Source organism: Streptomyces sp. NPDC050636, assembly GCF_040654775.1.
Lineage (GTDB): Bacteria > Actinomycetota > Actinomycetes > Streptomycetales > Streptomycetaceae > Streptomyces.
In genome coordinates this window covers 57,672-105,057 of the sequence record NZ_JBFAIP010000021.1, presented here as the reverse complement: position 1 = coordinate 105,057, position 47,386 = coordinate 57,672, and the positions used below count along the sequence as shown (strand labels likewise).

Genomic DNA, 47,386 nt, shown 5'->3' with positions numbered 1-47,386 from the left:
AGCCCAGCACCGTCGAGGCATGGCTGTTCTCGATCACGTCGTGCTCGGACTCGGCCCGCGAGGGGTAGCCGGACAGACCGCCCTTGGCACGCAGCCCGGTGAAGTCCTGGCGGCCGGTGAGCAGCTTGTGGACGTAGGACTGGTGCCCGGTGTCGAAGAGGACCCGGTCCTGCGGGGAGTGGAAGACCCGGTGCAGGGCGATGGTCAGCTCGACCACACCGAGGTTCGGGCCGAGGTGCCCGCCGGTCTTGGCGACCGCGTCAACGAGGAAGGTACGGATCTCCCCCGCCAGCTGCTCCAGCTGCTCCGGTCCTAGCCGGTCCAGATCGCGCGGTCCCCTGATGCGGGTCAGCAACGCCACCCCTGCCTCCTTGCTGGTCGAGCCTGCCGATCGAGCTTGCCGATCAGATGAGTCTAATGTTCCGTCCGCTGTGGCTGCGGCCGGGCCTTGCGATGTATGTCACTCGGGTGATGAGGCACGATGCCGCCAAACGGAGCCGTTTCCGGACACACACCGGCCCCCACCAGGTCACGCCTGGTGGGGGCCGGTCAGACCGAACGGCGCCGGGCCACGGTTGCACGCGCCCGGCGCGCCGCGGCAGCCGGACCACTACCGGCACCTACGTGCGCCCGGCGCGCCGCCGCAGCCGGACGACTACCGGTACCTACGTGCGCCCGGCGGTCTTCTGCGTCCGCCGCGACACCGAGTCGATCACGACGGCGGCCAGCAGCACCGCGCCGGTGATCATGTACTGGATCTCGCTGGCCATGCCGAGCAGGTTCAGGCCCTGCTGGATGGACTGGATGACCAGCATGCCCAGCAGCGCGGACCAGATCTTGCCGCGGCCGCCGAAGAGGCTGGTGCCGCCGATGACGGCCGCCGCGATGACGTTCATCAGGGTGTTGCCGGAGCCCAGGTTCTTCGTGGCGCCACCGGAGAGGCTGGCGATGAAGAGTCCGCCGAAGGCGGCGAGCATGCCGGAGATCGCGAACACCGTGATGCGGATCTTGTTCACGTTGATGCCGGCCCGGCGGGCCGCCTCGGCGTTGCCGCCGACCGCGAAGATCTGCCGACCGTAGGTGGTGCGGCGCACCACGAAGTCCGCGATGACCAGCACGGCGAGGAAGAGCACCAGGGCGAGCGGCAGACCGCGGGCGCCCGCCGGCTCGTTCAGGACGTAGGCGACGACGAACGCGATCAGTGCGACGACGCCGGTGCGCAGCAGGATCTCGCTGCGCGGCCGGGCGGCCAGCGCAGCGGCCTTGCGGCGCTTGGCGTCCAGCAGCAGCGAGCCCGCGTAGGCGAGGACGGCGATCAGCGCGAGGCCGTATGCGGCGGCCTTGTCCTCGAAGTAGTAGCCGGTGAGGCTCTCCACCACGCTGCCGCTGGGCGTGTTGATGGAGCCTTCCTTGCCCATCATCCAGATCTGGACGCCGCTCCAGCCGAGGAAACCGGCGAGGGTGACGACGAAGGCCGGCACACCGATCTTGGCGAAAAAGAAACCGTGCAGGGCGCCGATGGCGATACCCGCGGTGACGGCGATCAGGACCGCGAGCCAGTCGTTGACGCCGTTGGTGACGCTGAGCACGGCCCAGACCGCCGCACCGACACCCGCGACCGAGCCGACGGACAGATCGATCTCGCCCAGCAGCAGGACGAAGACGATACCGACGGCCATGATGCCGAGGCCGGACGTGTAGACACCGATGTTCGCGAGGCTGTCGGCGGACAGGAAACTGCTGTTCTGGATCTGGAAGACAACCGCGATGACGATCAGGCCGATGATGACCGGCAGGGAGCCCAGCTCACCGCCGCGCACCCGGCGCTTGAAGTCGTTGAGGTAGCCGGCGAAGCCCTCTTCGCGGACCAGCAGCCGGGGGTCGACGGCGGCCGGCTGCGGGGTGTCGGCGGCCTCGGGGGCCTCCTTGATCGCCTCTGCCGGCTGCTTTGTGAGGTCGCTCATGCCCCGGCCTCCTTCTTCACCTGGTCCGTACGCGCCTTGCGGCGGGTCACGGCGTTGTCCGACGCGCCGGTGATGGCGGCGATGATCTCTTCGTGGGAGGTGCCCTCGACGTCGAAGACACCGTTGTTGCGACCCAGCCGCAGCACCGCGACGCGGTCCGCGACGGCCTGCACGTCGGCCATGTTGTGGCTGATGAGGATGACGCCGAGGCCGCGCTCACGCAGCCGCTCGACGAGGTCGAGGACCTGTGCGGTCTGCTCGACGCCGAGGGCGGCGGTGGGCTCGTCGAGGATGACGACCTTCGGATCACCGATCAGCGCGCGGGCGATGGCGACGACCTGCCGCTGGCCACCGGAGAGCGCGGCGACGGGGATCCGGACGCTGGGGATGCGGATGGACAGCGTGTCCAGCAGCTCCTTGGCGCGCTTCTCCATCGCGATCTCGTCCAGGACACCCGCGGTGCGGATCTCGCTGCCGAGGTAGAGGTTGGCGACGACATCGAGGTTGTCGCAGAGCGCGAGGTCCTGGTAGACGGTCGCGACGCCGAGCTCTTGGGCGTCGTGCGGCTTGTCGATGCCGACCTCGTTGCCCTCCCACTCGATGGCACCGTCGTCGACGGGGTGAACGCCGGAAATGGTCTTGACGAGCGTGGACTTGCCGGCGCCGTTGTCGCCTACGAGGGCGACCACCTCACCGGGGTGGATCTCCAGGGTGACGTCCGTGAGTGCTTGGACGGCGCCGAACCGCTTGGAGACTCCGCGCAACGCCAGCACAGGCGTAGCGGACACGTGAATCATCTCCTTCGCCGCCGTCACAACGGCGGGGATGGTGGTGCGAAGAGCAGGGGGCTGTGCGAAGAGCAGGGGGCTGTGCGAGATACGGACCGGTGCCCGCCCCAGGACGGGGGGAGTGACATGGGGCGGGCACCGGACCGGGTTCGCGGGGCCGCGGGCTGTGCCGCGCGGCCCGGCGTGACCGGGGGTGTTACCCGGGGGCCTTACTTGATGCCGGCCGCCTCGCACGCCTTCTTGGCGTCGCCGGCGCAGATCTCGCTCGCCTTGTAGACCTTGTCCTTGAGGATCGTGTCCTTGATGTTGTCCTTGGTCACGATCTCCGCGTCGTACAGCTTGGCGGGGATGCCCTTGACCTCACCGCTGAGGCTGTCGACCTTGGCGGGCGCCAGAGAGCCGATCTTCTCGCCCTTGAGCAGCTTGACCGCGATCTCGGCCGTGGAGTCGGCCTGCGGCTTGATCTGCTTGTAAATGGTGAACGCCTGGTCGCCCTTGAGGATCCGCTGCAGACCCGCGAGCTCGGCGTCCTGACCGCCCACCGGGACTTCGACGCCCTTCTGCTTGAGGGCGGTGATGATGCCGCCGGCCATGCCGTCGTTGCCGGAGTAGACGCCCTGGAAGCCGTCCTTGCCAAGCGAGTCGAGGGCCGCGCTCATCTTCTTGTTGGCCTCGTCCGGCGACCAGTCGGGGATGTCCTGCTCGTACGCGATCTTCTTGACCTGCTTGTCGAGGACGCTGTGGGCGCCCTTCTTGAAGAACGGCATGTTCGGGTCGGTCGGCGAACCGTTGATCATGACGACATTGCTGTCCTTGGCCTCGTCGCCGAGCGCCTTGACCAGCGCCTCGCCCTGGAGGCGGCCGATCTTCTCGTTGTCGTAGGAGACGTAGGCGGAGATGTCACCCTCGGCCAGCCGGTCGTACGCGACGACCTTGACGCCCTTCTTGGCGGCCTGGTTCACCCAGGACTTGGTCGCCTTGTAGTCGACGGCGTCCAGAATGATCACCTTCACGCCCTGGGTGATCAGCGCGTCGAACTGCTTCTTCTGCTGCTCGGTGTCCTGCGAGGCGTTGTTGTACTGCACCTTGCAGTCGCTGCACAGCGCCTTGATCTTCGCCTCGATCAGCGGCCGGTCGAAGGTCTCGTAGCGCGTGGTCTTGTTCTCCGGCAGCAGGAGACCAATGGTCTTGTTGTCGCCACCGCCACCCTTGGCGCCGTCACCGGCCTTCCCGCAAGCGGCCACGGAGAGGGCCATCGAAACGGCGGCGGTACCTATAACGACGCGACGCGTCCAAACGTTCATTGGGGTTGCCTCCCTGACGAGGCCGCGTCGTTGCGGCCGAGGTGGGGGAAGTCAACTCGGCCGCCAGCCGACCGTCAAGAAGTAAATCCTTAACGAGATGGCAACGGTGCCATGCGTTAGCTGTATGAACTCAACGCGTTCACGCTATGGCGGGTGCGTCCACGGCCTGTACGCCGTCGAGAAGGGTCGAATCGCCCATCTCGCTCAGCACCAGCGCGAGCGCTCCCAGCACCTCGGCCCGGCCCCCGAGCGTGCCCGGGACGATCCCCAACTGCCGTGCCGCACTGGGGATCGCGTACCGCGACACCGACTCGCGGATCGGCGCCAGCACCAGCTCACCGGCCTCGGCGAGATCGCCGCCGAGCACCACCCTGCTCGGATTGAGCAGATTGCACAGATTGGCCACACCACTGCCGATATGACGGCCTACGTCCGCAATGACCCGTCGGCAGCCCGGATCGCCCTCGCGGGCCAGCTGCACCACCCGCGGCATGGTCAGATCGGGGCCGTGGCTCGGCTGCAGCAGCGGAAGCACGTACCGGGCGGCGGTGAAGGTCTCCAGGCAGCCGCGGTTGCCGCAGCGGCACACCGGACCCGCCTCGTCCAGGGTGATGTGCCCGATCTCGCCCGCCGTACCGCCCGGCCCTCGGTAGATCTGCCCGCTGATCACCAGTCCCGCGCCGACACCGCTCGCGACCTTGATGTACGCGAGGTCGGAGGCCCCCCGGCCGCCGCCCCACACCAGCTCGCCCAGCGCGCCGAGGTTGGCGTCGTTGTCGACGTAGACGGGCACCCCGAGGCGCTCGGACAGCTCCTGGCCGGGGTTGGTGCCGGACCAGCCCGGCAGGATCGCCGTCGACCCGAGGGTGCCGGATTCGACGTCGATGGGACCCGGTACACCGAGGCCGACGCCGACGATTTTGCCCGGACTGATTCCGGTCGCCGCAATCAGCCTGCTGACCAGCCGCTCCGCCCGGTCGAAGCCCTCCGCCGCGGACGCGTCCACATCGATCGGCTCGGCCTCTTCCGCCAGCACCTGGTGCGCCAGGTTGCCGACCGCCACCCGCAGATGGGAGTGGCCGAAGTCGACACCGACGACGATGCCCGCGTCGCCGGAGAGCGAGACGCTGCGCGCCCGGCGGCCGCCGGCGGAGGTGGGCGTCACCTCGACGGTTCCGCCGTCCTTCAACTCACGAACGATGTTGGAGACGGTGGCCGCGGACAGCCCCGTGCTCCGGGCGATCTCCGCCTGCGTGAGTGAGCCCGCCATACGCACCGCGCGCACGACCCGCTCCAGATTGGCCCGGTGCAGCGAGGACTGCGACCCCGGAGTCTCCATCGACTCATCCACTCCCGCCTGGGGCGGCCGGCACGACGACCGGTCGCCGGGCCGGGCCACAGCAGCGGGGCCCGGCTTGTCTCCAACATGTGAATCTAAGCTGAGCCGCCCGGGCAGCCTCCCGTCAAGCCCTTTCGGCAGGCAAGAGAGAAGGGGAACAGGTCCATGGGCGGTTTGCCTGATTGATCACGTTGGGTAGCGGGCCGACGCCGGTCCGCGACCTGGCTGCCGCTGCGCGCGGGGCCTTACGTGCAGGGCGCGCTATATGCCGGATATGTAGGGCTCTGTGTGCCGGCCGCTATTTGAGAGCGCCGGCCGTCAGACCGGCCACCACCTGCCGCTGGAAGATGATGTACGCCGCGAGCACCGGCAGCATCGCGATCGTCAACCCCGCGAACAGACCCGACCAGTCCCCCTTGTACCCCTGGCTCACCGCCAGTGCCACCAGGCCCTGGGTCAGCATCTTCTTGTCCGGGTCACCGACGTTGAGCACCGTCGGCAGCAGATATTGGTTCCACTGCCCGAGGAAGTTGAAGATGCCGACGCTGATCAGGCCGGGCTTGGCCATCGGCAGCATCACCTGGAAGAAGGTGCGGGTGTGCGAGGCGCCGTCGATGAGCGCCGCCTCGGCCACCGATGTCGGCAGCGTTTTGAAGAATCCGCTCAGGAAGAAGACCGTGAACGGCAGCGAGTAGGCGATATAGACCAGGATCAGGCCGTGGTAGGTGTCCAGCAGCGCCATGTTCTTCATGACGAAGAACAGCGGGACCAGCGCCAGGATGACCGGGAAGCCCATCCCGCCGACGAACAGGAAGTACAGAAAGCGGTTGCCCGGGAAGTCGAAACGGGCCAGCACATACGCCGCCATCGCCCCCAGCAGCATGGTGCCGATAAGTGAACCACCCACCACGATGAGCGAGTTGAGAAAGTACTGGCCCATGTTCGCCTTGTCCCAGGCGCGCGACCAGTTGTCGAAATGCAGGACCGAAGGCAGTCCCCAGGGGGAGCCGAAGATCTCGGTGTCGTCCTTGAAGGAGCTGACCACCGCCCATAGCAGCGGCATGGTGACCAACAGGCCCCAGATCACCAGGACTCCGTGCGAGAAGACGTTGAGGACCCTGCCCTCGCTGCCCCCGTCCCCCTTCTCCTTCGCTCCGCCCCCCTTCTCCTTTGCTCCGCCCCCCTTCTCCTTTGCCACGTCCGACTTCGTGACGCCCGGGAGGTCCGCGGGGTCCGTGTGCGCACTCATCAGAACTCCAGTCGCTCGCGCCGTCCCAGCCGCATCACGATGGCCGAGAAAATGAGGGTCACAATCAGCAGGGAAACGCCGATGGAGGTCGCGTAACCGGCCTGACCGTCACGGAAGGTCTTCTGGTAGACGTACAGCGGAAGGACCTCGGTCGAATAGTCGGGGCCGCCCGGACCGACACTCATGATCTGCACGAACGCGAAGGCCGAAACGTCCAGGGCGAGGATGCCCATATAGATCCAGCCGGTCTGCACGGTGTCCCACAGCAGCGGCAGGGTGATCCGGAAGAACGTGTTGAAGCGGTTCGCGCCGTCCAGCAGCGCGGCCTCGTAGAAGTCCTTCGGAATGGAGCTCATACCGGCCGAGAAGAGCACGACGTAGAAGCCGACGTTGGCCCACACCATCGCGGCCATGACGCACCACAGCGCAAGCTGCGGATCACCCAGCCAGTCCGGCTGTACATTGTCGAGCCCGATCGCCTGGAAGAACGCGTTGAGCGCACCGCTCTCCGGGTTGTAGGCGAACTGGAAGAGCAGCGCGACGATCGGGACCGACAGCACCTGCGGGAAGAAGTAGAGAATCTTGTACGTGCCCGAGCCTCGCACGCCGCCGATGACCGCCTTCTTCCGGCGGCGGCCACCGACATTGAGCATGAAGGCGAAGAAGAGCCCGAGCGAGAGCGTCACCACTGGCAGCAGAAGCAGCAGCGTCACACTGTTGCCCACCGCGGCCCAGAAGACATCGTCCTTGAAGAGGCGTGCGTAATTGTCGAAGCCGACCACCTTCATGTCCGGACTGAGTCCGGTCCAGTCCGTGAAGGAGTAGTAAATGGCCTGCACGAACGGCGAGATCACGAAGATCGCATAAATCGCCAGCGGGAGCACCAAGAATCCCGCGATGAAACGGTACTTACCGTGCTGCATGACTACCGATCCCGTTCTCTCCCTGCGGACCCGCCGCTGGTGACGCGCCCCCGGCCGACTCCCCCGACCGACGCCGGGGGACCCCAGGAGGTCCCCCCCCCGAACTCATCGGTCAGCGCTTGTACTTCTTGACACTGGAGTCGTCGCGGGTGTCGTCCGCATACTTCTGGATCTTGTTGATGGCCTCGTCGGGCGTCAGCCGGCCGGCCATCATCTCGCCCAGCGCGCCGACGCCGATCCGCTCCTTCTGCAGCGCCACGTACCAGTCCTGCAACCGCGGATTGACGATGTTCGAGCCGGCCTTCTGCAGCACCGTCTGCGCCGAGGCCAGGCCTGGCGGCAGCGTGATTCCCTCGGTTCCGCCGTTGAGCGAGGTGAGCGAGGAGACCTGCTTGATGAAGTTCTGCGAGGACTTCTTGCTGAGCATGATGCGCAGCAGCTCCATGCCGCCCTCGGCGTTCCTCGCCTTTCTCGGGACGATGAACGGTTCGCCACCGGAGGCCCAGACAGTGCCGTACGGCATTTTGTCGGCGGAGGAGATACTGGACGGCGCACCGACCGCGAGGCCGAACTTCGGGTTCTTGGCGATCTGCTGGGCGGATTCGTTCTCCACCCATGAGCCGTTGGGGATGAACAGCGCCTTGCCCTCGGCCCATGCCTTCTGCGACTGGAGGTGGTCGAGGCCGGGCGAGCCCTTGAGGACATAGCCCTTCTTGTACAGCTCGTAGTACGCGTCGAATGCCGTCTTGACCGCCGGGTCCTTCCAGGCGTTCGGCTCCAGGTTGTCGATGTTCCGCAGGACCTCCGCACCACCGATCTTGGCGATGAGCGGGTAGAGGCTGAAGGGGAGGTAGTACGGGTACTTGCCCGGGTACGTCCAGCCCGCGATGCCCTTCTTCTTGGCCTTGGCACACAGGGCGAGCATGTCGTCCCAGGTCTCCGGGTATTCCGCGTCCAGCTTTTCCAGATTTCCCTTGGAGTACCAGACGCCGTAGACCGTGTACGCGTAGTACAGGATCCAGGTTTCCTTGCCGCCGAACTGCCCCATCTCGACGACGCCGGGGCGCAGCGTGTCCCGCACCTTCTTCTTCGGGTCATCGATCGAAGGGGCGTCGAGAAGGGCGGTGAGGTCGGTGAGCTGGTCCTTGGCCACGAGGGTGCCGAAGTCCATCTGTTCCGCACCGGAGTTGTCGACGAGGTCCGGGGGGTTTCCGCCGTTGAAGCGCGGCTGCAGCGTCGACTGGATCTTCTGGGTGGAGGAGAGTTTGATCTTACCGTCGGCCTTGGGGAAGGCCTTGATGTACTCCGCCTGTGCGTCCTTCGCGTACTTGTCACCGAATCCGCCGTCGAAGATGACGACGTCGAGGCCGGCGGACTCATTGACCGCGAGCGGGTTCTTGGCCGACTTCTTGCCTTTTTCGACCTTCTCGCCATCGCTGCTGCCACTACCGGCGCACGCCGACAGCGCACTCATGGCCGGAACGGCGACGATCCCCATGGCCGCGGCCCGCTTGACCAGATCGCGACGGTTGAATTCCGAGGTGGATCCCATGCTCAAGTCCTCGCCTTCTCCAGGACTCAGGCGGTGTACCGGAGCCACCCCGGCACCGCAGGTCAGATGAAGCTGAGTTGTACGGGATGTGCACCGGGCGCGCTAGAGAAATGCGGGGAAATCATCCAATCCCCGCGCTTCCCCCCGGATCCACGGCCATGTTCACACAGCCGGTCGGACGCCGACAGGTATAGTCCACTTCCAGCCGACTGGGCAAGATCGAATGCATGGTTGGCTGTCACTTTTTCCTAGTTGAGACCTCCCCGGCATGCGGCGGATCCACCCATGGTTCACCCGTCGGATCGTCCTGGCGTACCCCGGCTCGCGAATCACGGCGGCACCCTTGACACCAAACTCCCCACGCACCTTACTTATCTCTGCGTTATCCAACTGACAACGATGTCAATCTCGTTGAGAGGGCTCGCGTGCGGCTCAGACACCGGCACAGTCCACTGCGGGGGATCGCCCGCCCCGCCGCCCTCGCGGCGGCCGCTCTGCTCGTCATCACCGTGCCCGGCCCGGCCCAGGCCGCGCCGCCCCAACTTCCGCAGGGGGCAACGGAGTTCAGCTCCTCCTTCGAGTCCGGAGATCCCCGGCCGGACTGGACCGACACCGCCGAGACCGGGCCGGACGGGGAACCGCGGACCTCCGGGGTCGCCCCGGAGACCGCCCCCGGTGCCCCCGGTATGACCAGCCGGACCGACACCGGCCCCACCGACTCCCCCACCGCCAAGGCGAACGCCGGCTTCTCCGGCGGGCACGCCCTGCGCTACGGCGGCACCCACACCGCCGACGGCCGCGGCTACGCGTACAACAAGATCTTCGACGTCGATACGACCGTCACCGCGACCACTTCCCTCTCCTACAAACTCTTCCCGGAGATGGCGAAAACCGATCCGTCCTACCCCGCGACCCATGCCGCCGTCGATCTGGCCTTCACCGACGGCACCTACCTCAGCGATCTCCGCGCCGTCGACCAGCACGGCGTGCCGCTGACGCCGCAGGGCCAGGCCGCCTCCAAGACGCTCTACGCCAACCAGTGGAACAACCGGGAGTCGCGGATCGGCGCGGTCGCGGCCGGCAAGACCATCGACCGGATCCTGATCGCCTACGACGCGCCGGCGGCCCCGAAGGCCGCACCGTCGTTCCGTGGCTGGGTCGATGACATCACCATCCGCCCCAAGGCCCCGGACCGGCCGCTGGCGCATCTCTCCGACTACGCGGTGACCAACCGCGGCACCCTCTCCAGCGGCAGCTTCTCGCGCGGCAACACCTTCCCCGCCACCGCAGTCCCCAACGGCTTCAACTTCTGGACGCCGGTGACCAACGCGGGCTCGTCCGACTGGCTCTACGAGTACGCGCGGAAGAACAACGCCGACAACCTGCCCACCCTCCAGGCCTTCAGCGCAAGCCATGAGCCGAGCCCCTGGATGGGTGACCGGCAGACCTTCCAGGTCATGCCGTCTGCCGCGGCCGGCACCCCGAACGCCTCCCGCACCGCCCGCGCGCTGCCCTTCCACCACGCCAACGAGACCGCGAAACCGCACTACTACGGCGTCACCTTCGACAACGGCCTCAAGACAGAGATCACGCCGACCGATCACGCCGCGATGATGCGCTTCACCTTCCCCGGCGACGACGCGAGCCTGATCTTCGACAACGTCAACAACAAGGGCGGGCTGAGCCTGGACACCGAGCGCGGGATCGTCACCGGCTTCTCCGATGTCAAAAGCGGTCTGTCGGTGGGCGCCACCCGCCTCTTCGTCTACGGCGTCTTCGACGCGCCGGTCACCAGCGGCGGAAAGCTGGACGGCGGCGGAGGCAAGGACGTCACCGGCTATCTGCGGTTCAAGCCGGGCGCCGACCGTACGGTGACCATGCGGATCGCCACTTCGCTCATCGGCGTCGACCAGGCGAAGGCGAACCTGTCCCGCGAGATCCCGGACGGCGCGCCCTTCGCGGGCATCCAGGACCGGGCGCAGTCGCAGTGGGACGACATCCTGGGCCGCATCGAGGTCGAGGGCGCCGGCCGCGACCAGCTCACCACGCTCTACTCCAACCTCTACCGCCTCTACCTCTACCCCAACTCCGGGTCGGAGCAGGTCGGTTCACGCACCCGCTACGCCAGTCCGTTCTCCCCGCAGGCAGGCCGGGACACCCCCACTCACACCGGCTCGAAGATCGTCGACGGTGCGGTGTTCGTCAACAACGGATTCTGGGACACCTACCGGACCACATGGCCCGCCTACTCCCTCCTCACCCCGAAGCGGGCCGGGAAAATGGTCGACGGTTTCGTCCAGCAGTACAAGGACGGCGGCTGGATCTCCCGCTGGTCCTCCCCCGGCTATGCGGACCTGATGACCGGTACGAGTTCCGATGTGGCCTTCGCCGATTCCTACGCCAAGGGGGTGAAATTCGACGCCGAATCCGCCTATGCGGCAGCCCTCAAGAACGCCACCGTGGCCCCGCCGGATCCCGGCGTCGGCCGGAAGGGCATGACCACCTCGCCGTTCCTCGGCTATACGAGCACCGATACCCGCGAGGGCGCGTCCTGGGCGCTGGAGGGCTACCTCAACGACTTCGGTATCTCCCGTATGGGCAACGCCCTCTACGAGAAAACCCACAAACCCCGCTACAAAGAAGAATCCGAGTATTTCCTGGGCCGCGCCCAGAACTACGTCAAACTCTTCGACGACCGGGTCGGCTTCTTCCAGGGCAAGGACGAGAAGGGCGACTGGCGACTGCCGGCCGATGAGTTCGACCCCCGGGTCTGGGGTCATGACTACACCGAGACCAACGCCTGGAGCTTCGCCTTCACCGCACCGCAGGACACCCGGGGGCTGGCCAACCTCTACGGCGGGCGGGCCGCCCTGGCCAAGAAGCTGGATGCGTACTTCGCCACCCCGGAGACCGCGTCCAAGGAATTCGCCGGCTCCTACGGCGATGTCATCCACGAAATGACCGAGGCCCGCGACACCCGAATGGGGATGTACGGCCACAGCAACCAGCCCTCGCACCACATCGCCTACACCTACAACGCCGCCGGGCAGCCGTACAAGACCCAGGAAAAGGTCCGCGAAGCGCTGAGCCGCCTCTATCTCGGCAGTGAGATCGGCCAGGGTTATCCGGGCGACGAGGACAACGGCGAGATGTCCGCTTGGTACATCTTCAGCTCACTCGGCTTCTATCCGCTGGTGATGGGCCAGGGTGAATACGCGGTGGGATCCCCACTGTTCACCAAGGCCACCGTCCACCTGGAGAACGGCCACGACCTCGTCATCAAGGCCCCCCGCAACAACGCCGAGAACATCTACGTCCAAGGTCTCCGGTTCAACGGAAAGCCCTGGAATTCCACCGCCCTCCCGCACGCTCTCCTCGCCCGCGGCGGCACCCTCGAATTCACCATGGGCGCCGAGCCCTCCGCCTGGGGCACCGGAAAGGACGCCGCCCCGTCCTCCATCACCCGGAACGACAAGGTCCCCACCCCGCCCGGCGATGTGACCGTCCCCGGTAGCGGCCCGCTCCACGACAACACCTCCGCCACCTCGGCGGCGCTCACCGGAGCCCCGATCGACCTGGGCGGGTCCGCCCGGGTCACGTCGTACACCCTCACCTCGGCGGACCGCACCACCGCACCCACCGGCTGGCGGCTGGAGGGCTCCGCCGACGGCGAGAAGTGGACAGCCCTCGACCACCGATCGGGCGAGTCCTTCACCTGGAACCACCAGACCAGGGTCTTCAGCGTCGGCCGGCCCGGCAGCTACCGGCACTACCGCCTGGTACCGACCGGTACGGCCACACTCGCCGAAGTCGAACTCCTCGGGACCTCACACCGCAGTTGACGTGTGAGGCCTGTACCACCGCCCCGGCCGCGGTGGCCGACGGCATGCGGAAGGGCCGCACCCCCCAGGGGGTGCGGCCCTTCTGCCGTACTGGCCCGCCTACCCGCTTACTTGCGGATCAGGCTGCGCAGCACGTACTGCATGATGCCGCCGTTGCGGTAGTAGTCCGCCTCGCCGGGGGTGTCGATACGGACCTTGGCGTCGAACTCGACCTCTGCCCCAGCGGCAGAAACAGCCTTGACCTTGACCGTCTCGGGGATGCCGCCGTCGTTCAGGTCGGTGATGCCGGTGAAGGAGAAGGTCTCCTCGCCGGTCAGGCCCAGGGACAGGGCCGAGGCGCCCTCGGGGAACTGGAGCGGGAGCACGCCCATGCCGATCAGGTTCGAGCGGTGGATGCGCTCGTAGGACTCGGCGATGACGGCCTTGACGCCGAGCAGCGCGGTGCCCTTGGCGGCCCAGTCGCGGGACGAGCCGGAGCCGTACTCCTTGCCGGCCAGGATGACCAGCGGGATGCCGGCGGCCTGGTAGTTCTGCGACGCGTCGTAGATGAACGACACCGGGCCGTCCTCGACGGTGAAGTCGCGGGTGAAGCCGCCCTCGGTGCCCGGCGCGATCTGGTTGCGCAGGCGGATGTTGGCGAAGGTGCCGCGGATCATGACCTCGTGGTTGCCACGGCGGGAGCCGTAGGAGTTGAAGTCGCGACGCTCGACGCCGTGCTCGGTGAGGTACTTGCCGGCCGGGGTGTCGGCCTTGATCGCACCGGCCGGGGAGATGTGGTCGGTGGTGACCGAGTCGCCCAGCTTGGCCAGCACCCGGGCGCCGGCGATGTCGGAGACCGGGGTGGTCTCCATCGTCATGCCCTCGAAGTAAGGGGGCTTGCGGACGTAGGTGGACTCGGCGTCCCACTCGAAGGTGTTGCCGGTCGGGATCGGCAGCGCCTGCCACTGGGCGTCACCCGCGAAGACGTCCTGGTAGGACTTGTTGAACATGTCCTCGCCGATGGCGTTGGCCACGACGTCGTTGACCTCGGCCTCGGAGGGCCAGATGTCCTTGAGGAAGACCGGGTTGCCCTCGGTGTCGTTGCCGATGGCCTCGGTGGTGATGTCCACCTTCATGGAGCCGGCGATGGCGTACGCGACGACCAGCGGCGGGGACGCCAGGTAGTTCATCTTGACGTCGGGGTTGATCCGGCCCTCGAAGTTACGGTTGCCGGAGAGCACCGAGGTGACGGCCAGGTCGGCCTCGTTGATGGCCTTGGAGACCTCGTCGTCCAGCGGGCCGGAGTTGCCGATGCAGGTGGTGCAGCCGTAGCCGACCAGGTTGAAGCCCAGCTTGTCCAGGTAGGGGGTCAGGCCGGCCTTGTCGAAGTAGTCGGTGACGACCTTCGAGCCCGGGGCCAGGGTGGTCTTGACCCACGGCTTGCGGGTCAGGCCCTTCTCGACCGCCTTCTTGGCCACCAGCGCGGCGGCGACCATGACGTACGGGTTCGAGGTGTTGGTGCAGGAGGTGATCGCGGCGACGGTCACGGCGCCGTGGTCGATCTCGTAGACCGTGCCGTCGGGGGTGACGACCTGGGTCGGCTTGGTCGGCGCGCCGTTGTGGTCGCGGGCCGGGGCGTCCGAGGCCGGGAAGGACTCCTTGCCCGTCTCCTCGTCGTCGCCGACGTAGTTGCGGACGTCCTGCGCGAACTGCTGCGCGGCCTGGGCCAGGACGATGCGGTCCTGCGGGCGCTTCGGACCGGCGATCGACGGGACGACCGTGGCGAGGTCCAGCTCCAGCTTCTCGGAGAAGTCAGGCTCGGCGGCCGGGTCGAGCCAGAGGCCCTGCTCCTTGGCGTACGCCTCGACCAGCGCGACCTGCTGCTCGGAGCGCCCGGTCAGCTTGAGGTACTTCAGCGTCTCGTCGTCGATCGGGAAGATGGCAGCCGTGGAGCCGAACTCCGGCGACATGTTGCCGATGGTGGCGCGGTTGGCCAGCGAGGTGGCGGCGACGCCCTCGCCGTAGAACTCGACGAACTTGCCGACGACGCCGTGCTTGCGCAGCATCTCGGTGATGGTGAGGACGAGGTCGGTGGCGGTGGTGCCCGGCTTCAGCTCACCGGTCAGCTTGAAGCCGACCACGCGCGGGATCAGCATGGAGACCGGCTGGCCGAGCATCGCGGCCTCGGCCTCGATGCCGCCGACGCCCCAGCCCAGGACGCCCAGGCCGTTGACCATGGTGGTGTGTGAGTCGGTGCCGACGAGGGTGTCGGGGTACGCCTGGCCGTTGCGGACCATGACCGTCCGCGCCAGGTGCTCGATGTTCACCTGGTGGACGATGCCGGTGCCCGGGGGGACGACCTTGAACTCGTCGAACGCGGTCTGGCCCCAGCGCAGGAACTGGTAGCGCTCCTTGTTGCGGCCGTACTCCAGCTCGACGTTCTGCGCGAAGGAGTCCTTCGTACCGAACTTGTCGGCGATGACGGAGTGGTCGATGACCAGCTCGGCCGGGGCGAGCGGGTTGATCTTCGCCGGGTCGCCGCCGAGCTCCTTGACGGCCTCACGCATGGTGGCCAGGTCCACGACACAGGGCACGCCGGTGAAGTCCTGCATGATCACGCGGGCCGGCGTGAACTGGATCTCCTGGCTGGGCTGGGCCTGGGAGTCCCAGCTGCCGAGCGCCCGGATGTGGTCGGCGGTGATGTTCGCGCCGTCCTCGGTGCGGAGCAGGTTCTCCAGCAGCACCTTCAGGCTGTACGGAAGACGGGCGGAGCCCTCGACCTTGTCCAGCTTGAAGATCTCGTACGACTCGTCGCCCACCTGCAGCGTGCTGCGGGCGTCGAAGCTGTTCGCCGACACGACAGTCTCCTTCATGCATGAATTCGCGCGTACCACCGCATCCTGCCGTCACAGGTCCTTGCCGATCCGCTAAGGTATGCCTAAGTTAGGTACGCCTTACTGGCGCGGCAGCGGTACGCTTCTCGGCAGATATCTCGATGTCGAGATAACTCTAGTACATCGCTGCGGCGGGGTCATGCCCTGGCCCGGTGTCCTGAGTCTCATGTCCGGTCATTGTCACCGAAGACTGCTGACCCGTAGGTTCTTGCGGATGACCAGTAGGTTCTTACGAAAGCACCGCTACGAAATCCAACTCGGCGTCTACGCAACCCAAGAAGACGTGCGGAAGCTCGCCGAACGATGCGTACAACTTCTGGACGGCCGACCGTGGCCGTACCGTCTGAGCGTCGCCGGTCAGGACCAGACGACCGAGCCGGGCGGCATGCCGCTGACCGAGTTCTATGACGAGCTCCCGGAGCAGTGGCGGATCGAGCACCCCGGCGCCGACCCCGGCTCGCGGGAGATCCATGAGATCCGGGTGGGTCTGCCGGTCTCACGGCAGCAGATGGACCGGCTTCGCGAAGAGCTCGCCCGCGTCGCCTGCCCCGACCCGGAACACCGTTCCCCTTGCCCCATCCCCTGGTCCACCGGCTACACCGAGACCGGGGATGCGGACGACGGGGACGCGGGCGATGGGGATGAGGGCAATGGGGGTGAGGACAACGGGGACGGGGGCCGCTACCTGGAACAGCGGTACGGGCAGCTGCGGCGATGAAAAAATGCGCCCTGTCGTCACATCGGCCGGGTTTCGTTCGTCATGGCTGTGACGAACCGCGACGGAGGTAAGTGACCGATGGACACAGTGAACGAACGGGAATGGCTGGCGGAGCGGTTCGAGGAGAACCGCCCGCACCTCCGGGCGGTGGCCTACCGGATGCTGGGATCGCTCAGCGAGGCGGACGACGCCGTCCAGGAAGCCTGGCTACGGCTCAGCCGCTCCGGCACCGACGGCGTCGAGAACCTCGGCGGCTGGCTGACCACCATCGTCGGGCGGGTCTGCCTCGACCTGCTGCGCTCGCGCAAGTCGCGGCGCGAGGAGCCGCTGGACGCGCATGTGCCCGAGCCGATCGTGAGCCGCGCGGACGGCATCGATCCCGAGCAGGAAGTGCTGCTGGCCGACTCGGTCGGTCTCGCGCTGCTCGTGGTGCTCGAAACGCTGGCCCCCGCGGAGCGGCTCGCGTTTGTGCTGCACGACATGTTCGCGGTGCCCTTCGACGAGATCGCGCCCATCGTGGAGCGCACCCCGGCCGCGGCACGCCAGCTCGCCAGCCGCGCGCGCCGCCGGGTCCAGGGAACGGCCCCGGTCCCCGACTCCGATCTCACCCGCCAGCGGCAGGTGGTCGACGCCTTCCTCGCCGCCTCGCGCGACGGCGACTTCGAGGGACTGCTCGCGGTCCTCGACCCGGACGTCGTACTGCGCGCCGACGGCGGTCCGGTGGCTCCGGGCCTGTCGAAGGTGATCCACGGTGCGCGGGCCGTGATCGAGCAGGCCCTCATGTTCTCCCGCTTCGCCCACTTCTCCCGGCCGGCGCTGGTGAACGGGGCCGCGGGAGTCGTCACGGCGCAGGACGGCAAGCCGTTCTCGGTCCTGGGCTTCACGGTCACCCACGGCAAGATCGTCGAGATCAACATCCTTGCCGACCCGGCACGGCTGTGTCAGGTCGACCTGACGATCCTGGACGACTGACGGGCGGAGGGGCGGAGGGGCGGACGGGAAGACCGGCGCAGGGGCGGACCGGTGGACGGAAGGACCGGCGGACGGGGGGACCGGGTCAGCAGCTGGGGACCGAGCCGCCCTTCGCCAGTGCGCGCAGTGCCTGGACCGCGCTCTTGAGGGTGGTGACGGGTATCAGCCGCAGTCCGTCGGGGGCGGACTGCGCATTCGAGCACTCCGCCTTCGGTACGAGGAAGACGCTCGCGCCGTCCCGCTTGGCCGCCTGCGTCTTCAGCGCCACCCCGCCGACGGCGCCCACCGTCCCGTCGGCGTCGATGGTGCCGGTACCGGCGATCTTGCGGCCGCCGGTGAGATCGCCGCCGCTGCCGTCGCCGGCCAGCTTGTCGACGATGCCGAGCGAGAAGAGCAGCCCGGCGCTCGGCCCGCCCACGTCGCTGAGCTTCAGCTTCACCCGCACCCGGTCCGGGTCCTTCTTCAGATACCCGAGCGCGGCCGCCGTCGCGGCGTCCTGCGACGCCGTCATGTCCGCGCGGTTGTGCTTCGCGATCTCCGCGTCGGACATCCCGGACGGAAAGACCGCGTCCTTCGGCATCACCGCGCGGTCCGTACGGAACCAGCCGTCGATCACGTCGCCCAGGCGGATCTCGGCGCGCGGCGCGGTCGCCACGATCGCCGTCATCCGCAGCTGACCGGTGGTCTCGCGCACCGGGGCGCCGCTGATCGAGATGACCTCGGCGCCGCCGTGCACACCCAGCACATTCGTGGTCTGGCCGGGCCGCGCGACGGAGTAGGGCAGCGGCGCGAGCCCCCCGACGGCCAGCAGTGCCGCGAGCGGTACGGCGCCGAGGGCGAGGGCGCGGGGGCGGGAGAGGACTCCGTCACGGGAGGGGCGAGTGATCACGCTGTCAATCTAACGGCCGTGCGCGCAGCGCTCGCAGGCCCGTCCCGCCCGGAAACCACAGGCGGCCCGTGTCCCCCGGCGGCGACAATGAACGCGTGCTGATCATGGAACCCGTACTGGAGACATCCGACACCTCCGGCTTCGCGCCATGGCCCGTAGCGGATCTCCCCGCGTACGACATGCTCGCCCTGTCCGGCGAGCTGTCGTCGCTGGAGGTGGGCACCGCGATGGCCGCCCTCGTCGGCGATCAAGCGGGCACGGACGACGCCGGGTCGGCCGCCGCACTGATCAGCCGTCTGCTCGACGAGGAATGCGTCATCTTGCAGGGCGGCGTGCGCGTCCATGACCCCGACGGCGGCGTCACGGTGCAGCCGGGCTGCTGCTTCGGGCTGGAGAGCTGGCGGGACTGGCTGGATTTCACGCGCGGTGAGACACCGTGGCTCGGCCATGCACCCGAGCCGTACGCCGAGCATCACGGCCCTGTCGTCCGTCTCTGGCCCGAGCGGGAGCAGGCACACACCCGCCCGATCGAAATCCGTACGGCCGAACTGCCGGATCTCCTCAAGGGCGTGCAGGACGGACTGCGGGGTTTTCTCCGGCTGGTCGAGCGGTGGGCGGACCAGTACGCCCCCTCGCTGGCCGCCGCCCTGACCGCCAGGCTCGATGAAGACCTCGGGATCGGCGGGCCGTTGGAGGGAGAGCGGAGCTGAGGGTCACAGGGGGCGGGCCCGGGGCGGCCGCCGCCCGGCCTCAGCGTCCCGCCAGCCCCGTCCGTACCACCCGCACGATCTCGTCGTCGGAGAGTCCCAGCTTGCGGGCCTCGGCGATCAGCCGTTCGGCGGCTTCGCCGAGGCGGGCACGGCCGGGGGACGCGGCGCCGGTGACCACCGCGCCGCGCCCGCGACGGAGTTCGATCAGCCCCTCCTCCTTGAGGCGCTGGTAGCCGCGCAGCACGGTGTGCACGTTCACGCCCAGTGACGTGGCGAGTTCGCGGGCGGCGGGCAGCCGCTCCCCGGCGTGTACCGAGCCGTCGGCGATGGCGCCGCGCACTGAGGCCGCGATCTGGTCCCCGAGCGGGAGGGCGGAGCCGGGGTCGACGCGGAAGAGCACCTCAGCCTCCTTGTTGTGGCTGCGATTTCTGCGGTGAACTGCTGGGTGAATTCTCCTGTACGCCCTGCTGGGCACGCACGCGGTCGAGGTAGGCGTTGAACAGCGCGGCACCAGTCGCCGCGTCATCGACCGTCACCACGAACTCCCGGCCGCTGGTCAGCCGCAGCACCAGCCCCTCGCCGGAGCGGAGCACAAGGCCGGTGCGATCGGGGCAGACGCGGTATCCCCAGCCACCGAATTCGGCGGCTGTCGCGACCTCCCGGCTGACGGCCTCCGCCACCCGGTCGAACGGAATGCGCCGGAAACGGTACGTCAGCAGCGTCGACTCAAGCCCCAGACCGCGCCGGTCCACGGTCACCCGTACGGAGGCGACAGCGATGATCATCAGCGCGCCGACCAGCAGGCCCGCGCCGGTGAACCAGCCGTCGACGAAGCCGAGGACCAGCCCGGCGCCCAGCAGCAGCACCCCCAGGAGGGACAGCAGCGGTGAGCTCACGGTGTGCGACCAGCGGGCCGACTCGCCGTCGGCGAGGGCGAGCCGGGGCGCGCCGCCGGACGATGCGGCCGCTGTGCGGGCGTCCGGCCCGGCGATGAGCCAGCCCAGCGCGCCGGCGAGTACGGCCGCACCGAGCGCAACCGCCACCAGCCACATCGGGAGCCGGACGGCGTCCGCGTCCTCGGCGTGCGCGTTGCCGAGCAGCGTCAGGCAGACGGGCAGGCCGAGCATGGCGGCGGAGCCCCATCCAGCGCTGATCACCCAGCGTGTCACCGGGGCGGTGCGACGGAGCTGGGCGAGCACCCCGCTGCCCACGGCGAGCAGGAGGAGCACGAGGAGACTCGCCGTCACAAAGCCCCGGACGGACGAATAGCCGTTGGGTCGTCCGTCGGCACCGAAGTGGGTGGCGAGCGGATCGGGCAGCCGGCCGGACACCTGGGTGAGCACGCCGGCAATGGCGACGATCACGACGAGGAACGGCACCACGGCGGTCCAGGGCCGTAAGGGACTCGCCGAGGCAGAACGAAACACCGGCCGGTCTTCACGACCTCCCCGATCTCCCCGACCTTCGCGATCTTCGTGACCTTCATGATCTTCCATGACACCTCCAGTTGTTCGCATATTAGTAGAACAACCAGGAAAACTCGACACGCTGGGCGTTGCGCATCCATCTCATATCTGAGATACCGTCGCTCTATGGCAGACGACTACCTGGTACGCATCGGCAGGCTCATCCGGGACGCACGACAGCACCGGGGCTGGACACAGACCCAGCTCGCGGAGGCGCTCGGCACCAGTCAAAGTGCGGTGAACCGCATCGAGCGCGGGAATCAGAACATCAGCCTTGAGATGATCGCCCGCATCGGAGAGGCTCTCGACAGCGAAATCATCTCGCTCGGCTATGCCGGCCCGATGCATCTGCGGGTGGTCGGCGGCCGCCGGCTGTCCGGCAGCATCGACGTGAAGACGAGCAAGAACGCCTGCGTCGCGCTGCTTTGCGCCACGCTCCTCAACGCGGGCCGCACAACTCTGCGCCGGGTGGCCCGTATTGAGGAGGTCTACCGGATCCTCGAAGTGCTCAACAGCATCGGCGTCCGCACCCGGTGGATCAACGACGGCAATGACCTTGAGATCGTCACGCCGGCCGAGCTGAACCTCGACACGATGGACACCGAGGCGGCCCGCCGCACGCGCAGCGTCATCATGTTCCTCGGCCCGCTGCTGCACCGGATGGATCACTTCAAGCTGCCGTACGCGGGCGGTTGCGACCTCGGCACCCGGACCGTGACCCCGCATATGACGGCGCTGCGCCACTTCGGTCTGGAGATCACCGCGACCGACGGCACGTACATCGCCGAGGTCGACCGCAGCGTCGCCCCCAAGCGCGCGATCGTGCTGACCGAGCGCGGCGACACCGTCACCGAGAACGCCCTGCTGGCCGCCGCCCGGCACGACGGCGTCACGGTCATCCGCAACGCCTCCTCCAACTACATGGTCCAGGATCTCTGCTTCTTCCTGGAGGAGTTGGGCGTCAGGGTCGAGGGCGTCGGCACGACCACGCTCACCGTCCACGGCGTCGCGCACATCGACCGCGATGTGGACTACGCGCCGTCCGAGGACCCGGTCGAGGCAATGAGCCTGCTGGCAGCTGCGGTTGTCACCGAGTCGGAGCTGACGATCCGTCGTGTCCCGGTGGAATTCCTGGAGATCGAGCTGGCGGTCCTGGACGAGATGGGCCTGGACCACGAGCGCAGCCCGGAGTACGCCGCCGACAACGGCCGCACCCGGCTGATCGACCTGACGGTCCGCCCCTCCAAGCTCCAGGCCCCCCTGGACAAGATCCACCCGATGCCCTTCCCGGGCCTCAACATCGACAACGTCCCCTTCTTCGCGGCCATCGCGGCCAGCGCCCAGGGCCAGACCCTCATCCACGACTGGGTCTACGACAACCGCGCGATCTACCTGACGGATCTCAACCGGCTGGGCGCCCAGGTCAAGCTGCTCGACCCGCACCGGGTGCTGGTCGACGGCCCGACCCGCTGGCGCTCCTCGGAAATGATGTGCCCCCCGGCACTACGGCCGGCCGTCGTCGTGCTGCTCGCCATGATGGCCGCCGAGGGCACGTCCGTCCTGCGCAACGTCTATGTCATCAACCGGGGTTACGAGGATCTGGCGGAGCGGCTCAACTCGATCGGCGCGCAGATCGAGATCTTCCGGGACATCTGACCGCGTGATACCGCCGCACCCTGCCTGACCTGCATTGATGCGGTTCAGGAGAGGGTGCGGCGGCACTCGTGGGACTTCTCTGGGGCCCGCAAGTCGTTTAGCGCAGCCGGGCCGTCGACCTGCAGACCGTCGGCGTGCAGGGTGGGGCCGGCCGCGTTGTACAGGTCGCCTCGGTGAGACTGAGCCCGCCGATGCGCGCGAGGCGAGCAGCCGCCCCAGGGAGGCGACGGCGGTGGCCGTTGCGCTGAGCGGAAGCGGGCGGCGTTGGTGCGGCCCGATGCCCGGAGCATCTCCAGGAGGCCCGGGGCGGTACGCAGGCGTCCACCCGGTCCTTTCGGCCAGACGGTGCAGCACCCGTTCGGCGAGCACCAGTTACTCCCGCTCCGCCTGAACCTCCCCAATCCGCTTGCCCAGTTCCTCGGCGAGCGCGTCCAGCTCGCTCCGGCGAGCCGTGCTCCGTTCCCACTCGGGCATCCCCGCTCCCTCCTCGCAATCCGGTGGCATACCGGCACGGCGACGGAGCGTAGGCGGGCCTCCGCGGCAGGCGCAGCCGACCCGGGAACCACCAAGCCGCCGCACACCAACCCACCTGAGCTGCGGTTCCCGTAGAAACATACGAACTACGGATCTCTCAGGCTGCTCAAGTTTCATGTTTTCAACGCCTGGCTGAAACAAGCCTGTTGGAGATCTACTCCTCGGACATGCCGAACCAACGAACTGGAAAAGCCTTGTCCGAGAAGCTGCCTGGCCGTCAGATCGAGATCTCCTGGCCCGACCTCGGCATCACGGTCACCGCCGAGCTTGACGACCGCAACCCGGCACTCGCCGACGCCCTGTGGGAGTCCCTGCCCTACCAGAGCCTCCAGGGACACGCCCTCATCGCGGGCGAACACCTCTACCACGTAGCGCCGATACCCACTCTGCTGCACACCCCCCACGACACCCGTATCCCCGACCGGCGCGAGGCCCCCAACGGCACCGTGTTCTGCTCCGGCTTGCAGCACCTGGGCATCAAGTACGGCACCCTGACCGAGCCGATGCCCGCCACCCCCGTCGGCCAGATTCGTGAGGCGGACATGCCCGCCCTGCTGGAAGCCGGGGCCGCGATCTGGGACGCCGTCTACTCCACAAAGAAGCAGATCCTCGCCGAAGTCCGCCGTGCAGGCGAGCCGGGCGGCCACCGCATCCCGATGCTCCACGCCGCCAACACGGACGCCAGCCGTCTGATCGCCGACATCTTCGCCGAGACCGAGAAGATCTGGCTCGCACCCCCGGCCGAGCTGGAAGGCCTCCACCAGGGCATCATCCCCTCCCAGGCAGGCAACTTCGGGACCGTCCTGCCCACCCTGCTGTTCGTCAACGGCGAGACCCGGCCCCTGGGTTACGCGGCCTACGGCGGACTCGTCCGCGCCGCCGTCCAGGACATGCCCATGGACTCCCTCGTCCACATGACCCGCCTCCTGGTCGGTGTCCCCGCCGAGTTCCTGGGCTACTGCGGCCTGGAGAAGCTGTGGGCGTTCACCCAGCGCTTCCTCGACGTCCTCGACCGCCTCGACCGTGACGACTTCTACGCCGTCACCAGCCAGATAGCCCTCTACATCAACTGCCTCGGCGGCTGGAACCTCCAGCTGTACCCGTGGGAGACCGGAGACCACCTGCGCCAGCAGAGCGCCTAGGAAGGCGCGTAGCCATGCCCGGAGCGGAGTCCGGCGAGGAGACGACGACACCGGCACTCATCCCCGCCGCCTGAACCCCACACCACAGGAGAAGGAAGACCTTGAGCGCCCTGCCTGCCCACGCTGACGCCGTCGTCATCGGCGGGGGAGTGATCGGAACCTCCGCCGCCTACCACCTCGCCGAAGCCGGCGTGAACACCGTGCTGCTGGAACGCGGAGGCCTCGGCGGCGGGGCGTCCGCGCACACGGCGGGCATGGTCCGCACCTACTTCCCCGGCGACCCCCGCACCGGGCAAATGGCCGTGCGCAGCCTGACCGCCTATCACGACTTCGCCCGCCACACCGGGGTCCCCCTCGGCCTGAAGCGACTCGGGTTCATGGCGCTGTTCACCGACGAACAGCAGATCGCCGAGTTCGAGGCCAACCATCAAGCCCAGCAGGCCGCCGGCGTCCGGGTCGACCTGATCAGTGCCCGCGAAGCGGCCGAGCTCAACCCGCTGATCAACGAGCGCGCCGTCCTGGCCGCCGCCTGGTCTCCTGAGGCATACCACGTAGACGGCCTCGACATCGTCCGCGGCTACGCCGCCGCCGCCCGCAATCACGGCGCCCGCCTGTTCACCCACACACCCGTCGTACGCATCGACGACGACAACACCATCCACACCCCGCAGGGCAGCATCAAGGCGGACAGCATTGTGTGCACGGCCGGGCCCTGGTCCGGCGAGGTGGCATCCATGGCATCGGTCGACCTGCCGATGACACCCCACGCGATCGAGATGCTGTTCACCGACATCCCGCCCTCCCCGCACCGCGAGATGCCCATGACGATGCACGCCACATCCGGCCTGCGGATCCGCTCATGGAAGGACCGCATCCTCCTCGCCATGGGCGTACCCAAGGCCGGCGAAGCACGCGAGGCCTGGCTCGGCCGCATCGCCGGCCATCTCGGCACCCTGTTCCCCGCCTTGGACGGTATCGGCCTGCATCGCGCGTGGAGCGGCGACTTCGACGCCAGCCCCAACAACACCGCCTTCATCGGCGAACACCCCACCCGCCGCTTCCTGTACGCGGCCGGATTCACCGGCGCGGGCCTGTGCCAGGCACCCGCGGCCGGGGAAAAGCTCCGCGACCTGCTGATCGTCAAGTAGCCCCAGAACAGGCAAGCAGCTCCAGAACAGGAAAGAAAGCCGTGATTGTTCTCGGATGTAATGGTTTCAGTCGGGTGTCGGAGTTCTTCTCCGAACGCCTCGGTGCGACCGGCATCAACAAGCATTACCTCTTGGGCCACGACGCCGCCGCCGCCCTCCTGGTGGACGGCCGCCTGGTCGCCGCGGTGGAGGAAGAACGCCTCAACCGGGAGAAGAAGACCACCGACTTCCCCACGAACGCGATCGACTGGTGCCTGAAGGAAGCCGGGATCACGTTCGATGACGTCGACCTGTTCGCCTTCCCCTGGAACTGGTCTCCCCAGGTTCTGGACGAGATCCAGGACGGCATCCGCACCTCGCCGCTGGCGCAGGACGCGAAGACCCGCCTCATGGACGACATGGCCGACTTGTTCGACCAGGTCGTCAGCCACGAAGCGATGCTCGCGGACTTCGAAGCCCGCACCGGACACCGTCCCGACCCGGCCAAGGTCCGCTTCATTCCTCACCACCTGGCCCACGCCACGACCGGCTACTACCTCGCCGGCATGAAGGACTCGGCGTTCCTCGTCAGCGACGGCCGCGCCGAACGCTTCTCGACCTTGACGGGTGAGATCCGCGACGGCCGGATCACCGTCTTCGACGACACCGTCACCGGCGCCCAGTACTCCATCGGCACCCTGTTCTCCTCCATCACCCGCTTCCTCGGCTTCGTCCCCAACAACGACGAGTACAAGGTGATGGGCCTGGCCGGCTACACCGCCCCACCGACTCCGAACCCGTTCATCGAGCACCTTCTGACGCTGCACGACGACGGCCGCTACACCTTCACCAAGCCCCTTCAGACCGACAACCTCCACAGTCACGACGCCCTGTTCGAGGAGTACTTCGGCCCCTTCGAGGACACCCTCGAATACAAGGCCCGCGTCGCCGCCGCCGCGCAGCAGATGCTGAACGTCGCCACCGCCCACCAGGTCAGCCACCTGGAGAAGCGGACGGATCTCGACCGGCTGCTGTTCGAGGGTGGCGTCGCCCTGAACTGCCTCAACAACACCCCGCTGTTCGAGGGCTCCCGCTTCGAGGACATGCAGGTCAGCTTTGGCGCCTCGGACACCGGCATCACCATCGGGGCCGCGGCCCATGCCTGGCTCAACGACCCCGGCACCGAGCCCGCGGACATCCGCGCCGCCTCCGCACCCGTCACGCCCTATCTGGGCCCGGCCTACGACGAGTCCGCGATCGAGGAGGCCCTCGAAGGCTTCACCGGCCGTGTCGTCGCCTCACGCCTGGACGACGACGAGGTCGTCGAGCAGGTGGCGAAGCTGCTGACGGAGAAGGTCGTCATCGGCTACTTCGAAGGCCGCGTCGAGCACGGGCCGCGTGCGCTGGGGCATCGCAGCATCATCGCCAACCCCGGCTTCGACGACATCAAGGACATCATCAACACCCGGGTCAAGCACCGCGAGCCCTTCCGCCCGTTCGCTCCCCTCGTCCTCGAAGAGCAGGCGCCGAAGATCTTCGACATGGGGCGCAAGACCAGTTCGCCGTACATGACGTTCGTCTTCCCCGTCCGCGACGAGTACAAGGACCGCATCCCCGGCGCCGTACACGTGGACGGCACCTCCCGCATCCAGACCCTGACGGACGAGGGAACCCCGCGACTCACGGCGCTGCTGCGGAAGTTCATCGAACTCACCGACACGCCCTGCCTGATCAACACGTCGTTCAACGTCGCCGGCGAACCCATCGTCTGCACGCCCACCGACGCCCTGAACTGCTTCATGGGCACCGAGATCGACTATCTGATCCTCGGCAACCACCTCGTCGCCAAGAGCGACAACTAACCAGAAGAACTACCAGAAAGAGCACCCCGTGCCGATCCAGCGCAAGCACACCATGTACCACTCCACCATCCTCGACGCCGACCCGGACACCGTGTGGGCGACCATCCGCGACGCCATGCAGATCCTGGAGATCGTGTCCCCCGGCGACCTGGACGTCCACCGGGACGTCAGCTGGGTTGAGGGCGGCTCGGTCGAAACGGTCCCGGCGCGCTACGACTTCAGGCTCACGCTCAGCGGCAAGGTCGTCCAGCAGGAGATCGCCGCCCGCGACGAGATCAACAAGACCCAGTCCTACCGGGCCGTCGCGCCCACCAGCGGAGTCGCCAGCTACGAGGCCACCATCCGCGTATTTCCCATCACCAACGACCCGGCCCGCAGCTTCTTCGACTGGTCGCGCACCCTGGAGATCGCCGAGGACGCCGACCTGAACGTGGTCGAGGGCATCATCGACATCATGGAGAAGCAGACCGACGCCGTACGGGACCACTTCGCGACGACCTCGAAGTGAGTGACGTGACGACGACGCTCGTACTGCTGCGGCACGGCGAAACCCTGCTCACCCCGCAACGGCGGCTCTCCGGCAGCGGAGGATCCAACCCGGGACTCTCACCGGTTGGACGCCGCCAAGCCCAGGCGGCAGCAGACGCCCTCGCCCACCGCGGCGACATCGAGGCGGTCGTCACCTCACCGATGCGGCGCTGCCAGGAGACCGCTCATTCCGCGGCCGCGCGCCTCGGCCTAAGCGTCCGGGTCGACCGGGACCTGCGGGAAGCGGACTTCGGCGCCTGGGAGGGCCTGACCTTCACCGAAGTCCGCGAACGCTACCCGGACGACCTGAGCGCATGGTTCGCCTCGCCCGAGATTCCCCCCTCGGGCACAGGCGAGACCATGCAACAGGTCACCCGCCGGGTCACCGCCGTACGAGACGGCCTCATGGCCCAGTACGCAGGCGCGACGGTTCTGGTCGTCTCTCACGTCGGACCACTCAGAACCCTGATCCGCCTCGCCCTCCAGGCCCCACCGCACAGCTTGTTCCGCATGGAAGTCGCAGCAGCCTCCCTGTCGACGGTGACGTACGACGAGGACGGCACCGCCACGGTGCAAGCCCTCAACGACACCCACCACTTGAACTGAACTGCACGCCGAGGGGCCCGGCACACGTCACGTGTGCCGGGCAACGCCCAGCACTCGCGGCGAACGCCCTGGCACCACGGGTGCTTCGAGTAGTTCCAGCAGCTTGCTGTGGCCGGCGGACAGCCGGAGCTGTCGGCAAAGACGTTCACCGGCCCGGCAGCCGCCGAGCTCGACGGCAACCGCGTGCAGCCACTGCTTCGAGCCGATGCTGGAGCGTTGATAGCGTTCGCTCAGCCCGCTGACCTGCTCGACGAAGGTCTTCCTCCTGCAGGAGGACCGGTCACAGAAGAAGCGCCGCACTCGGAGCCTAACCGTCTTGATCACCACAGACTACGAGGCCCTGGTCAGGGGCGGCCGTAGGCCATCGCGGGGGCGACGCGCGAAGAGCCCCTTGACCGGCCGTGGCGCTCCCGCACCCTCCGGCGGCCGGGTGGACCCGCTTCTGTGACTGAGCGCTCTGGTCGGCCCGACTGGTCAACCAGAGCGCCCAAAGGAAGTGCCGACCCGCGCGGTCGCCGGAGGCGGGGTACCGGCCCGGCGTCCGGTCAGCGGGTGGCGAGGAGTTCGAGCGTGTCGATCACGCGGTTCGAGAAGCCCCACTCGTTGTCGTACCACGCGGCCACCTTGACGTGGCGGCCGTCGACGCGGGTGAGGGCCGAGTCGAAGACCGACGAGGCGGGATTGCCCGTGATGTCGGACGACACGAGCGGGTCGTCCGAGTACTCGAGGATGCCGGCGAGCGGCCCCTCCGCTGCGGCGCGGTACGCCGCCAGCACGTCGTCGCGCGTCACGTCACGGGCGACGGTCGTGTTGAGTTCGACGATCGAGCCCACCGGCACCGGTACGCGGATCGAGTCGCCCGACAGCTTGCCGTCGAGGTTCGGCAGCACCAGGCCGATCGCCTTGGCGGCGCCGGTCGTGGTCGGCACGATGTTGACGCCGGCGGCTCGGGCGCGACGGGCGTCGCGGTGCGGACCGTCCTGCAGGTTCTGCTCCTGCGTGTAGGCGTGCACCGTCGTCATGAACCCGTGCTCGATACCGGCGAGTTCGTCGAGGACCGCGGCCAGCGGCGCGAGCGCGTTGGTGGTGCAGGAGGCGTTCGAGACGATCGAGTGCACGGCCGGGTCGTAGGCGTCGGTGTTGACCCCGAACGCGAGCGTGACGTCGGCGCCGTCCGACGGCGCGCTGACGAGTACCTTCCTCGCGCCCGCGTCGAGATGGGCCCGGGCGGCGTTGGCCGAGGTGAAGCGGCCGGTGGCTTCCAGGACGATGTCGACGCCGAGTTCGGCCCACGGCAGCTGCGCCGGTTCGCGCTCGGCCGGCACCGTGATCCGACGGCCGTCGACGACGAGGGCGTCCCCGTCGACGGTCACCGGGCGCCCGAGCCGGCCGGCCGTGCTGTCGTAGGCGAGCAGCCGGGCCAGAGTGGCGGGCTCCGTCAGGTCGTTGACGGCGACGATCTCGAGGACGCTGTCGCGCTCCAGCAGTGCGCGCAGCACATTGCGTCCGATACGGCCGAATCCGTTGATGGCGATGCGAGTCATGAGTGATGTCCCTTCCCTTCCACACCAGACTCGCCCGCGGCCGGCGCCGCTGACAGTGGCGGGATCGCCATGGTTCAAAAGGATCCCGCCACGCGGTGCCGGGCAGGTTACTCGCCCCGGGTGAAGGTGCGCCGGTACTCGCTCGGTGTGGTGCCGAGGATGCGCTGGAAGTGCAGGCGCAGGTTCGCGCCGGTGCCGAGCCCGATGTCGGCGGCGATCTGTTCGACGCCGCGCTGCGAGCGCTCGAGCAGTTCGCGGGCCAGGTCGATGCGGGCGCGCATCACCCACTGCATCGGCGTGTAGCCGGTCTCCTCGACGAAGCGCCGGGAGAACGTGCGCGGCGAGACCCCCGCCTGCCGCGCCAGTATGTCGAGGGTGAGGGGCTCGCCGAGCCGGTGCAGCGCCCACTCGCGGGTGGCGGCGAACCGCTCGCCGCGCGGCTCGGGGACGCTGCGCGGCACGTACTGGGCCTGGCCGCCGCTGCGGTAGGGGGCCGCAACCAGACGCCGGGCCGCATGGTTGGACGCGGCCACTCCGAGGTCGCCGCGCAGGATGTGCAGGCACAGGTCGATGCCGGAGGCGGCGCCGGCCGAGGTGAGCACGCTGCCCTCGTCGACGAACAGCACGTTCTCGTCGACCTGGACGAGCGGATGCCTGGCCACGAGTGCCCGCATGTAGTGCCAGTGCGTTGTGGCGCGCCTGCCGTCGAGCAGGCCCGTGGCGGCGAGCGCGAACGCGCCCGTCGAGATGGCGGCGAGCCGCGCGCCCCGGTCGTGGGCGGCGACCAGTGCGTCGACGACGGCCTGCGGCGGGTCGTCGCGGTCCGGGAACCGGTAGCCGGGGACGAAGACGATGTCGGCCCACGCAAGCGCGTCGAGGCCGTGGGCGACGTGGTACGCGAGGCCATCGCCGCCGGTCACGAGACCTGGTGTCGCCCCGCACACCCGCACCTCGTACGGCATGCTCGCGCGGGTCGTGAAAACCTGCGCGGGAATTCCGACATCGAGCGGCTTCGCACCCTCAAGCACAAGGACGGCGACGCGATGCAGGCGGGAGGCTGGCACAGGAAGAGGTTACGTGGGGCGTGACGTCGATACGCCCACTGCGCGGACCGGGCAGACGACACACAGGCGGGGCTGTCTTGGGTGCGGGTGCGGTGGAGGAAGTCGCGGACTGCCGGCTCCCGGCGCCACGGGGCGAGGTCGTCGTTGAACTCTCGGAGTAGTCCCTGACCCAGGAGGACTGGACCCGGGCGAGGATGTCGACCGAGCGGCTGCCCAGCTCCAGGCCGTGGTCAAGGTCGCAGAGCGGCGCCGGTTGGGTGGTCAACGAGAGGGGTAGTACGCGAAACGATCACATCCCCGTCGTCATCGAAGGAGTTCTACACATGCCGATTCCCCAGTTAACCGACACCAAAAGAGAGGAGCGTTCCGAGGGCTTCTACAAGGACGAGGCGGGAGCGATCGTCTACGTCAGGCTGGTGGAATACCCGGACGGCCGCGTTGAGGAGTTCCATCAGGCGGCGCCGGACGGTACGACGTATGACGAGGCATCGGGAACGCTGACGGTTCCAGGGGAAGACGGCGAGACCGGGACCATCGAGTTCGGTCCCCCGAGCGGCAGTTGAGCATGCGGCACCGGCCAACCCAGCTGACCGGGGAGGCCGACAGCAGGCCGTACTCACCAACCGGGCTGGCCAACCACGTCTTCACCAGCGTCACCGGCCGCAAAGCCGACGAGATACAGGGCACGACCTGGTGGGGTGTGGGAGTCCCCCTGGGGCTCTTTCTGGGACTTCCGGCTGCATCAAAGGGCATGAACGTGAAACAACCGTAAGGATGTTTGCGCAGGTCACCGCCGCACAAGAGGCCGTCGCGGCAGGTCACGGGGCTGCCTGGTCCCTTCCGGGAAATCTGACCAGCGGATGCCGCCGCACTCCATCCGACCAGCGAGCATGCGGGCCAGGAGGGGGTGCGGCGGCACTCGTGGAACGTCTCTGGGAATGTGCGCCGGAACAGAGCGGCTCCCGGACCGGCGGGGTTCTCCCGCGCGGGGCAGGAAGTGCGCAGCGAGGCCGCCCGGAAGTCGGCCCGCGCGTGCGGATCGTGGGCGTCGACGACGAGCTTCCACTGCGCGGGAGTTGAGGTGATCTCATGTGCACGGGAGTTGAGGTGATCTCATCTGGTTCACGCGGACATGAGCGGCACCTTTTAGCTGATGGCGTCGAGCAGCAGTTTCGCGGCCACCGTGGTGCCGTCGGTGCGGATCGTGCCGGCCACGGCGGTTGCTCGTGCGCGGGTCTCGGGGGTCAGGGCCGTCTTGAGCGCGGCTGACAGGGACTCGACGCTCGGGGTCGGACCGTCGTGTGCTGCGCCGATGCCCAGGTCGGCCACCCGGTCGGCCCAGTACGGCTGGTCACCTCCCTGGGGTACGACCACCTGAGGCGCGCCGGCCCGGGTGGCGGTCGTTGTGGTGCCCGCGGCGCCGTGGTGTACGACGGCGGCCGCCCGGCGGAACAGTGCCTGATGGTTGACCTCGCCGACGACGAAGCAGTCGTCCCGGTCGTCGATCAGGGCCAGGTCGGCCCAGCCGCGGGAGACGACCGCACGGCGGCCGTGCGCGCGGATCGCCTCGATGGTCACCCGGGCGACGTCCTTCGGGGCGCTCATGGGCGTGCTGCCGAAGCCCACGTACACCGGTGGTGTGCCGGCGTCCAGGAATGCCTCCAACCCGGTGGGGAGCGGGCGTTCGTCGGCCACTGTCCACGCGCCGGTCTGCACCACGTCGAGGCCCGTCGGCTGCCACGGGGACAGGACCGGGTCCGTGGCCAGCCACGGCTGGTCGGTGAAGGCGTAGTCGCGGACGTTGTCCACCGGTGGCAGGCCGACCGACGCCCGCTGGGTGTTGAGCATCTCGCCGAACATCGTGTTCGCGATCTGGGCGTCCAGGTCCCACAGCGCCTGGTTGTCGGTCGCGTCCGGCGGCAACGGCTGGCCGCGCCGCGCGGGCGGGCGGCGGTACGGCGACGGCAGGCTGACCGGCTGGTGGCTCGCGTGCACGTAGCGGATGCCCAGTTTCTCGGCCACCGACCGCGCGCCGGCCGTGACCGGCAAAGGGCCGGTCACCACCAGCGCATCGCATCCCTCGGCCGCCGCAGCGACCGTGCTGAACTGCGCGGCCATCAAATCAGCCGCACGTTGCGCCAGGCCCACCGCCGACCCCGGCGTCACCGAGGTCACCACCGGGCGCACCGGCGCGCCGGTCGGCACCAGCGGCACACCGGCCTCGGCCAGCCGCTCCGCGAACTCCTCGTCCGGCGGCGCGCACACCCGTACCTCCGCGCCCAGTTCCCGCAACCGCACCGCGAGTCCCGCTATCGGTTCGACGCTCCCGCGCGACCCATACGTCGACAACACCACACGCATTTCGTGATTCTCATTTCCGCAGGTTCTGGCTTTGATCGGCGATTCTGCGGCATGCCCCGGGTCTTGCCGCAAGCCCCCCGGTGCGCTATATGTTGATCATGGAAAGGAGTGAGTTCCCTCCTTTGCCTTCACGTCCGCTGGGGAAGGACAGGTTCCTCGCGATGCGGCGACGAGGTGACGCGGCGATGCTCCGCGAACGGCCGTAGCGTCGCCCAGGAGGACCTCCCATGCGTCACACGCCGTCTCAAGAGCTCCTGTGGCAGTGAGTTCAGGCGTCGCCAGCAGATCAGTGCGCATCCCAGGGTGAGGAACGCTTCGTGGATGTCGTCGCGTAAAGGCGACGGTACGTGCCGTGGTCGTAACCACGGTGCCCCAGGACCACGTTGGGGCGACGTCGAGGCTGGCCGCAGTGGAACCGGCGAACCGGGGTGCCGCGGCTCCGCCACACCCCGGCCTCGGTCCACTCGGGCAGGCGGCGCCGACACGTCACCCCCGCCCCGAAGCCGAGCTCCTGCGGCAGGTGTTCCCCGGTGATCCCGGTATGGAGCGGGCTCTGGCGAAACTGCCGACGCGATGGCGAGCACGACTCAGTAGCCGAACACCTGGGTCCAGGTCCAGTCGTCCGTGACCAGGCCGAGGCCCATGGTGGTCAGGGAGCAGTTGAGGATGTTGGCGCGGTGGCCCGGCGAGTTCATCCACGACTCCATCACGCTTGCAGCAGAGCTCTGGCCGCGGGCGATGTTCTCGGCGCCGGGGCTGCCGTAGCCCTGTGCCTGGGCCCGGTCGGCGAAGGTGCGGCCGTCCTGGCTGGTGTGGTCGAAGTAGCCGTTGTGCGACATGTCCTCGCTGTGCAGCAGGGCGGCGCGGGCCAGTCGGTCGTCGGAGGTCAAGGCGCGGCAACCGGCCTTGGCCCGCTCGGTGTTGACGATCGCCAGGACCTTCTCGGCCGGGGTGTCCGCGGGATCGTCCTTGGGTGTGGGCCGCGGCGCGGGCCTGGCCGGCGCTTCGGTCTTCGACGGGCGCGGAGTGGCAGCCGAGTGCGTCGAGGAGGGTTTCCGGGCGGCGGACTTGCTGGGCGAGGGAGACGGGGACTTCGAGGTGGTGCGCGACGACGAGGGGGAGGTCGCGGGTGCCGACAGCGTCGCGGACTGCGGCTCGGTGCCGGGCGCCGACCGCACCGTATCGCGCTCCTTGTCCGGCGACAGCACGGCCATCCCGCCGGCCGTGCCTCCCGCGACCAGCAGGGCGACGGCGGCGGCCACGGTGGCACCACGCCGCCGCCTTCGTATTCGGCGGGTCTGGCGATCGTGTATTCGGCCACCGCCCCGCGTTCCGTTGACGGCGGTGTCGCCAGCAGGTGACGCGAACCCCCCGCCCGCGTCCGTGAGGCCACCCGTGCGGACATGGCCGTCCATGCCCGTGTGAGCGATCGTGTTGAAGGCCACCGTCTCGCCGGACGCCCCGGCCCCCTGGAGGGCGGCCAGCCCCGCCAGCCCTCCCAGCACCCCGGCCACCGGCACCAGGCCGAGGCCCACAAGCAACCCCTCGGCAGGCACCAGTCCCGCTTCGAACCCCGCGCAGACCGTGCAGTCACGCGCGTGCCGCGCGATCCGCTTGCGCCACAGTGCCGACGGCACGCCGTCCCAGATCCCGATCGCCTGGTCGAGGAGCACACAGCGGGGCACCGCGGACAGCGCCCGCACCACAACCCTGGCCGTCTCCAGCTGTGCCTTCATCCGCTGCACGCGCACCGCGGTGTGCTGCCGCGACAGCTCCAGTGCGGCCGCCACCTCGGCCCGCCCCAACTCGCCCGCCGCCTCCAGCCACCACAGCGACAGCAGCGCCCGGTCGTCGGTGTCCAGCCAGCGGGTGGCCTCCGCCACTTCCCGCCGCTGCCCCTCCAGACCAAGCCGCACGATGGTCAGATCCACGAAGTCCGCGCCCGGATCGGCCACGTCGTACGCGTCCTGCAGATCCGAACTGGCCGGTGCGGCACGGTGCTTCTCCCAGTGGCCGCGTATCTGGTTCATCGTGATGGCCACCAGCCAGGACCGAAAGCTGCCCGGGTCGTGCAGCGAAGCGAGACCGCCGAGCGCGCGGATCATGGTCTCCTGCACCACATCGTCTACGTCGGCATGCCCGTTCAGCGCCCGGCCCACGATGTTGTACACCAGCGGCAGATACGCGGCGACCAGCTCGTCCTGAGCCCGCTGGTCACCCCGCCGCGCCGCCTCCACCATCACGCTGTCGTGTTCGCTGCTCACGCCCACGCCTGTCCACTCCCCTTCTCGATCCTCGCCTGTCCCGTCCGACACAAGGGAGACCGCCGGCGGGGGCGCGCGATAACGGAAAGTGCGCCGCGAACCCGAACGCACGCTAATCGAGCTGAGTACCTCCCGTACAAGAGGGGCTCCATCACAAGAGGGGCTCGATCGGCGCCGTCCGCGTACGTGCCCTCAGCGCTCGGGTCGCCGATGACCCTGCAGCGTCTCGGTACCGGTCGAGGCCGGGAAGGAACGGCCTCGATCCGGTTGAGCTGCAGGGCTGAGTCCGTCGTTATCCGTTGTTGCCTGTCTTTGCCTGTCTTTGCCTGTCTTTGCCTGTCGTTGTTCGTTGTCGTCTGTCGTCGTGACGCGTGTCGGCCAGGATCGGTTGCGTGAGAACCACCACGCTGGTTTCTCGCGCCCTGTGTCGACCGGATGCCGTGTGCCGGGCGTATGCGGAGTGAAGCGAGAGATCCGGGAGTGGCTGTTGACCGTCGAGGAGTTCGAAGAGTTCTACGCCCAGACGGCCGCGCGGCTCACAGGGCAGTTGTACGTGATGCTCGGCGACCTGCACGAGGCGCAGGACGTAGTGCAGGAGGCGTTCGTCAAGGGGTGGAGCCGACGGAGCCAGCTGGATCGGGACGGCCGGCCCGAGGCATGGGTACGCACGGTCGCCTGGCGTTTGGCCGTGAGCCGCTGGCGCTTTCGGCGGCGCACGGCGGATGCGTGGCAGCGCAGTGGTGCCCCACCACATGCCGAAGGCCCCGGGCCCGAGCAGGTCGCCCTGGTGGCGGCGATGCGAGAGCTGCCCACCAAGCAGCGCCGCACGCTGACCCTGCACTACGTGTGCGACCTCACCGTCGAGCAGATCGCCGGTGAGACCGGACTGTCCGCCAGCACCGTCAAGACGCATCTGGCCCGAGGCCGGGCCGCGCTCTCCCACCGCCTGCAGGACCCGCGCATTGAGGAGGACCCCGATGCCTGAACCCCACGACCCGCTGCGGTCCCTGTTCCAGGAAGCGGCCTCCAGCGCCCAATCGCGCGCGCACACTGCACCGGTCTCGGCCATCACCGAGCGCGGGAAGCGAGTGCACCGGCATCGCATGGCCGTGCTCGCGGCCGGAGCATGCCTGGTCCTCGGCGGCGGAGCCGCAGCCGCGGCCGCTCTTCTGCCCAGCAGCCCCAGCCCCGCCCCACCCGCCACCACCCCCTCTCCTTCCAAGCCGTCCCCCATGCCCACCCTGCCCGGCAGCCACCCCCCGATGACCGGTACGCCCTCCCCCGGCCGAAGCACGGCAGGAACCTCGGCCCCGCCCACGTCCGCGTCCACCCAGGGCATGGCGGGCGGCGCGTCCAGCACCACGGCACCACCCACGTCCCTGAGTACGAGTCCGCCACCGCCCTGACGCACCGCCCCACCACATGACCCGGCCGACCGCCGCCGGGCGATCCCACACGCCCACATGCGCCCTAGAGAGCCCTATATGCCCGCCATATCCCCCAGTCTGTACAAGGAAGCGCCCTTGCCCACGCAAGGTTCCGTCGCGCCGGAAGCCCCGTCACCGCCGACTCGGATACGCAGGATTTCCCGCCCGCGCCGCCCGCGCCGCCCACGCCGCCCGCGAGCAGCCTTCTTCGGACGCCGTGCCGTGCCCCTCGGCCCTGCCGACCGCGAGGTGCTCTGGCTCTATCTACTGACCCGAATAGGTATCTGGACCACCGCCTACTGCACGCGATGGCTCTTCCCCGCCGACCGCAACACCCACAGCGCCGCCTCGGCTCTTGCCCCCTTCCAGCAGTGGGACTGGAGCCACTACCTGCACATAGCGCGTGACGGCTACTTCCCCGGAGAGGGAGGCCCCTGGCAGGCCGGCTGGGACAACAGGGAAGCGTTCTTCCCCGGCTTCCCGCTCCTGCTCCGGGCCGTACACACCGTCATCCCGCACTGGACCACGGCCGGCCTGCTGATCTCCTTCATCGCCGGAGGCATCGCCGTGCTGGCTCTGGCCCGGATCACCAGGTTGCACCTGCCCGACACGAACGCAGGCCGACGCACCGTCCTGTTCTTCCTGGTCTCCCCCTGCGCGATCTTCCTGGCCGCCGGCTACACCGAAGCGCTCTTCCTCGCCCTCGCACTGCCCGCCTGGCTCGCCGCCCAGCGCCGTAACTGGCCCCTCGCAGCCACCCTGACCGCCCTGGCCACCGCCGTCCGCGTCAGCGGCCTCTTCCTTGCCGCCGCCATCGCTCTGCACTTCGTGCTCGCCGCCCGCACCCGCCGCGACCGGCGCTCGCTGCCCTGGCTGGCCCTGCCCGCCGTACCGGCAGTCCTCTACAGCTGGTACCTGCAGGCACACACCGGTGACTGGATGGCCTGGAAACACGCGGAGGAACGCGGCTGGTACCGCACCTTCCACGCCCCCTGGGAAGCCTGGCAACACACCTGGCAAGCCGCCTTCGACCACACCCACGCCACCGGGTACGGCTTCATGTTTCAGGCCGAACTCGCCGCCATGCTCGTCGGGCTGCTCCTGCTGGGCTTGCTGATCCGGCAACGCCGATGGCCCGAAGCCCTCTACACCGGCCTCAGTCTGTGGGCGCTGGGAACCTCCTACTGGTACACCTCGATCCCCCGAGCAAGCCTGCTGTGGTGGCCCCTGTGGATCACCCTGGCCGCATACAGCCTGCGACATCCACGATTCAAGACCGTCTACCTGAGCCTCGCAGGCCCCTTGGTAACCGTCTTCGCTCTGACCTTCCTGTCCGGGCGATGGGCCGGCTGATGCCTCAAGAACCGCCCGACCATGTACCACCCACGCATGCCCGTGCCGACCAAACGCCCTGCCTCCGCTGTCGTACGCCGGGCAGGCCGGCCTGAGGGGCCGTCGCGCCGTCCTGCCAATTGGCGCTCGTCGGCGCACCGGCCGTGGGGCGTGACGCGCGCCCGGGTCAGCCCGCCGACTCCGGGGTGAGGATGACGAACTCCGCGCCGGACGGGTCGGTGCAGACGGCCAGCCGGCCGACACCTACGGCGGTCTCGGGCCCCATCGACACGCCACCGCCGTTGTCCCGCACCCGGGCGACCGTGGCGTCGCAGTCCGCGGTACCGAACACCGGGTGCCAGTACGGCTTTCCGCCGGCCTCGAACATGTCCGGCACCGCCATGATGCCGCCGTGCATCCGCTCCTGGCCGCAGTCCGCGGGGGTGACCAGGGTGTAGACACCACCACCATTGCCGGGCAGCGGCATGTCCTGGGTGGTCCAGCCGAAGACCGTGCCGTAGAAGGACTGCGCGGCCTTCGAGTCGGTGGTGTACAGCTCGATCCAGCCGAGGCTGCCCGGTCCGTCCGCCGCTTCGAGGCCCGGATACCGCCCCGGCTCCCAGACCGCGAACTGGGCGCCCTGCGGGTCGGTGAGCTGGGCGAAGCGGCCCTCGTTCGATGCGACCTCGGCGGGCTGCGTACGGACCGAGCCGCCGGCCTGCTCCACCGCTTTGACGGTGGCGTCGGCATCGGGGGTGTTGAAGTAAATCGTCCAGGCCGAGCGGGCGCCTCCCTCGGTGAGCGGGCCGACCGCGCCGACGACCCGGCCATCGAGGCGGAAGAGCGAATAACCGCCCGACTCCTGCTCGCCGTACGGTGCGGCCTGCCAGTCGAACACTGCTTGGTAGAAGGCGGCCGCGGCCTCGACATCGGGGGCACCCAGATCGAGCCAGCACGGTGAGCCGGGGACGAAGTCAGTCGTGATCATCGTGATTCCCTTCGCGGATCCTTGGTGGATTTCAGCCTGACACCCACCACTGACAATCGCCCGTCGGCCCGATTCGGCGTCGGGCCGCTCGCTTGCTAGCCTGACGCGCGCTCGTCAAGAAACTCGTCGAGGACACGACGGGCGCATTGTCAGTCAGGTACGCGTACGGGTACGTGTATCCGTCGGCGGCCCAGGGTGGGCGGCCGATTACCCCGGGGGAGAATCCGACGTGAATCGTCGTCATATTCGTGCTGTCGCCGTTTTCGGCCTGGTGGCCGTCACCCTGACGGGTGCACGCGGCTCACACGGCGGGGGTTGCGGCAGCAGCCACAGCTCCAGCAGCAGCTCCAGCAGCAGCACGAGCGGCGGATACAGCAGCTCGGGGAGCACCACCGGTGGGTCGCCGACGAGCGGATCCACCACCGCGCCCGAGTCCGACATCCGTATCACGGACTGCAAGGTAGACAGCGCGGCCGGCACGCTGAGCGCCACGCTGAGCGTGACCAACGGCAATTCGCAGGGCGACGCGACGTACAACGGCACGGTGCAGTTCACGGACGGGACCGGCGCCACCTTCGGCTCCGCGCAGATTTCGTCGGTCCAGGTGCCCGCCGGCCAGACCCGTCCCGCGAACATCAGCGGCACCTTCATCAAGGACCCCAACAAGCAGGGGCCGACTCCGGGCCGCTGCAAGCTGGGCCAGGTCTGGAAGGCCAACAGCTGAAGGACGCGGCGCTGATCCGGCCTCGACGGCAGATGGGTCAGCGCCGTTCCATGTCCTCTCGCGTCCCCTCACGCCCTCCTCTCACGTCCTCCTCTCACGTCGGCGTCCGGTACAGCTCCTTCGCGATGATCGACCGCTGTACCTCGGTAGCGCCCTCGTAGATACGCGGCGCGCGCACCTCGCGGTAGAGGTGCTCCAGGAGGTGGCCACGGCGCAGTGCGCGCGCGCCGTGGATCTGGACGGCCGCGTCGACGACGTACTGGGCGGTCTCGGTCGCCAGCAGCTTGGCCATGGCCGAGCGGCGGGCGATGTCCGGGGCCGCCGTGTCGTACGCCGACGCGGCCGCGTACACCAGGAGGCGGGCGGACTCGACGCGGGTGGCCATCTCCGCGAGCTGATGGCCGACGGACTGCAGGTCCTTGAGCGGTCCGCCGAAGGCGGTGCGCGCGCCCGCGTGCGCCAGCGCCGCGTCCAGCGCGGCCTGCGCCATGCCGACCGCGAACGCGCCGACGCTCGGCCGGAAGAGATTCAGCGTGCGCATCGCGACGCCGAAGCCGCCGTCGACCGCGCCAAGCACATCCGCACGGGTCACCGGCACCCCGTCGAACTCCAGCGTCCCGATGGGATGGGGGCTGAGCATGTCCAGGTGCGTGCCGGTCAGTCCCGGCCGGTCGGCGGGGACCAGGAAGGCCGTGACGCCGCGGGCGCCGGCCGCGCCCCCGGTGCGGGCGAAGACGGTGGCGAAGTCGGCCTCGGGGGCGTTGGAGATCCAGCACTTCTCGCCGGTGAGCCGCCAACCGCCGGGGCCGTCGGGTTCGGCGGCCAGGGACAGTGCAGCGGCGTCCGATCCCGCGCCCGGCTCACTCAGCGCGAAGGACGCGACCGCCCGCCCCGCGGCGACCTCCGGCATCCAGCGGGCACGCTGGTCCGGGGTCCCGGACTGCACGATCGGATAGGCGCCCAGCCCTTGGAGCGCCAGCGCGGTCTCCGCCTCCGTGCACTCCTGGGCGAGGGATTCCCGCAACAGGCAGAGGTCCAGGGCGCGCAGGGTTCCTTCGGCGGGGAACAGGCGGCGCAGCAGCCCCAGTTCGCCCAGGGCGGCGACCAGCGGGCGGTTGATCCGGCCTGCCTCGCCCTTTTCCGCCAGGGGGCGCAGCCGTTCGGCCGTCTGCGCGCGCAATTCCGCGCACCACTCCTGCTCGTCCGGTTCCAACGCGAATGCGGTCACAAGGCGCTCCCCTGGTAGCGATGCAGTGGCCTGGTAGCGCTGCACTGATGGTCTTTTATCGCGGTCTGTTGACTGCCGTCACGAACACGTTACGCTGACGGCGGATCCGAACGGCAGTCCCCGAGCAGACCTTGAGCACTCCTCGATCAGCCTCCGACCGGTTCCCGCACCGGCAGGACCGGACCTCCCCGCCCGGCCCGCCCGGTTCTCGCACCGGCCGCCGCAGTCCCCCATCCCTTCCCCGGCCGCCCGTCGGCCACCTCGGCGCAAGGGGGCGCATCCGCCATGGAGCTACGGCCTTCGGCCCATGCCGACACCTTCGCGCGCGACCGGCTGCCACCTCCCGAGCAGTGGCCGCACCTCACCGATCTGGGCTACCCCGACCGGCTCAACTGCGGTGCGGAGCTGCTGGACGGCACGATCGCGCGGCTGGGCCCGGACCGGCCGGCGGTGCGCGACGCCACCGGCGCGGTGTGGACGTACGGGCAGCTGCGCGACCGTGTAGACGCGATCGCCCGCGCGCTCAGCGACCGGCTGGGGGTGCTGCCGGGCAATCGTGTGCTGCTGCGCGGCCCCACCACGCCCTGGCTGGCCGCCTGCTGGCTCGCGGTGATGAAGGCGGGCGCGGTCGCGGTGACGGTGCTGGCCGCCCAGCGCCCGGACGAACTCGCCACGATCTGCGAGATGGCCCAGGTGCGGCATGCACTGTGCGACGTCCGCTCCGTCGACGACCTGGCCAAGGCCGAGGTCCCGGAACTGCGGATCACGACATACGGCGGGGACGCCCCGGACGATCTGCGGCAGCTCGCTCGCCCCGGCGGCGCGCCGTACACACCCGTCGCCACCTCCGCGGACGATGTCGCACTGATCGCCTTCACCTCGGGCACCACAGGGCGTCCAAAAGGCTGTATGCACTTCCACCGCGATGTGCTCGCCATCGCCGACACCTTCTCGGCGCGGGTACTGCGACCGGACCCGGACGATGTGTTCGCCGGCAGTCCGCCGCTCGGCTTCACCTTCGGCCTCGGCGGCCTGGTCATCTTCCCGCTGCGAGCCGGCGCCTCGGCCGTCCTCGCCGACTGGGGCGGGCCGGAGCGGCTGCTCGGCGATATCGCGGCACACCGGATCTCGGTGCTGTTCACCGCGCCGACCGCCTACCGCGCGATGCTGCCCAAGCTCGACGGGCACGACATCTCCTCGCTGCGCCGGTGCGTTTCGGCCGGCGAGAATCTGCCCGCCGCGACCTGGCAGTCCTGGTACGACGCAACGGGCCTGCGGATCATCAACGGCATCGGCGCGACGGAACTGCTGCATATCTTCATCTCCGCCGCCGACGACGCGATCCGGCCGGGGACGACCGGGCTGCCGGTGCCGGGTTTCCAGGCGCGGGTGGTGGCTGCGGACGGGACACCGCTGCCGGACGGCGAGCCGGGGCTGCTCGCGGTGCGCGGCCCGACCGGCTGCCGCTATCTCGCCGATCCCCGACAGTCCGAGTACGTGCGGGACGGCTGGAACATCACCGGTGACACCTACATCCGGGAGCCCGACGGCTACTTCCTCTATGTCGCCCGTGCGGACGACATGATCATCTCGGCCGGCTACAACATCGCGGGCCCGGAGGTCGAGGAGGCGCTGCTGCGGCACCCCGATGTGTGCGAGGCCGCCGTGGTCGGCCGGGCCGACGAGGAGCGCGGGCAGGTGGTCGTCGCGCATGTGGTGCTGCGGACGGGTGTCCCACCTGGGGATGACACCGTCGCCGCGCTCCGCGCATTCACCAAAACCCGGATCGCTCCCTACAAATGCCCGCGCGAGTTCGTCTTCCGCGCTTCTCTCCCCCGCACCCCGACCGGCAAGCTCCAGCGCTTCCGGCTGCGTGGAGTGGATCTACAGTGACCCGGTGACCGACCAGCAAACGCAGCGCACCCCACGGTCCCTGATCGTCACGTTCTACGGCGCCTACGGGCGCGGCGCGCCGGAAGAGCCGGGCGGCGCGGCCGGTCCGGTGCCGGTCGCCGCCCTGATCCGGCTGCTCGGCGTGCTCGGTGTGGATCCGCCGTCGGTGCGCTCCGCCGTTTCCCGGCTCAAGCGCCGGGGGCTGCTCGTCCCGGAGCGTACGGCCACCGGGGCCGCCGCCTACGGACTCTCCGACGCCGCCCGCCAGTTGCTGGAGGACGGCGACCGGCGGATCTACGGCCGGCCGGCCGCCCGGCTGTCCGATGGCTGGGTGCTGGCCGTCTTCTCCGTCCCCGAGGAGGAGCGGCACAAACGCCATCTGCTGCGCTCCCGGCTGGCCCGGCTGGGCTTCGGCACCGCCGCGCCGGGCGTGTGGATCGCGCCGGCGCACCTCTACGAGGAGACCCGGCACACCCTGGAGCGGCTCCAACTCGCCTCGTACGTCGATCTGTTCACGGCGGCGCACGCGGGCTTCGAGCCCACCGCGCGGGCGGTGGCACGGTGGTGGGACCTGGACGCCATCGCCGCGCAGCACCGCGCCTTCCTGGCGGACCATGCGCCGGTCCTGGAGAAGTGGTCGCGGCGGCGCGTGGTGCCCCCGGAGGCGGCCTACCGCGACTATCTGCTGGCACTGGACGCCTGGCGGCGCCTCCCGTACGCAGATCCCGGCCTGCCCTCTCCCCTCCTGCCGGAAGGCTGGCCGGGCGGCCGCGCGGCGGAGGTGTTCGGCCGGCTGCACACCAAACTACGGGTGGCGGGCGCCCGTTACGTACGGGACGCCCCCTAAGGGCCTGCCCTTGGCCCGCTGGCCCGGGTTCGGCACGCCTGGCATGCGTACCCTCGGGCCGCGCTCAGCGTCGGCGAGGCAGCCCCGCGGCGACGGCCGGCCGCGGCCTGGCGGCGGCGATCACGGAGACCACGTCCTTGAAGGAGCTGCACATCCGGGTGCCGGCGACGGCGGCGAGCTCGCCGAACGTACCGATGCCGTAGGTGACCGCGACCGGCTCCATGCGCGCGGTCACCGCCATCCGCATGTCCCCTACGGTGTCCCCCACATACGCGCTCTCCCAGGGCGCGACGCCCAGCCGGCCGGCCGCCCGCAGCACCATCTCGGGGTGCGGTTTTCCGCGCCGGACCATGTCCTGCCCGATGACCGGGCCGACCAGGTCGCGGACGCCCATGACGTCGAGCAGCGCCTCGGCGCTCCGGGTGGTCTTGGACGTGGCGACGGCCAGCTCGACGCCGTGGGCGCGCAGCGCGGAGAGTCCCGCCGTGACGCCGGGGAAGAGCAACTGCGGCCCCTGGCAGAGGACTTCGTAGGAGAACAGCTCGCGGTAGCGGGCGATGGCGGCCTGCACCCGGCCGTCGTCCTCCGGCCTGCCCAGCAGCCGGCCGAAGGCGGGGCCGGGGGGCTTGCCGATGGCGGCCGCCGCCTGCCGCGCGGTCACCGAGCACCCCTGCTCCGAGGCCACCTTGACCAGCAATTTACTGATCGCGGGCAGGGTGTTGGCGAGCGTGCCGTCGAGATCGAAGACGGCGGCCTTGATCGTCTCGCCGCCGGCGCACCGCGCGCCTCTTACAGGACGTTCGCCCACTTCCGCTGATACGCGCATGGCTGGAGACCTTTCCGGATTCCGATGGATGCAGTGGCTCGGGTGACGTTGCGGGCTCGGCCGGTGGGGCGGCCTGCGGTCGACGACGGGGGAGGCGGAGACGGTCTCGCCATGACGCACCACTGTCCAAAGGCGGTACGCGAGGTCGAGGCGGCTGCACGGAAGGGCTGGTCCCGTTTACCGCCTGTCGGAGATTTAAAAACCGCCTGCGCTGTTTGTCAATGTGCCCCTGCCATGCCCTTGCGGGTCGACAGCACTCCCCTTCAAGGCCACACTGGTAAGCGCAGACCCCACTCTGGACGCTGACTGTCGAACGATCCACCCATGGACGCGTTCGCGACAGGGCCCATGTACATCCAGCCACTTGGCTTCATCATATCGAACCGCATGGTTGGTTTTCTATGTAGACTGCATTGAGCTCGCAGCCGTACTAGAGACGGGACGGACACCGTGCCCACGCAGCATCGCGCCATCCAGAGCCGCCAGGCGCTCATCCGCTCGGCGGCAGAGACCTTCCTGGAAAAGGGAGTGCCCGCGGCGGGCATGGTCGAAGTCAGCCGGCGGGCCCGCCTGAGCAAGGGCGCCCTCTACTTCCACTTCACGTCCAAGGACGACCTCACGCTCGCGGTGCGCGACGCCGCACTCGCCACGCTGCACGGGATCGAAGACGGCTTCGCCCGCTCCCCGGAGCCGCTCGCCGTCGCCGTACGCGACTTCGCCGTCGAGCTGTTCGCCCGGGTGGAGTCCGATGTCGTCCTGCGCGCCGGACTGCGACTGCGGCCGGAGACCGCACCAGGGCTCGATATCCACGCCCTGGAGCACCGCTGGTACGCGCTGTTCCTCGACAAAGCGGTGACCTGCGGGACGGGGGCTCCCGTGGGACCCCTCGCGCCCCTGGGGGCGGCCGAACCGGACGGACCGCGGGAATCGGACGCCGAACCGCGCCGCTCCGCCCAGCTGTTGACCTCGATCGTGGTGGGCCTGCTGCACCTGGGCGGCGCCGACCGGACGTGGTGGGAGAAGGAGTCCATCGTCGGCCTGTGGACGCTGCTGTCCGGCGCGGCGGCCGCCGGCACCCCGACGCCGGACCGCATCCCGGCCGGCTGATCCCTCCCCGGGTCGCAGAACCCCCGGCTCCGACACCGATCACGAACCCGACACGGCCGGACGGCACCGGTTCCACCGCCGTCCGCCGTCACGCATCCCCGCTCCGCGCGCAGCCGGGCCGTCCGAGGTCAAGCCTCCGCGCCCGCGACAACCGGCGCAACGCCGAACTCCCGCCATCCGTAAGGGTGATGGACGCGACCACGCCGCCATCACATGAGTGCGTACCGGCCCTGGCCCCGCCGCGATCCGGCCCAGGGGCCCCGGCTCCGGCGCTCCGCACCGGGTTCGCGCCATCCGTAAGGTGACCCGAGGTCAGACCCCCTGCGGCTCACCTTGAGCACGGGCGGCGCGCGGCATCGGACAGTGCCCCGCGCCCCGGCGACACCGCACCGGAACACGCCAACACCATCCCGGCTCGGATTTCAATACCGCCTGGTTGGCTTCTTTATGATGCGGAAATAGACTGCGCCGCCACGGGCTGCGGGTCGCACTCATGCACAACAACTTCAAGACTGCATACGGAGGATGATCGGTGGTCAAGCAGGAACGCGCAGTGCGCACCCGACGCGCCGTCCTCGAAGCCGCGGCTCACGTCATCGGCACACGCGGGTACCAGGCCGCCACGATGGCCGAGATCATCCAGCGCGCCGGAGTCACCAAAGGGGCCGTCTACTTCCACTTCACCTCCAAGAACGCGCTGGCCCGCGCGGTCATCACGGAGCAGATCGACCCCTTCCTTCCGCAGGCCACCGACTCCCGGCTGCAGGACGCCATCGACTTCACCCACCACGTGGCGCTGGCCCTGCGCAGCGACCCGTTGTTGCAGGCCGGGACGCGTATCGCGGTCGAGACGACGTTCAGCGAGGATCCACTGATGCCCTATCAGACGTGGACGGACATCATCACCACGATGTTCACCGAAGCCCGGGCAAACGGTGAGCTGCTGTCCGCCGTCGTGCCGGACCGGGCGGCGGAGTTCTTCGTCGCCGCCTATATGGGGGTGCAGCTGTTCTCGCGCGCCGCGACCGACCGCGCCGATCTGCCGCATCGCGTCACGGCCTTGTGGAAGCACACACTGCCGGGTCTCGCTTCGCCCGGTGCGCTGAGTCATCTGGACCCGCAGGGGCGCCGCGTGAGCATGGCCATCTGACGTCAGCCCGCCCGCCACCCGGCGCAGGAACGACTCTCCTGACCAACGGTTGCCTCACCAATGGCCCTTCTCGGCACCCTTCATGCCCTCTTCGGCACTAGATAACAAACCACATGGTTCGTATCTTAGTGGGCCGCTATGCCGCCGCCAGGCCTCAGCCGCTACGGAGCTGAGGGCCGCCACCGGAAGGGAACCTCATGGCCAGCGCCACTCTCGCCGCGTACCCGCTCGCTCAGCGCCGCGACTTCGGAAGCCGGTCCGGCGACCGAAACCGACCGCAGACGCTCACCACGACCGTGCCTCGCGAGCTCGCCGTCGGCCCTGCGTGCCGCGACGGTACCGGCCGAGGTCTCCTTACAGATCACCCACCACGATGTGGTCCGCAGAGGGAAGCGCCTGGTCAGCGCCCGGCAGGAGTTCCATATCGCATGTGACGGGGCCGAATTGGCCACCGCCGTGGTCGACTTCTCCTGTCACAGCCCGGCCGTCTACCGCCGGCTGCGCGGCGAGTACAGCGATCTGCGGCTCGCCAACGCCCGGAAGCTGCCGCTGCCGGAGGCCGTCGCCCCGCAGCTGGTCGCCCGGGA

The 47,386-nt window shown here is 69.0% G+C and carries 41 protein-coding genes and 1 pseudogene (1 of these 42 running past the window's edge); 20 read left to right on the top strand and 22 right to left on the bottom strand.

The genetic code is table 11. The features are described 5' to 3' along the window. The 8 genes from AB0I10_RS18495 to ngcE all read right to left on the bottom strand — a co-directional run. A partial coding sequence (locus AB0I10_RS18495; RefSeq protein ID WP_363153535.1) for a 1-deoxy-D-xylulose-5-phosphate synthase N-terminal domain-containing protein occupies nt 1–361 on the bottom strand: 361 nt, incomplete at its 3' end. Nucleotides 362–665: 304 nt separating this feature from the next. Further along, nucleotides 666–1,964 (bottom strand): sugar ABC transporter permease, encoded by a 1,299-nt coding sequence (locus AB0I10_RS18490; protein WP_363153534.1) that lies wholly within the window; start codon nt 1,962–1,964, stop codon nt 666–668. Continuing rightward, on the bottom strand, nt 1,961–2,761 hold the full coding sequence (locus AB0I10_RS18485) for an ATP-binding cassette domain-containing protein (RefSeq protein ID WP_363153533.1): 801 nt from the start codon (nt 2,759–2,761) through the stop codon (nt 1,961–1,963). Before AB0I10_RS18485 ends, AB0I10_RS18490 begins: the two co-directional genes overlap by 4 nt. Nucleotides 2,762–2,961: 200 nt before the next feature. Beyond that, entirely contained in the window at nt 2,962–4,056 is a 1,095-nt protein-coding gene (locus AB0I10_RS18480; protein ID WP_363153532.1) for a substrate-binding domain-containing protein, read from the bottom strand. A 139-nt stretch (nt 4,057–4,195) separates the two neighbouring features. After that, complete coding sequence (locus AB0I10_RS18475) at nt 4,196–5,395, bottom strand: ROK family transcriptional regulator (protein ID WP_363153531.1); 1,200 nt, start codon at nt 5,393–5,395, stop codon at nt 4,196–4,198. A gap of 298 nt (nt 5,396–5,693) precedes the next feature. Beyond that, a complete protein-coding gene (locus AB0I10_RS18470) occupies nt 5,694–6,644 on the bottom strand; it encodes a carbohydrate ABC transporter permease (RefSeq protein ID WP_363153530.1) in 951 nt (316 codons plus the stop codon). Continuing rightward, on the bottom strand, nt 6,644–7,567 hold the full coding sequence (locus tag AB0I10_RS18465) for a sugar ABC transporter permease (RefSeq protein WP_363153529.1): 924 nt from the start codon (nt 7,565–7,567) through the stop codon (nt 6,644–6,646). Before AB0I10_RS18465 ends, AB0I10_RS18470 begins: the two co-directional genes overlap by 1 nt. A gap of 112 nt (nt 7,568–7,679) precedes the next feature. Beyond that, nucleotides 7,680–9,119, bottom strand: coding sequence for an N-acetylglucosamine/diacetylchitobiose ABC transporter substrate-binding protein (gene ngcE / locus AB0I10_RS18460; protein WP_363153528.1), 1,440 nt, complete (start codon nt 9,117–9,119; stop codon nt 7,680–7,682). Between the two features lie 425 nt (nt 9,120–9,544). On the opposite strand from ngcE, the gene AB0I10_RS18455 reads away from it, so the two are divergent. After that, the gene (locus AB0I10_RS18455) at nt 9,545–12,961 is read left to right on the top strand and encodes a GH92 family glycosyl hydrolase (RefSeq protein ID WP_363153527.1); all 3,417 of its coding nucleotides are present in this window, start codon (nt 9,545–9,547) and stop codon (nt 12,959–12,961) included. A 107-nt stretch (nt 12,962–13,068) separates the two neighbouring features. On the opposite strand, the gene acnA is transcribed toward AB0I10_RS18455, so the two are convergent. Further along, nucleotides 13,069–15,798 (bottom strand): aconitate hydratase AcnA, encoded by a 2,730-nt coding sequence (gene acnA, locus AB0I10_RS18450; RefSeq protein ID WP_363153526.1) that lies wholly within the window; start codon nt 15,796–15,798, stop codon nt 13,069–13,071. Between the two features lie 250 nt (nt 15,799–16,048). Here acnA and AB0I10_RS18445 point away from each other — a divergent pair, with 250 nt between their 5' ends. Together AB0I10_RS18445 and sigJ are read left to right on the top strand one after the other, a co-directional pair. After that, nucleotides 16,049–16,552 (top strand): hypothetical protein, encoded by a 504-nt coding sequence (locus tag AB0I10_RS18445; protein WP_363153525.1) that lies wholly within the window; start codon nt 16,049–16,051, stop codon nt 16,550–16,552. 87 nt (nt 16,553–16,639) lie between these two features. Further along, nucleotides 16,640–17,524 carry an RNA polymerase sigma factor SigJ gene (gene sigJ, locus AB0I10_RS18440; RefSeq protein ID WP_363153539.1) on the top strand — a complete coding sequence of 295 codons (885 nt, stop codon included), beginning with the start codon at nt 16,640–16,642 and terminating at the stop codon, nt 17,522–17,524. A gap of 85 nt (nt 17,525–17,609) precedes the next feature. Here the strand turns inward: sigJ and AB0I10_RS18435 are convergent, their stop codons facing one another. Continuing rightward, entirely contained in the window at nt 17,610–18,413 is an 804-nt protein-coding gene (locus AB0I10_RS18435; RefSeq protein WP_363153524.1) for a S16 family serine protease, read from the bottom strand. A gap of 104 nt (nt 18,414–18,517) precedes the next feature. Between AB0I10_RS18435 and AB0I10_RS18430 the strand changes: the two genes are divergently transcribed. Next, nucleotides 18,518–19,123 (top strand): hypothetical protein, encoded by a 606-nt coding sequence (locus tag AB0I10_RS18430; RefSeq protein WP_363153538.1) that lies wholly within the window; start codon nt 18,518–18,520, stop codon nt 19,121–19,123. Nucleotides 19,124–19,163: 40 nt separating this feature from the next. Here AB0I10_RS18430 and AB0I10_RS18425 read toward each other — a convergent pair whose 3' ends face one another. After that, complete coding sequence (locus AB0I10_RS18425) at nt 19,164–19,523, bottom strand: GntR family transcriptional regulator (protein WP_363153523.1); 360 nt, start codon at nt 19,521–19,523, stop codon at nt 19,164–19,166. Nucleotide 19,524: 1 nt separating this feature from the next. Continuing rightward, nucleotides 19,525–20,550: a DUF1648 domain-containing protein gene (locus AB0I10_RS18420; RefSeq protein ID WP_363153522.1), complete on the bottom strand. Its 1,026-nt coding sequence runs from the start codon at nt 20,548–20,550 to the stop codon at nt 19,525–19,527. 165 nt (nt 20,551–20,715) lie between these two features. Here AB0I10_RS18420 and AB0I10_RS18415 point away from each other — a divergent pair, with 165 nt between their 5' ends. The 6 genes from AB0I10_RS18415 (at nt 20,716) to AB0I10_RS18390 (ending at nt 28,044) form a co-directional block, all read left to right on the top strand. Further along, complete coding sequence (locus AB0I10_RS18415) at nt 20,716–22,245, top strand: UDP-N-acetylglucosamine 1-carboxyvinyltransferase (protein WP_363153521.1); 1,530 nt, start codon at nt 20,716–20,718, stop codon at nt 22,243–22,245. 728 nt (nt 22,246–22,973) lie between these two features. After that, complete coding sequence (locus tag AB0I10_RS18410) at nt 22,974–23,921, top strand: hypothetical protein (RefSeq protein WP_363153520.1); 948 nt, start codon at nt 22,974–22,976, stop codon at nt 23,919–23,921. Nucleotides 23,922–24,022: 101 nt separating this feature from the next. Next, the gene (locus tag AB0I10_RS18405; protein WP_363153519.1) at nt 24,023–25,069 is read left to right on the top strand and encodes an FAD-dependent oxidoreductase; all 1,047 of its coding nucleotides are present in this window, start codon (nt 24,023–24,025) and stop codon (nt 25,067–25,069) included. Nucleotides 25,070–25,143: 74 nt separating this feature from the next. After that, on the top strand, nt 25,144–26,910 hold the full coding sequence (locus tag AB0I10_RS18400) for a carbamoyltransferase C-terminal domain-containing protein (protein ID WP_363153518.1): 1,767 nt from the start codon (nt 25,144–25,146) through the stop codon (nt 26,908–26,910). 28 nt (nt 26,911–26,938) lie between these two features. Then, entirely contained in the window at nt 26,939–27,418 is a 480-nt protein-coding gene (locus tag AB0I10_RS18395; RefSeq protein WP_363153517.1) for an SRPBCC family protein, read from the top strand. Next, nucleotides 27,415–28,044 (top strand): histidine phosphatase family protein, encoded by a 630-nt coding sequence (locus AB0I10_RS18390; protein ID WP_363153516.1) that lies wholly within the window; start codon nt 27,415–27,417, stop codon nt 28,042–28,044. Before AB0I10_RS18395 ends, AB0I10_RS18390 begins: the two co-directional genes overlap by 4 nt. Nucleotides 28,045–28,071: 27 nt before the next feature. Here the strand turns inward: AB0I10_RS18390 and AB0I10_RS18385 are convergent, their stop codons facing one another. The 3 genes from AB0I10_RS18385 to AB0I10_RS18375 form a co-directional block, all read right to left on the bottom strand. Continuing rightward, nucleotides 28,072–28,344, bottom strand: a complete 273-nt coding sequence (locus AB0I10_RS18385; protein WP_363153515.1) for a hypothetical protein — start codon at nt 28,342–28,344, stop codon at nt 28,072–28,074. A 245-nt stretch (nt 28,345–28,589) separates the two neighbouring features. Beyond that, a complete protein-coding gene (gene gap, locus AB0I10_RS18380; protein WP_363153514.1) occupies nt 28,590–29,588 on the bottom strand; it encodes a type I glyceraldehyde-3-phosphate dehydrogenase in 999 nt (332 codons plus the stop codon). Nucleotides 29,589–29,695: 107 nt separating this feature from the next. After that, a complete protein-coding gene (locus tag AB0I10_RS18375) occupies nt 29,696–30,652 on the bottom strand; it encodes a helix-turn-helix domain-containing protein (protein WP_363153513.1) in 957 nt (318 codons plus the stop codon). Nucleotides 30,653–30,975: 323 nt separating this feature from the next. Here AB0I10_RS18375 and AB0I10_RS18370 point away from each other — a divergent pair, with 323 nt between their 5' ends. Then, nucleotides 30,976–31,215: a hypothetical protein gene (locus AB0I10_RS18370; protein ID WP_363153512.1), complete on the top strand. Its 240-nt coding sequence runs from the start codon at nt 30,976–30,978 to the stop codon at nt 31,213–31,215. Nucleotides 31,216–31,798: 583 nt separating this feature from the next. Here AB0I10_RS18370 and AB0I10_RS18365 read toward each other — a convergent pair. The 3 genes and pseudogenes from AB0I10_RS18365 to AB0I10_RS18355 all read right to left on the bottom strand — a co-directional run bounded on the left by AB0I10_RS18365 (nt 31,799) and on the right by AB0I10_RS18355 (nt 35,277). Continuing rightward, nucleotides 31,799–33,013, bottom strand: coding sequence for a glycosyltransferase (locus AB0I10_RS18365; protein ID WP_363153511.1), 1,215 nt, complete (start codon nt 33,011–33,013; stop codon nt 31,799–31,801). A gap of 442 nt (nt 33,014–33,455) precedes the next feature. Further along, nucleotides 33,456–33,560: pseudogene (locus AB0I10_RS18360) on the bottom strand (IS5/IS1182 family transposase); the annotation flags it as partial. A gap of 40 nt (nt 33,561–33,600) precedes the next feature. Beyond that, nucleotides 33,601–35,277: a sigma-70 family RNA polymerase sigma factor gene (locus tag AB0I10_RS18355; RefSeq protein WP_363153510.1), complete on the bottom strand. Its 1,677-nt coding sequence runs from the start codon at nt 35,275–35,277 to the stop codon at nt 33,601–33,603. A 487-nt stretch (nt 35,278–35,764) separates the two neighbouring features. Between AB0I10_RS18355 and AB0I10_RS18350 the strand changes: the two genes are divergently transcribed. The 3 genes from AB0I10_RS18350 (at nt 35,765) to AB0I10_RS18340 (ending at nt 38,057) form a co-directional block, all read left to right on the top strand. Further along, a complete protein-coding gene (locus tag AB0I10_RS18350) occupies nt 35,765–36,262 on the top strand; it encodes a SigE family RNA polymerase sigma factor (protein WP_363153537.1) in 498 nt (165 codons plus the stop codon). Next, nucleotides 36,255–36,683, top strand: a complete 429-nt coding sequence (locus tag AB0I10_RS18345; RefSeq protein ID WP_363153509.1) for a hypothetical protein — start codon at nt 36,255–36,257, stop codon at nt 36,681–36,683. Before AB0I10_RS18350 ends, AB0I10_RS18345 begins: the two co-directional genes overlap by 8 nt. A gap of 243 nt (nt 36,684–36,926) precedes the next feature. After that, nucleotides 36,927–38,057, top strand: coding sequence for a mannosyltransferase family protein (locus AB0I10_RS18340; protein WP_363153508.1), 1,131 nt, complete (start codon nt 36,927–36,929; stop codon nt 38,055–38,057). A gap of 166 nt (nt 38,058–38,223) precedes the next feature. On the opposite strand, the gene AB0I10_RS18335 is transcribed toward AB0I10_RS18340, so the two are convergent. Together AB0I10_RS18335 and AB0I10_RS18330 are read right to left on the bottom strand one after the other, a co-directional pair. Further along, complete coding sequence (locus tag AB0I10_RS18335; protein WP_363153507.1) at nt 38,224–39,024, bottom strand: VOC family protein; 801 nt, start codon at nt 39,022–39,024, stop codon at nt 38,224–38,226. 240 nt (nt 39,025–39,264) lie between these two features. Further along, nucleotides 39,265–39,474, bottom strand: a complete 210-nt coding sequence (locus AB0I10_RS18330; RefSeq protein ID WP_363153506.1) for a hypothetical protein — start codon at nt 39,472–39,474, stop codon at nt 39,265–39,267. Nucleotides 39,475–39,523: 49 nt separating this feature from the next. Here AB0I10_RS18330 and AB0I10_RS18325 point away from each other — a divergent pair, with 49 nt between their 5' ends. Further along, nucleotides 39,524–39,748 (top strand): hypothetical protein, encoded by a 225-nt coding sequence (locus AB0I10_RS18325; protein ID WP_363153505.1) that lies wholly within the window; start codon nt 39,524–39,526, stop codon nt 39,746–39,748. Nucleotides 39,749–39,842: 94 nt separating this feature from the next. Here AB0I10_RS18325 and AB0I10_RS18320 read toward each other — a convergent pair whose 3' ends face one another. Then, on the bottom strand, nt 39,843–40,976 hold the full coding sequence (locus AB0I10_RS18320; protein WP_363153504.1) for an acyl-CoA dehydrogenase family protein: 1,134 nt from the start codon (nt 40,974–40,976) through the stop codon (nt 39,843–39,845). A gap of 285 nt (nt 40,977–41,261) precedes the next feature. Here AB0I10_RS18320 and AB0I10_RS18315 point away from each other — a divergent pair, with 285 nt between their 5' ends. Both AB0I10_RS18315 and AB0I10_RS18310 read left to right on the top strand, forming a co-directional pair. Continuing rightward, nucleotides 41,262–42,869: an AMP-binding protein gene (locus tag AB0I10_RS18315; protein ID WP_363153503.1), complete on the top strand. Its 1,608-nt coding sequence runs from the start codon at nt 41,262–41,264 to the stop codon at nt 42,867–42,869. 4 nt (nt 42,870–42,873) lie between these two features. Further along, a complete protein-coding gene (locus AB0I10_RS18310) occupies nt 42,874–43,716 on the top strand; it encodes a PaaX family transcriptional regulator C-terminal domain-containing protein (RefSeq protein WP_363153502.1) in 843 nt (280 codons plus the stop codon). 64 nt (nt 43,717–43,780) lie between these two features. Here the strand turns inward: AB0I10_RS18310 and AB0I10_RS18305 are convergent, their stop codons facing one another. After that, nucleotides 43,781–44,542, bottom strand: a complete 762-nt coding sequence (locus tag AB0I10_RS18305; RefSeq protein WP_363153501.1) for an HAD family hydrolase — start codon at nt 44,540–44,542, stop codon at nt 43,781–43,783. 450 nt (nt 44,543–44,992) lie between these two features. Between AB0I10_RS18305 and AB0I10_RS18300 the strand changes: the two genes are divergently transcribed. From AB0I10_RS18300 to AB0I10_RS18290, 3 genes are all read left to right on the top strand, one after another. Beyond that, nucleotides 44,993–45,649 carry a TetR/AcrR family transcriptional regulator gene (locus AB0I10_RS18300; RefSeq protein WP_363153500.1) on the top strand — a complete coding sequence of 219 codons (657 nt, stop codon included), beginning with the start codon at nt 44,993–44,995 and terminating at the stop codon, nt 45,647–45,649. Nucleotides 45,650–46,181: 532 nt separating this feature from the next. Next, nucleotides 46,182–46,799 (top strand): ScbR family autoregulator-binding transcription factor, encoded by a 618-nt coding sequence (locus AB0I10_RS18295; protein WP_363153499.1) that lies wholly within the window; start codon nt 46,182–46,184, stop codon nt 46,797–46,799. A 138-nt stretch (nt 46,800–46,937) separates the two neighbouring features. Then, nucleotides 46,938–47,386 carry the 5' portion of a ScbA/BarX family gamma-butyrolactone biosynthesis protein gene (locus AB0I10_RS18290; protein ID WP_363153498.1) on the top strand. It continues 370 nt past the right edge of the window, so only the first 449 of its 819 coding nucleotides appear in the window; its start codon is at nt 46,938–46,940; the stop codon falls past the right edge of the window.

Bases quoted from the DNA above. Each gene is read 5' to 3' on its own strand.
- AB0I10_RS18490 (WP_363153534.1), bottom strand. From the start codon at position 1,964: ATGAGCGACCTCACAAAGCAGCCGGCAGAGGCGATCAAGGAGGCCCCC.
- AB0I10_RS18485 (WP_363153533.1), bottom strand. From the start codon at position 2,761: ATGATTCACGTGTCCGCTACGCCTGTGCTGGCGTTGCGCGGAGTCTCC.
- AB0I10_RS18480 (WP_363153532.1), bottom strand. From the start codon at position 4,056: ATGAACGTTTGGACGCGTCGCGTCGTTATAGGTACCGCCGCCGTTTCG.
- AB0I10_RS18475 (WP_363153531.1), bottom strand. From the start codon at position 5,395: ATGGAGACTCCGGGGTCGCAGTCCTCGCTGCACCGGGCCAATCTGGAG.
- AB0I10_RS18470 (WP_363153530.1), bottom strand. From the start codon at position 6,644: ATGAGTGCGCACACGGACCCCGCGGACCTCCCGGGCGTCACGAAGTCG.
- AB0I10_RS18465 (WP_363153529.1), bottom strand. From the start codon at position 7,567: ATGCAGCACGGTAAGTACCGTTTCATCGCGGGATTCTTGGTGCTCCCG.
- ngcE (WP_363153528.1), bottom strand. From the start codon at position 9,119: ATGGGATCCACCTCGGAATTCAACCGTCGCGATCTGGTCAAGCGGGCC.
- AB0I10_RS18445 (WP_363153525.1), top strand. From the start codon at position 16,049: ATGACCAGTAGGTTCTTACGAAAGCACCGCTACGAAATCCAACTCGGC.
- AB0I10_RS18430 (WP_363153538.1), top strand. From the start codon at position 18,518: ATGGAACCCGTACTGGAGACATCCGACACCTCCGGCTTCGCGCCATGG.
- AB0I10_RS18415 (WP_363153521.1), top strand. From the start codon at position 20,716: ATGGCAGACGACTACCTGGTACGCATCGGCAGGCTCATCCGGGACGCA.
- gap (WP_363153514.1), bottom strand. From the start codon at position 29,588: ATGACTCGCATCGCCATCAACGGATTCGGCCGTATCGGACGCAATGTG.
- AB0I10_RS18370 (WP_363153512.1), top strand. From the start codon at position 30,976: ATGCCGATTCCCCAGTTAACCGACACCAAAAGAGAGGAGCGTTCCGAG.
- AB0I10_RS18365 (WP_363153511.1), bottom strand. From the start codon at position 33,013: ATGCGTGTGGTGTTGTCGACGTATGGGTCGCGCGGGAGCGTCGAACCG.
- AB0I10_RS18345 (WP_363153509.1), top strand. From the start codon at position 36,255: ATGCCTGAACCCCACGACCCGCTGCGGTCCCTGTTCCAGGAAGCGGCC.
- AB0I10_RS18335 (WP_363153507.1), bottom strand. From the start codon at position 39,024: ATGATCACGACTGACTTCGTCCCCGGCTCACCGTGCTGGCTCGATCTG.
- AB0I10_RS18315 (WP_363153503.1), top strand. From the start codon at position 41,262: ATGGAGCTACGGCCTTCGGCCCATGCCGACACCTTCGCGCGCGACCGG.
- AB0I10_RS18305 (WP_363153501.1), bottom strand. From the start codon at position 44,542: ATGCGCGTATCAGCGGAAGTGGGCGAACGTCCTGTAAGAGGCGCGCGG.